A 57,671-nucleotide genomic window follows, 5' to 3' on the forward strand; every position below is an offset into this window, starting at 1 on the left:
TGCCTTGCAGAGCAAGGCGTTCAGCGAGCGCAGCGAGGACTTTTCCGCCGCGCAGCGGCGGGAAAGTAACGGCATTTTTTCAGGCTGTCGGAAAAGTCCTTGGACTTTTCCGACAGCCTGAACAGCCGCCCGCAGGCGGCTGTTTTCGGATCTGCTTCAACTGGCTCAGAAGCGGCAGTACAGGGCCGTCCTCACTGGTCGGCCACCGCCTTGCGCATCCACCGGCCGCTCCTCACCCGGGACAGGGAGACCGCCGCGCCGATGGCCCAGCCGGCGGGGATGGACCACCAGATGGCGTTGGCCCCCAGGGGGGTGAGGTAGGCCAGGGCGTAGGCGATGGCCACCCGGGAGAACAGGTTGGCCATGGAGCTGAAGGTGAAGGCCGCCATGTCGCCCGCCCCCCGGAGCATCCCGTTGGGGACGAACAGCAGGCCCATGAGGATGTAGAACACCGACACCGTGTGCATATAGGCCAGACCGTAGCCCAGCGCCCCCGAGGTGTCCCCCGGGTCCAGGAACAGCCCCAGCAGCTGGTTGCCGAACAGGAAGATCAGCACGGTGATGGTCAGGGAGAACACCACCACCATAAAGAGGGAGGCCTTCAGCCCCTCCTTCACCCGCTCGTACTTGCCGGCCCCGATGTTCTGGGCGGTGTAGCTGGACATGGCGTTGGAGAAGTTCATGTTGGGCAGCATGGCCAGCGTGTCGATTTTGGTGGCGGCGGTGTACCCGGCCACCAGCACCTTGCCGTAGGAGTTCACCAGCCCCTGCATCATCATCATGGACAGGGAGACCAGGGACTGCTGGAGCATGGAGGGCAGGCCGATCCGGGCGATGCGCTTCACCGCCAGCATGTGGAACAGTGGGATCTTCTCCCTCTGCCGCCCCGGCTCGCAGGGCATGCGCTTCAGCCGCCGGATGAGCACCAGCAGGGAGCACACCGCGCACATTCCCTGGGCGATGAGGGTGGCCCAGGCCACCCCGGCCACCCCCATGTGGAACTGGATCACAAAGACCAGGTCCAGCACGATGTTGGTCAGGCTGGAGATCATCAGAAAGAGCAGAGGGGTGCGGCTGTCCCCCTGGGCGTTGTAAATGCCGTTGAGGGTGTTGTAGAGAAACAGGAACACCGCCCCGCCGAAGTAGATCTGCAAGTACAGACGGGAGTCGTCCATGATGTCCGGGTCGGTGCCCAGCAGCTGCAGCAGGGGACCGGCCAGCACGGTGCCCAGGGCCATGATGATGAGTCCCAGCACGCTCAGGGAGATGATGGCGGTGGAGATGGTGGACTTCATCTCATGGATGCGCCCCGCCCCGAAGAGCTGGGAGACCACCACGTTGCTGCCCATGGACAGCCCCGAGGCCACCGCCACCGACAAAAACACAATGGGGAAAGAGGAGCCCACGGCCGCCACCGCGTCCTCCCCCACGAACTTCCCCACCACCATGGTGTCCACCATGTTGTACAGCTGCTGGAACAAGTTGCCCGCCACCATGGGCAGGGCAAAGAAAAACAGCAGCTTCAGGGGCCGCCCCTCCGTCAGATTTTGAACCATATCCTCTCTCCTTTTCTCAGGTTCTCCGCCTCCGGCGGACCGGAGCCGTTTTTAGGGTAAGAGGTATTGTATACCGGAAGCGGGAAAAAGTCCATTCGGGGATCCGGAAAAAGGAGAAAATTTTTGCCCCAGGCCTCCGGTGCGGTTTCCTGTTTACTCCCGGCGGATTTTGCGGTAAAATGGGGGAGCATGCAGACACGGAGAGGAGGAGAAAGCCATGGCACAGCTGCTGATCCCGGGGAGCATTCTCGCTATGACCGACCAGGCGGCCGACCGCCTGATCAAGCTGGACAGCGGGGACGCGGCCCTGCTGTACCTGCACCTGCTACGCCGGGGGAGCCCGGAGGGGCTGCGCTGGCCGGAGGAGCGGAAGCGCGCCGCCCTGAAGCAGCTCCAGGACCAGGGGCTGGCCTCCCTCTCCCTCACCGCCGCTCCGGCGGAGCCGGAGGAGCCCCCGGAGGCTCCGCCCCCGGAGTACGCCCTGGAGGACATCAACGCCGCCCTGGGGGACCGGAGCTCCGCCTTCCCCGCCCTGGCCGACGAGGTGGAGCGGCGGCTGGGCAAGAAGCTCACCGCCAACGACCTGAAGGTGCTCTATACCTTATATGACCACCTGGCCCTGCCGGCCGAGGTCATCTGCCTGCTGGTGAACTGGTGCATCGAGGAGATGGAGCGCAAGTACGGGCCGGGAAGAAAGCCCTTCCTCTCCCAGATCCGCCGGGAGGGGTTTGTCTGGGCCCGGAAGGGCATCGACACGGTGGACGCGGCGGAGCAGTACCTCCAGAAGCTGGTCCGCCTGCGGGGCCGGGGGGCCCAGGTGCTCCGGCTGCTGGACATCCCGCCCCGGCCCCTGGTGGAGCGGGAGAAGAAGTACATCGCCGCCTGGGATGAGATGGGCTTTGACGACGAGGCCCTGCGGGCGGCCTATGAGCGGACCATTATGAAGAAGCAGTCCCTGGACTGGAGCTATATGAACGGCATTCTCCGCCGGTGGCACGAGAAGGGGCTCCACACTCTAGCGGCCATCCAGGCGGGGGACCGGGACCCCAGGCCGGTCCAGGCCGCCCCCGTCACCTCCCAGAGCCAGGCGGCCGCCAGCCGGGAGGACCAGCGGGCCCGGGAGGACATGGAGCGCATCCGCCGCCTGATGGAACAGATGAAGCAGGAGGAGTGAGCAGATGGCATACGATCCCAACATCCTGCGCCGGGCCGCCGCCCGGCTGGAGGAGCAGAAACGCCAGCGGGAGGACCGGCGGGAGGAGCTCCGGCGGAAGGCCTACGCCAGGGAGCCCCGGCTGGCCCAGCTGGACCGGCAGCTCCAGCGGACCATGGCCGAGCTGGCCTCCGCCTCCCTGCGCCAGGGGGGGGACATGCGCCAGACCCTCCAGGCCGTCCGGGACAAGAATCTGGAGATCCAGCAGGAGCGGGCGGTGCTGCTGGGGGCCCTGGGCCTGCCCGAGGACGCCCTGGACGACAAGCCCGCCTGCCCCAAGTGCGGGGACACCGGCTGGCGGGGGGCCCAGATGTGCGAGTGTCTGAAAAAGCTGTGCGCCCAGGAGCAGATCCAGGAGCTGTCCAAGCTGCTGGATTTGGGGGAGCAGTCCTTCGACGCCTTCCGCCTGGACTATTACAGCGACCAGCTGTGGCCCGGCCGGGCCTCCTCCCCCAGGACCAACATGGACCTGGTGTACGAGGTGTGCCTGAACTACGCCCAGAAGTTCGGCCGCTTCCACTTTAAAAACCTGTTTCTCACCGGGGCTCCCGGCCTGGGCAAGACGTTCCTGTCCGCCTGCATTGCCCGCAGCGTGTCGGAGCAGGGGTTCTCTGTGGTGTACGACACGGCGGGGAACATCTTCGCCCAGTTTGAGAACCGGAAGTTCCAGCGGGACGCGGAGGGGGTGCAGACCGCCCGGGACGAGACCCGGCGGTACCTCAACTGCGACCTGCTGATCCTGGACGACCTGGGCAGCGAGCTCACCACCCAGTTCACCCAGTCCGCCCTGTACGAGCTCATCAACACCCGGCTGGTGAGCGACCGGCGGACGGTGATCTCCTCCAACCTGACCCCTGAGGACGTGGTGCGCCGGTATACGCCCCAGATCTCCTCCCGCCTGCTGGGGGAGTTCTACATCCTCCACTTTTTCGGGGACGACATCCGGCTGCTCAAGCGGAAATAGGCAGGTTGCTTTTCCCACTGGGTTGGGGTATGATACAAGTTGTGAAAGCGAGACCGCAAGGGAGGTTTTTCAAGATGCGGGACGGATTTGTAAAGGTAGCGGCCGGCACCCCCAAGATCCGGGTGGCCGACTGCCGCTATAACGCGGAACAGATATTTACCCTCATGCGGGAGGCGGACAAGCAGGGGGTGCGGGTGCTGTGCCTGCCCGAGCTGTGCCTCACCGGCTACACCTGCGGGGACCTGTTTCTCCAGGACACCCTGCTCCGGGGGGCCGAGGAGGGCCTGAAGACCATTCTGGAGGCCACCCGGAACCTGGATATGGTGGCCGCCTTGGGCCTGCCGGTGCGGGCCAACAACAAGCTCTACAACTGCGCCGCCGTCATCCACAAGGGACAGATTCTGGGCCTGGTGCCCAAGACCCACATCCCCAACTACGGGGAGTTCTATGAGAGACGGTGGTTCGCCTCCGCCGCGGACAGCAGCTTCCTCGACTGCACCATGGAATTCGCGGGCCAGGAGGTCGTGGGGCTTTCCCCCTACCAGATCTTCAGCTGCAACATGCCCAATCTGGTCCTTGGGGTGGAGATCTGTGAGGATCTTTGGGTCGCCGATCCCCCTTCCACACGCCTATGCGCCCAGGGGGCCACGCTGATTCTGAATTTGTCCGCCAGCGACGAGGTGGTGGGCAAGGCCGACTACCGGCGGCAGCTGGTGACGGGCCAGTCCGCCCGGCTGGCGTGCGGCTATGTGTACGCCGACGCGGGGGAGGGGGAGTCCTCCACCGACCTGGTGTTCGGCGGCCACAACCTGATTGCCGAAAACGGCTCCCTGCTGGCGGAGCGGCGGTTTGCCACCGGCCTCACCGTCAGCGAGATCGATGTGGACCGGCTGGCTTATGAGCGCCGGCGCATGACCACCTTCCCCGCCGGGGGAGAGTATGCCTACTCCAACTATTTCGAGCTGGAGCTGGGCAAGACCAAGCTCACCCGGTATGTTTCCCCCAACCCCTTCGTGCCTGAGGACGCGGGGGACCGGGCGGAGCGGTGCAACGAGATTCTGAAAATCGCCGCCCTGGGCCTGACCAAGCGCCTGGAGCACACCCGGGCCAAGACCGCCGTGGTGGGCCTGTCCGGCGGCCTGGACTCCACCCTGGCCATTCTCATCACCGCCGTGGCCATGAAGCTGCTGGACCGGCCGGCCAGCGACATCATCGCAGTGACCATGCCCTGCTTCGGCACCACCGACCGCACCCGGGACAACGCCATGGAGCTGGCCGAGCGCCTGGGGGCCACCCTGAAGCGCATCGACATCGGCGAGGCGGTGAAGGTCCACTTCAAGGACATCGGCCAGTCCATGGAGGACCACTCCGTCACCTTTGAGAACGGCCAGGCCCGGGAGCGCACCCAGGTGCTCATGGACATCGCCAACCAGACGGGCGGCATGGTCATCGGCACCGGCGACCTGTCCGAGCTGGCCCTGGGCTGGGCCACCTACAACGGCGACCACATGTCCATGTATGCGGTGAACGCCGGCATCCCCAAGACCCTGGTGCGCCACCTGGTGTCCTTCGTCTCCGACGACAAGGGCAGCGAGGACCCCAGGCTGTCCGCCGTGCTGGACGACATTCTGGATACCCCCGTCTCCCCCGAGCTGCTGCCCGCCGTGGGGGGCAAGATCAGCCAGAGGACCGAGGACCTGGTGGGGCCCTATGAGCTCCACGACTTCTTCCTGTACTACGCCATCCGGTGGGGCTTTTCGCCCAAGAAGGTGTTCCGCCTGGCGGAGTACGCCCTGGGGGACCGGTACGACCGGGACACCATGCTCAAGTGGCTGAACAACTTCTACCGCCGGTTCTTTACCCAGCAGTTCAAGCGCTCCTGCCTGCCCGACGGCCCCAAGGTGGGCTCCGTCACCCTGTCCCCCCGGGGCGACTGGCGGATGCCGTCCGACGCGGTGGCGGCACTGTGGATGGCAGAGCTGGAAGAATTGCAGTAGCCTTTCCCCAGTCGCCCCGGCCCGCGAAGCGGGCCCGCGCCGAAGGCGCGTCCAAGCGTTTTCGCCATGGGCGAAAACCTTGCCGCAGGGCGGATTCACTCCGCCCGAGGATTTCAAATATCCGGGTCCCCACGGAACGCGGAGCGTTTCGTGGGGCGACTGGCGGATGCCGTCCGACGCGGTGACGGCACTGTGGATGGAGGAACTGGAAAGTTTGCATTAACGGAGAGCGTTTCGCCGCTCCGGCGGCGAGTTTCTTTCTGGATACCCAGAAAGAAACCAAAGAGGCACCAGGGGGCAGGCTCAGATGAGCGCTCCGCGCTCATATTCGCCCGTCCCTATCCCCTCTGGCCTTCGGCCATCTCCCCTTGATAAGGGGAGTCGGCCCCTGGACCCCCGTTTTACGGGGGCCGCCAATTAGGCAAACTAACCCGTCGTCGCAAAGGCGCGGGCGGACAGGGGATTGGTTTCCGGTCTATTACCGCTGCCGCTGAGTTCTCGGTAACCTTTGGGTTGTGGTTCTATCGGTTGGGAGCGCGCCTTTGGGGCCGGTGGGGCTCAAGTGCCGCGGCGGGGGACGGCGAAGACGGAGGCATGTTCGGATTCCGGTAGGGGCGAATTCCCGTTGTGGCGGGCGGCCACATGGGGCCGCCCCTACGGCAGAAATCATACCGGGAACGTTGGTTCGGCAAAGCCAGGCGCACTCCTTTAACCGCACCAGTTCTAATTTTTGCAAACCCAGGGCCCAGTGGCCCGGCGGGAATTTAGAGCGTTACTCAGATTTTTGCGCGCCGGAAATGCCGCACAACCTATCAGGAGGGCGTCCTCCGTAACGGGGTCCGGGGCCGACTCCCCCTGTCAGGGGGAGATGTCGAGCGTAGCGAGACAGAGGGGGTAGGGTGGCGGCCTATGGACCTAGGCGGAACAGAGTGGAGCCGTAGTCCATCGGACGCGTCCCCGGGGGCGTTTTGGTTCCTTTGCCGCCATGGGCAAAGGAACTCGCCGCCCGCAGGCGGCGAAATCCTCCTATCTGAAAACAGCAAATACGAAACCTGGGTATTCTTACCCCATGAAAAAGGATGTCATACCATTGAATCTCTATTTCGATCTGTTTCTGACCTTTGCCAAGGTGGGCGTGTGCACCTTCGGCGGAGGATATGCCATGCTCCCCATCCTCCAGCGGGAGGTGGTGGAGAAGAAGGGCTGGGCCACCGAGGAGGAGCTCACCGACTACTTTGCCATCGGCCAGTGCACCCCCGGCGTCATCGCCGTCAACACCGCCACCTTCATCGGGCAGAAACACCGGGGCAACCTGGGGGGGACTATTGCCACCCTGGGGGTGGTGTTCCCCAGCCTGGTAATTATCACCATCATCGCCGCCTTTCTCACCAACTTTGCGGAGATCCCGGTGGTCCAGCACGCCCTGGCCGGCATCAACGCCGCCGTGGTGGCCATGATCGCGGTGAGCGTCCTCAAGCTGGGCAAGAGCACCGTGAAGGACGCCCCGTCCGTGTGCATTTTCCTGGCGGTGCTGGTTCTGTCCGAGCTGGGCGGGCTGCTGGGAGTGGATGCCGCTACCCCCCTGGGTCAGGCGCTGGACCTCCTGTCCTCCCCGGCTGTGCTGGTGGTGCTGGCCGGCATCACAGGGCTGCTGCTGGCCCGCCTCTCCGGAAAACAGAAGAGAGGGGGTGAGGAGAAGTGATCTTCCTGCGCCTGTTTTTTGAGTTTTTCAAAACCGGACTGTTCTCCATCGGCGGAGGCCTGGCCACCATCCCCTTCCTCCAGGACATGGGAGAGGCCACCGGCTGGTTTACCAACCAGGAGCTGACCACCATGATCGCCGTGTCCGAGTCCACCCCCGGCCCCATGGGGGTGAATATGGCCACCTATGTGGGCTACCACATGGGCTGCAACACGGTGCTGGGACCCGCCGGAGGGATCCTCGGGGCGGTGATTGCCACCCTGGGCCTGGTGGCCCCCTCCATCATCGTCATTCTCATCATCGCCCGCTTCCTCCAGAAGTTCCGCCACAGCAGGACGGTGGAGGCCGCCTTCCAGGGGCTGCGTCCCGCCTCCACCGCGCTGATCGTGGTGGCCGGACTGAGCGTGGCCTTCTCCGTCTTCTTCGGGCTGCCCAGCGTGTCCTTCACCGGCATCACTGGCGTGGAGTGGAAGGCCGTAGTTCTGGCCGCGGCGGTGTTCGCGGCCATGAAGTGGTCGCCCCTGAAGAAGCTCCACCCCATCTGTTTCATCCTGTCCGCCGCCGTCATCGGCGTGGTCTTCCAGTTTTAAGGGGAGCGGGAGAAAACCCGATCCCTTCCCATGAAACTCCAGCCCGGGCGGGCCGCGAAAGAGGCGGTCCGCCCGGATTCTTTTCATAGATTTTTCTTGAATTGCCCGCCGGGGCTGTGCTATACTAACACCGTGAAAGTCCGCGCTTCTTCCCGCCCCGGCGGGAGGGAGAAATATGGCGCAGAAAGGATGTGGAGCCTCCATGGAAGGCCGAAGTCGCCATCGGGAGCAAAAAGATTGCTGTCACGAACGGAACGCGGCGGAGCCGAGTCCAGAGGCTCCTGCTCCCGCCGCCTGACGACCCACCAGGGGAGCGGCCTGGCCGGAGCGGTCCGGCCCCGGTCCCGTGGTGCGCTTTTCCCGTTTGTAACAGCCACAGGCGCGAGGCGCCCTGTGGTTTTTTTGTGTCCCGCTTTCACCCAACCGTTCAGATCAATTTGAAAAGGGGAGAGCCTGATGCAAGAGAAATATGAGCTGGAACAGCTGATGGAGCTGGTCCAGACCAAACAGTTCCGCAAGCTGCGCTCCATTCTCATGGAGATGAATGAGGTGGACGTGGCCGAGTTCCTGGATGAGCTGGGACCGGAGGAGACCATCCTGGTGTTCCGCCTGCTGCCCAAGGAGCAGGCCGCCGAGGTGTTCGCCGAGCTGGAGGACTCCGACGACCAGGAGCGGCTCATCAACGCCCTGAACGACAAGGAGCTGCGGGAGGTGCTGGACGAGCTGTACCTGGACGACACGGTGGACGTGATCGAGGACATGCCCGCCAACGTGGTCTCCCGTATCCTGCGCAACAGCGACCCTGCGTCCCGCAGCCAGATCAACCAGCTGCTCAACTACCCCAAGGACTCCGCCGGCTCCATTATGACCACGGAGTACGTGTTCCTCCACCCGGACGCCACGGTGGAGGAGTCCTTCGCCCGCATCCGCAAGGAGGGCATGGACAAGGAGACCATTTACACCTGCTATGTCACCCAGAACCGGGTGCTGCTGGGCGTGGTCACGGTGAGACGGCTGCTCCTGTCCGCCTATGAGACCAAGATCCGGGACATTATGGAGACCAACGTCCTGTCCGTCAACACCCACGACGACAAGGAAGACGTGGCCCAGATGCTCAACAAGTACGACCTGTCCGCCATCCCCGTGGTGGACGGGGACAACCGTCTGGTGGGTATCGTCACCTTCGACGACGCCATGGACGTTATCGAGGAGGAGACCACCGAGGACTTCGAGAAGATGGCCGCCATCCTCCCCTCGGACAAGCCCTATCTGAAGACCGGCGTCTTTGAGACCTGGCGCTCCCGCATCCCCTGGCTGATGCTGCTGATGCTGTCGGCCACCTTCACCGGCATTATCATCACGAAATTTGAGAGCGCCCTGGCCGCCTGCGTGGTGCTCACCTCCTTTATCCCCATGCTCTCGGGCACCGGCGGCAACTCGGGCTCCCAGTCCTCGGTGGCGGTCATCCGCGCCCTGTCTCTGGACGAGATCGACTTCTCGGATCTCATCGCCGTGGTGTGGAAGGAGAGCCGGGTGGCGGTGCTGTGCGGGGTGTGCCTGGCCTGCGCCAACTTCGTAAAAATGATGGTTGTGGACCGGTGGCTGATGAACAACCCGGCGGTCACCCCCATGGTGGCCCTGGTGGTGTGCCTCACCCTGGTGTTTACCGTGCTGTGTGCCAAGGTGGTGGGCTGCACCCTCCCCATGGCGGCGGAGAAAATCGGCATTGACCCGGCGGTGATGGCCTCCCCCTTCATCACCACCATCGTGGACGCCCTGTCCCTGCTCATCTACTTCTTCTTCGCCACCCAGCTGCTGGGGGTCTGACGGCGGGCGGGTCTGGGACCCGCCCCTACGAGAGTCCAAGGGCAGTTCCAGGTTTGCCGTAGGGGCGGCCCTTGGGCGGCTTCCCCCTTGTAGGGGGAAGCTGTTAGCCGGAAGGCTGACTGATGAGGGTGGGCATCTAGGTTCCATCTCCCTCTGACAACCGCCCCCTCATCCGTCACGACCTGCGGTCGTGACACCTTCCCCCCCTGAGGGGGGAAGGCTATTTTGCACCAGGAGCGTTGGCTCGGCAAACCCAGGCGCAGTTGGTGAACCGCAGCAATTCTAAATTTTGCAAACCCAGGCCCCCAGTGGGGCCGGGTTAAATTGCAGGCAAGCACTCCTGATTTTGCGCGCCGGAAATTCTGTTTCGACCAAACAGGAGGGCATCCCCCGTAACGGGGGCCCGGGGTGTGGACGAATATGGGCACGCAGTGCCCATCCTGAGTCCACCCCCGGCGGCGTTTTGCCTACTTTGCCGCCGCGGGCAAAGTAGGTCGCCGCCCGAAGGCGGCGAAATTCCTATGCATAAAAATCTCCCCCATGAGGTGATTTTCCCATGAACCGCTATGAGACGCAGCTCCGGGCCCTCCGGGCCGCGTTTCCCTATACCATCCCCATTTTTGCCGGCTTCTGGTTTCTGGGTCTGACCTACGGCATCTACATGAACGTGTCCGGCTTCTCCTTCGTCTACCCCATGCTTATGAGCCTCACCATCTTCGCCGGGTCGGTGGAATTCATCACGGTGAACCTGCTGCTGGGGGCCTTCAACCCCCTCCAGGCCCTGTTTCTCACCCTGATGGTCAACGCCCGGCACCTGTTTTACGGGCTGTCCATGCTGGACAAGTTCCGGGGGCTGGGCTGGAAGAAGGTCTACTTAATCTTCGGCATGTGCGACGAGAGCTTCTCCATCAACTACACCGCCCAGATCCCTCCCGATGTGGACCGGGGGTGGTTCATGTTCTTCGTCACTCTGCTCAATCACTTCTACTGGTTTTCCGGCTCCACCCTGGGGGGCGTCTTCGGGGGGCTCATCCAGTTCAACACCGAGGGGCTGGACTTTGTGATGACCGCCATGTTCGTGGTCATTTTCCTGGAGCAGTGGCTCAAAGACAGGGACCACACCAGCGCCCTGGTGGGGCTGGCCGCCTCGGCGGCCTGTCTGGTGTTCTTTGGACCGGACGACTTCATCATCCCGGCCATGCTGGCCATTCTGGGGGTCCTCACTCTGCTGCGGGGGACCCTGGAGCGGAAGGGGGCGCTGGCATGACCCTGACACAGCAGATCATCACCATCGCCATGGTGGTGCTGGGAACCATGATCACCCGCTTTCTTCCCTTTCTGATTTTTCCCGCGGGGAAGGAGACCCCCAAGTACATCCAATATGTGGGCAAGGTGCTGCCGGCAGCGGTGTTCGGCCTGCTGGTGGTCTACTGTCTGCGGTCGGTGGACCTGTTCTCCGGCAGCCGCGGCCTGCCCGAGGCCATCTCCATTCTCCTGGTTGTGGCCCTCCACCTGTGGAAGCGGCAGATGCTGCTGTCCATCGCCGGGGGCACCGTGTGCTATATGCTGCTGGTGCAGCTGGTCTTTTGACGGCTCCCAGCCCTGAGACGAGAGAAAAGGAGGCCCTTATATGGCGGACAATACCGGAATCCACCCCCTGCGCTCGCTGAAAAGCGGTGTATCTCTGATCCTGGCCGGCGTGGCGCTGGCGGCGGTGTGCTTCGGCGCGGGCTTCTTCACCGGCGGCCGCTCCCAGGAGGCGCCCCAGCTGTCCTCCGTCACCGTGGAGCAGCAGCTCCAGCAGATCAGCCAGCTGGCCACCACCCGGTACGCCTACACCAACATGGGGCAGTTTGAACGGGGCAGCGACTTCTATGGAATCCGTATCCCCTTCACCACCAGCCGGTTCATTGTGTCATACAGCGGGGTCATCACCGCCGGTGTGGACCTGAGCCAGGCCCGGGTGGAGGTGACCGGCGAACAGGTGACCGTCACCCTTCCAGCCGCCCAGATCCTCTCCCACGAAATCGATCCGGACAGCCTGGAGGTCTTTGACGAGACCCGCAGTATCTTCAACCCCATCACCATTCAGGACTACAACGGCTTTCAGGCCGATCAGCAGGGCGTGATGGAGGAGAAGGCCCTTCAGTCCGGCCTCCTCACCCAGGCCCAGGACCAGGCGGAGGCGGCGGTGACCGGGCTGCTCACCCCCCTCCTGAACGAGGGGCAGGCCCTAGAGGTCCGGACGGCAGAGGCGGAGACATAACAAAACAGCTTGGCAGACCGCCGGTCCGTCAAGCTGTTTTTTGTTTCTACATGGCCTGGATGCGGCCCTGAATGAGCTTGCCCACCGCGTCGGCGAACCAGCCGATGGAGGGGATGCGCAAGAGCTCCTTGCCGTAGATCTGCCGGGCGTTGGGCAGCTCCCGGTCGCTGCCGGTGAAGATGCACACGGGGGAGAGGCCGTGTTTGCGCAGCTTTCCCGCCTCATCGGCAGCGTCCTGGACCCCCAGCTTGCCCCCGTAGTCCCGGCCCCCGGGGAGCATGCCCGGGTTGGGAATCTTCTGGTCGTCGTTGGGGTTGGCGTCGGACAGGAGAATCAGAAGCCGGTGGTCGCTCTGCTCCCGCTCCATGAGCCAGTCCATGGCCCGCAGCGCCAGGCCGTCCCGGTTCCAACCAGCGGACACATAGTCGAAGATGGCGTCGTTTTTCCCCGCCTCCTGGTAGTCCCGGAAAATGCGGATCACGGTGCAGCCGCTCACCGAGCAGAAGGAGGACACCCGCACCGGGATCTGACACCGGGTGAGGGCGGCGGCGATGAGGTAGGCCTGAGTCGATAACTTCTCCTGCTGCTGGTTCTGGGAAGCGGAGGCGTCCAGCAGGATGTCCACCGACAGGTCCCCCAGCTCGCTCTGCTGCCGCTGGACGAACACCCGGCCGTCCTGAAGGGCGCCCGCCCGCCAGGCCAGGCGGGGCTGGAGATTTCCCGCCCTGGTGCGGCTGTCGGTGACGTCCGACTGGAGCAGGATGGTGTTTTGCAGCTGCTGGGCCAGCTGGGAGAGGATGTGCTGGTTCTGCACCAGGCGAGCCTGGTAGTACGCCCGGTTTTTCTCCCGCTGGCGCTGGAACATGTCCCGCTCCCAGGCGGTCTCCTTGCTCACGTGACCGGTGGGCAGCACGCCCTTGGTAAAGTGGAGGCGGCAGTTCTTGTGGTTGCCGGTGCACAGGGCCTTCTCCGCCGCCGCCGTCTCCGACGGGGGGAACATGGACACCCCGAAGCAGTTCTCCACATACTCCCGCAAAACCTGCTCCCGGGTCTGGCCCTGGCCCAGACGGAGAAGGAAGTTTTTCTGCCAGAAGCGCTTCCGGCCCTCCTCCTCCACCGGCCCGCCGCCGGGCTCCCCCAGGCGGCGCAGGGCATTGCCGCTCACCAGGCCGCTTCGCTTTTTGCCCTTGTGGAGGATGTCCCGGCCGGCGAAGGCGGCCCACTGCCGGTCGGTGACGCTCCGCCGGGCTCGCTTGAACCACTTGTGGAGGAGGGTCTCCATCCGGCCGGTGAGCTCCTCCTCGGTGCAGCCCACGGGGAAGGTCAGGTCGTCCAGCACCCCCTTCTCCCAGGAATCCTCCTGGGCGGGGTCCCCCAGGGCCCGCCGGAACCACAGCCAGCGCAGGTTGTGGATGCCCTCCCGCTCGGCGGACTTCCGGGGCTGGGCCGTCACCTGGAGGGCGTACTGCCGCCGCAGGTCCTCCAGCACCGGCCGCTCCCCCACTGTCCGCCGGAAGGCCACCCCCTCCAGGCCCAGCCAGAACAGGTCGGTGTAGAAGGCCCCGCTGGTCTGGCTCTGGAAGGTGTTGAACAGGGGCCTGAGCCGTTCGTAGTCATAGAGGCGGTACACCAGGCCGATGATGGTGTTGAAGTACAGGTCCGCCTCGCCGTCCGGACGGTACATCTGAAAGTCGGCCCGAAGCTGGTAGTTCTCCGCCCCGTTCCAGAACTGGTTTTCCGCCCGGCGGCTCTCAATGTCTTCCCGGTCCATATCAGCCCTCGAACAGCTTGGAGCGGTCCGCGTCCCGGGGGATGCGGGCCCACACCGCGTCGGCCACCAGCTGCCGCTCGAAGGGGTCAAAGGCCTTGTTGATGATGCCCAGCTCCAGGGCCTGGCCGGAGGGGATGCCCTTCTCCATCAGGTGCAGGGCGGACAGCAGCCCCCGCAGGTCCAGGGCTTTGGTGGAGATCTCCGAGCTGTCGCACTTCTGCCGCAAATCCCCAAACAGGGCGGAGAACTGCTCCACCCAGGTGTGCTTCATCTGGGGGAAGCCCCGCAGCAGCAGCTTTTCCAGGTTCTCCGGGGAGATCACCGGCATGTCCATAACCACGAACCGGGACACCAGGGCCTCGTTCAGCTCCCGGGTGCCGGCGTAGCCGTAGTTCATGGTGCCGATGAAGCGGGCGGCGTCGTCCAGCACGATCCGGTCATACCCGGGCACGTCGATGACCCGCCGGAAGTCCAGGGTGGCGTGGAGGACGGCCAGGGCCTCGTTCTTGGCCATGTTCACCTCGTCCAGCACCCCGAAGCCCCCCAGCCGGGCGCACTTGGAGATGGGGCCCTCCCGGAACACCACCTCCCCGTCCTTCAGGGTGTCCGCCCCCACCAGGGAGGCCGCGTCCACATTTACGTACATGGACACGTCCCAGCTGGGCCGGCCAAAGGCGGCGGCCAGGTTCTCGGCCAGCACGTTCTTGCCCGTGGCCTTGGGGCCGGCCAGCAGCAGGTGCTGCCCGCATAGGAGGGCGGCGGCCGCCCCCTCCCAGATCTCTTTTCCGTAGTATAGGAAGCGGGGAGCGGGGACCCGCCCCCGGGCCTCCTCCGGCGCCGGGTGGGCAGCCCGGAAGGCCTGCATCTCCTCCAGCAGGCCCTTGTCCACGCCCTCGTCCGCTAATTCCTTCCAAATATCCATGGTACAAACTCCTCATGTATGCCTCGGCCCGCGTCCGCCGCCTGGCGGCAGCCTCCAGAGCTCCGCGGGCCCGTTCCGTATTGTACGCCCCAGCCGGGAAATACGCAAGGGGGAACGTCAGAATTTTCCACAAGCCGGTAGGACAAAGGAGCTCCTCTGCCCCGACAGGGCGGAGGAGCTCCTTTTAAAACCGGCGGTTACTCCGCCTTCTGGCTCTCCAGATATTCGTCGTAGGTCATCATCCGGTCGATGAGCTTCCCGTCCGGGGTGAAGTCAAAGACCCGGTTACACACGGTCTGGATCAGCTGGTGGTCGTGGGAGGCCACCAGCACGTTGCACTTCACCGCCTCCAGGCCCTTGTTCAGGGCGGCGATGGACTCCAGGTCCAGGTGGTTGGTGGGCTGGTCCAGCATGAGCACGTTGGCCCCGGAGAGCATCATCCGGGAGAGCATGCACCGGACCTTCTCGCCGCCGGAGAGGACCTTTACGGGCTTATACACCTCGTCCCCGGAGAAGAGCATCCGGCCCAGGAAGCCCCGGAGATACTGCTCCTGGGGGTCGCTGGAGTACTGGCGCAGCCACTGCACCAGGTTGTCGTCGTTGTCCTGGAAGTAGGGGGTGTTGTCCTTGGGGAAGTAGGAGAAGGTGGCCGTCTGGCCCCACTTCACGGTGCCCTCGTCGGGCTCCATCTCCCCGGCCAGGATCTTGAACAGGGCGGTGTGGGCGTTCTCGTTGTCGCCTACAAAGGCGATCTTGTCCCCGTGGTTCACAATGAAGGACACCTTGTCCAGCACCTTCACCCCGTCGATGGTCTTGCTCACGTCGGTGACAAAGAGGATGTCCTTGCCCACCTCCCGGTCGGGGGAGAAGGCCACCCAGGGGTAGCGGCGGGAGGAGGCGGGCATCTCCTCCACGGTGAGCTTGTCCAGCAGTTTTCTCCGGGCGGTGGCCTGCTTGGACTTGGACTTGTTGGCGGAGAAGCGGGAGATGAAGTCCTGCAGCTCCTTGATCTTCTCCTCGTTGCGCTTGTTCTGGTTCTTGATGAGCTGCTGCACCAGCTGGGAGGACTCGTACCAGAAGTCGTAGTTGCCCACATACATCTTGATCTTGTTGTAGTCGATGTCCACGATGTGGGTGCACACGGTGTTCAGGAAGTGCCGGTCGTGGGAGACCACGATGACGGTGCCCTCGAAGTCCAGCAGGAAGTCCTCCAGCCAGTTCACCGCGTCGATGTCCAGGTTGTTGGTGGGCTCGTCCATCATCAGCAGGTCGGGATTGCCGAACAGGGCCTGGGCCAGCAGGACCTTCACCTTCAGCCGGGCGTCCAGGGTGGCCATGTCGTTGTAGTGGAGCTCGGTGCCGATGCCCAGACCCTGGAGGATGCGGCTGGCGTCGCTCTCGGCCTCCCAGCCCCCCAGCTCGGCGTACTCCTCCTCCAGCTCGCAGGCCCGCATGCCGTCCTCGTCGGTCATCTCCTCCTTGGCGTAGATGGCCTCCTTCTCCTTGCCGATGTCATACAGGCGCTGGTTGCCCATGATGACCGTGTCCATGACGTTGTAGGCGTCGTAGGCGTTCTGGTTCTGCTTCAGCACCGACATGCGCACGTTGGGCAGGATGGACACCTCGCCGGTGCTGGGCTCCAGCTCCCCGGAGAGGATCTTCAGAAAGGTGGACTTGCCGGCGCCGTTGGCGCCGATGATGCCGTAGCAGTTGCCCCGCAAAAACTGCAGGTCCACGTGGGAAAACAGCGGGGTGCCGCTGTAATTCAAGCTCAGATCGGTAACGGTGATCATGGTAATCTCCTTTTCCAATTCAATCCAAATTCAAAACATGGTCAAAACGCGTCTGCGCGTACGGCAACCATCTTATCATATTCCCCGGAGTTTGAACAGAGGACAGCGAAAAAATTCCGCCGCATTTTCGCAAAAAAATTCCGCTTTTCTTGTGAGAAAAGCGGAATTTTGGCCGATTCTATCTCGGTTCCGGGGCGCGGGCCGGGCGGCTCACCAGGACAGCAGCTTGTGGAGCATCACGGCCCCCTCGGCCCGGGTGGCGGTCCGGTCTCCCGCCCAGGCGCCCTGGACCATGCCGACGCCCTGGGCCAGGGCGGCGTAACCCAGATCCTCCGAGGGGATGGAGGACTTGTCCGTGTAGGAGCAGGTGTAGATGCCCGTCAGCTGGGCGGCGGCCTTGAGCCCCTCGGCGTTGAGAAGCAGCTTCACCGCCTGGCTCCGGGTGAGGGGGGCGTCGTCCTGGCGCTCCGTGCGGGTGAGGGCCCCCGTGCGGTAGGCGGCGGCGTAGGCCATGTCCCGCTCCTGCCGGGTGGCGGCGGCGGGGTCCAGGGGATAGTTTTCCACGCTGAAGAGCAGGCACACCATGTCCCACTGGGTCATGGCCTGCCCGGGAGCGAAGGTCCCGCCGTCGTAGCCCACGTTGTACCGGGCCAGGGCCTCAACAGCCCCCTGGGCCCAGTGGCCGGACATGTCGGAGTAGGTCAGTCCGGATGCGGCGGCGGTCTCCCGCTGGACGGGCTGGCCGGTCTTGGCGTCCACCCCCAGGCAGGAGCCCTCCCGCTCCAGGCCGTAGCCCAGCTTCAGCCGGTAGAAGGCGGTCAGCCCCAGCTGGAGGTAGGGGGCGGCCTCCGGGTCATCGGCGGAGAGCTTCTCCGGTACCTGGAGATAGCCCAGGGTCACGGTGTAGGTGTCCATCCAGGCGTCCAGGGCGGCCTGCGCCGAGACGATGCCGTCCGGGCTGTCGAAGGTCACCCCGTCGTCATAGGAGTAGGAGAGCCCGCAGATGGAGCCGTCCTCCGCCGAGACCTCCACTCCGTAGAAGTGCTCCGGGAAGAAGTACCCGTTCTCCTGCCGGGCGAAGGTGAAGAAGTAGGTGCTTTGGACCTCACCCTGGGGCCCCTGATACAGGGCCAGCTTGGCGGAGCGGTCGGGGCAGAAGCTCTGGAGGAAGGCCTCCGCCTGCGTCTGGGCCTCCGCCTGGGTCAGGCTGGGCTTCTGGTCCTCATCCCAGGGAAGATAGGACCACAGGTCCTCTACCTGACCGGTCTTGGCGTCCACCGTGAAGGTGCGGGAGGCGGTTTCATCTGTTCCGGGCAGCAGGTAGCGCAGGGTGCACAGCACCTGCTCCTCCTGGGTCTCGGTCGCCTCGATCAGCCGGTAGGAGGCGGAGGAGAGGGTGTAGTCCTCCAGGCCGTACTGGGTGACGGCCCGGAGCTGCCCGTCCAGGGTCTCCTTGGACAGAACCCCCTCCAGCTTCTGGATGCCCTCCTGCTCCGCCTGGGACAGGCCGTTCTCCGGAGTTCCGGCGGCGCTGTCCTCGCTGGAGCTGCCGCCGCCCATGCCCATGTTCCCCAGACCGGCTTCCAGCTCGGTCAGGTTCACCAGCGCGCCGGTCTGGGCGTCCACGTAGTACTCGTCCCGGCTGTCGGGCACATAGCGCAGCACAGCCTGGGCGCCCCCGTCCTCGGGCAGCACATATTCCAGCTTCAGGGACAGAGAGCCCTTCAGAGTCTGGGCGGCGGCTTCCGATCCGACGGCGGGCGTGGGGGAGGGGACGCTCCCCAGGTAGTTCCCGTAGGACACGTCCCGGTGGAAATTGGTCACCTGACCGCTCTCTCCGTCCACGGTGATGGAACAGCTCAGGGGGGAGGGCAGGCCGTGATAGAGAATGTCGCCGGAGAAGCGGTACTGGTTCCGGCCCAGGCGGTCGGAGCCGGAGGACTCCTCCAGCTGGACGGACTCCAGGCCGGGGGAGAGCACCTTGTCCAGAAAGGCCTGGGCGGTCTCCTTGGCCTGGGCGGGGTCGCCGCTGGGGTAGGAGGGCAGGCCGGCGGAGCCCGTCTCCTCCTGAGACAGGGAGTACCCGGTGATGGTGCCGTCCTCCAGGGCGTCGATGGACAGGGTGCCGGCGCTGCCCTCCCAGTACAGGGACCACTGGCTCACCAGGGTCTGGTCATAGCAGTTCCCGTAGAAGGTGCTGTACTCCGAGGTGTCCAGGTCCAGGGTGTCCTTCACCGCCTGGGTGACCTGGGCCAGGCGGGCGTCCTGCGTGGTCTCGTCCGCCGCCGCGGCGGGCAGGACCAGGGAGGCCGCCAGCGCGGCGGCCAGAATCAGGGCAGCTGTGCGTTTCATCAAAATCCCTCCGTTTCATTGGTGTGTCCGGGCTGTCTTCTACTGGTATCCTATCATACTTTTAGACGAAACAAAACGGCTCAGGTTGCACAAATTTAATGAAAACTTAAAAATTTTCTCTCCCCATGCAACTTTTCCCAGGGTGCGTCGTCTTTTATAATAGAGAAAAGAGCCGCCGGAGCGCCTCCGGCGGCCGGAGGGGGAGCATACCATGGAGGATCAGCAGATCATCGAGCTGTACTGGGCCCGGTCCGAGCAGGCCATCCGGGAGAGCGAGACGAAGTACGGGGCCTTCTGCCTCTCCATCGCCCGGAACATTCTGGCCCAGGAGCAGGACGCGGAGGAGTGCGTCAACGACACCTGGCTGCGGGCCTGGAACGCCATGCCGCCCCAGCGGCCGGGCATCCTGTCCGCCTTTTTTGGAAAGCTCACCCGGAATCTGTCCCTGGACCGGTGGCGGTATAACCGGGCGGCCAAGCGGGGCGGGCCCCAGGTGGAGACGGCCCTGGAGGAGCTGGGGGAGTGCATCCCAGCCCCCGGCCGGCCGGAGGACCGCCTGGAGGAGCGGGAGACCGCAGCCCTCATCTCCCGGTTCCTCCGGGAGCAGCCCCAGCTGGACCGGGTGCTGTTTCTGCGGCGGTACTGGTATCTGGACTCCGTCGCGGCCCTGGCGGAGCGGTTTTCCATGAATGAGAACACGGTCAAATCCAGGCTTCACCGCACCCGCCTGCGTCTGAAGGAAGTCCTGCTGCGGGAGGGGGTGGCGGTATGACTCGGGAAGAACTGCTGGAGGCCATCGGCCGGATCGATGACGACCTGATCCAGGAGGCGGAGGACTGCCGCCTCCCCGCCCGCAGGCCCGGCTTGACCCACTGGAGGCCTCTGGCCGGCGGGCTGGCCGCCTGCCTGGTGCTGGCCGCGGTGTTCTATCTGCCCTTCGGCATGAGCGGCGGCGGAGACAACACCACCTCCGGCGCGGCGGGGAGCTCGTCCGCCGCCCAGGAATCCCAGACAGATCATTCGGCCGGGACCGCCCAGGACGGCGGCTCCGATGTGTGGAGCGGAAGCGGAAGCGGCGAGGCGCTGCCCGAGAACCCCTCCGCCGGGAACGAGAGCTCCGGCGGCGCCTCCTCACAGGAGGGGGGCGCGGCCCAGGATGTGCTGCGCACCCCCGCGGGGGAGTATACCCTCACCGGCGAGCTGGCCTCCGCCCTGCCGGAGGGCAGCCGCCAGCTGGGCGTGCTCTTTCTGGAGGGGGAGGACAGCAAGGAGGGGCTGTACACCACCCGCCGGGAGTACGCCGGCTGCATGCTGTGGGAGGGGCCGGACGGGACCCTCTATGTAAAGCTCCCGGGCGACGGGTACGCCCTGGCCCGGCCGGCGGAATAGCTCCATCGCCCGGATGGAGACACAAAAACTGTATCTCAAACCGTGGAGAAATCCGCTGGAATCAGACGATTCCAGCGGATTTTTTCCGCCAGGGGCGGAACAAGGCCGGCCTTGCCCCTAAAAAATACCGGTCCCGCGGCGGAACCGGCCCGCTTTTTGAAAAATTTGCGCCCTCCGGGGAAATACTACGGAAGTATTTCATATCCGCCTCTGCCGTCTGGCGGGGCGGAGGCCTGCCGCGCCTGCGGCGGGCGGCTCAAGGGGAGGGAATGGGATGTCAGCCAACATCCGTGATTACGCCAAGCTCGCCGCCGAGATCCGGGATCAGGTGGGCGAACAGAATATTGTCAGCGCAGCCCACTGCGCCACCAGGCTCCGCCTGGTTCTGCGGGAGTCTCCCCCCGCCGAGGTGACCAGACGCATCTCCGAACTGCCCGCGGTGATTCAGGTGCTGGAGAGAGGGGGACAGTATCAAATCGTCATCGGCGTCCACGCCAAAGACGTGTACGAGGAGCTGGTGAAACTCCTGCGCCTGGACCAGTCGGACCAGCCCGCGCAGAAGCAGGGAATCCTGGCCCGGGTGATCGCCACCATGTCCGCGGTTTTTGCACCCTTTGTCTATATCCTGGCGGCCGCCGGCCTGGTGCAGGGGGCGCTGATCCTCCTGGCGCAGTGGATTCCCGCCTTTCCGGACACCGGGACCTACGCCGTGCTGAGCTTTATCTCCTGGACCCCCTTCACCTTCCTGCCCGCAATGATCGCGGTGACGGCCTCCAGGCACTTCAAATGCAACACCTTCATTGCGATGTGGTGCTGTCTGGCACTGGTCAACGCCGACTGGGGCGCGCTGGCGGCCCGGATCGCCGGCGGGGAGACCATCCGATTCCTGGTCTTTCCCATGGCGCAGACCACGTATACCTCCACGGTGCTGCCCCCGCTGTTCCTGGTGCTGGTGCTGTCCTATCTGGAGCGGTTTCTGGACCGGCGCCTGCCCGATGTGCTGAAGGCCATCGGGACCCCATTTCTCTGCGCCGTCATTATGGTCCCCCTCACCATTTTGGTGATCGGCCCCCTCTCCGACGCCGCGGCGAACGGCATCGCGGTGGCATATAACCAGCTGGCCCGCACCGTTCCCATGGTGGCCGGGGCCCTTGTGGGAGGGAGCTGGGAGATCTTCGTCATCTTCGGGGTCCACTGGGGCGTCACGCCCATGAACATCGCCAATTTCAACGCCAACGGCTGCGATACCTTTCAGGCCTTTCAGACCTGCGCCGTGGTGGCCCAGGCGGCCGCCTGCTTCGGCGTGGTGCTGAAGACCAGACGGCGGGAGATGAGGCGGGTGGCCTTCTCCGCCGGCCTGACCGGCATATTCGGCATCACGGAGCCAGCCATATACGGCGTGACGCTGCCGCTGAAAAAGCCGTTCGTCTGCGGCTGCGTCGGAGGGGCGGTGGGCGCGATTGTCCTGAGCCTGTTTGATACCATGTACTACGTCTACGCCGGTCTGCCCGGGCTTCTCACCACCGTCAACGCCATCAGCGCCCAGAACCCCATGTCCTTCCCCGGCATGCTGCTGGGGACCCTGGCCACCATCGTGGTCACCATCGCGCTGGTACAGGTCGTGGGCTGCGGGGAGAGCCCGGGCTCCGGGGATGCGGCGGACGCGGCGCCTCGCGCCCCTGCTCCCGGGGAGGCGGGGGAGGTCACGGTGTGCTCCCCCCTGAGCGGAACGGTGGTTCCCCTGTCCCAGGTGAAGGACCCCACCTTTGCCCAGGGAATCCTGGGGGAGGGGGCCGCGGTCCAGCCCAGAGAGGGGAAGCTGTACGCCCCCTTTGACGGTACGGTGCTCAGCATTGCGGACAGCAGGCACGCCATCCACCTGCTGGGCCCCAACCAGATGGAGCTGCTCCTCCACATCGGGCTGGATACGGTGGAGCTGGGCGGGGCGGGCTACACCTCCAGGGTCAAGGAGGGGGACCGGATTCGGACCGGCGACCTGCTCGTGGAGTTCGACCTGGAGGAGATCCGCCGGAAATACGATCCCATCACACCGGTTTTGGTGACCAACGCCGAGGACTTTGCGGCGGTCGAGCTGTGGAGAAGCGGCGGCCCTGTGGAGGCGGGGGAGCCGCTTCTGCGGGTGAGAAATGAACAGGACGGAAATTTGGAGGGGACGACATGAGTTTTCCGGAACATTTTTTATGGGGCGGCGCGGTGAGCGCCGGACAGCTGGAGGGGGCCTGGAATGAGGACGGAAAGGGCGTCAGCGTGACCGACGTCCTCACCGGCGGCAGTTCCGGCGTGCTGCGCCGCATCACAGACGGCGTGCTGCCGGGAGAGCGGTACCCCAACCACGAGGGGGTCGATTTCTACCACACCTTTCGGGAGGACATTGCCCTTCTGGCGGAGCTCGGCCTCAAGTGCTTCCGCACCTCCATCGCCTGGACCCGCATTTTTCCAAACGGCGACGACCCCCAGCCCAATGAGGCGGGCCTGCGGTTTTATGACGCGCTCTTTGACGAGCTGCTCAAATATCACATTGAGCCGGTGGTCACCCTCTCCCACTTTGAGATGCCCTATCACCTGGCCCGGAACCACGGCGGCTGGCTGAGCCGGTACACGCTGGAGTGCTTTGTCCGCTATGCCTCCACGGTGATGGAGCGCTACAAGCACAAGGTCCGGTACTGGATGACCTTCAATGAGATCAACAACCAGAGCAACACCGGCCTGGACCTGTTCGGCTGGACCTGCTCCGGAATCCGTTTTTCGCAGCTGGAGCGCCCCAGGGAGGCCATGTACCAGGCGGTCCACCACCAGTTTGTGGCCGGGGCCGCCGCGGTCAGGGCGGGCCATGAGATCAATCCGGAGTTCCGGATCGGCTGCATGTGCTCCTTTGTGCCCGTGTACCCCTACTCCTGCCATCCGGACGATGTGATGGCGGCTGCGGAGTGCATGCACGAGCGGTTTTATTTCTCGGACGTTCAAATCCGGGGGCGCTATCCGGCCTTTGCCCGGCGGCAGTGGGAGCGGGAGGGCTGCCGGATCGCCATGGAACCAGGGGATGAAACAGTCCTGGCGGAGGGACGGGCCGACTACCTTGGCTTCAGCTACTATATGTCCAATACGGTCAGGGCCCAGGGGCGGGGGGGCTCCGCCGCCCGCTTGGACGGCGGCTTCCCCAATTCTGTGGACAACCCCTATGTGGACAAGAGCGACTGGGGCTGGCAGATCGATCCCACGGGCCTGCGGTACGCCCTGGTCACCCTGTATGAGCGGTACGAGGTCCCCCTGTTCATTGTGGAAAACGGGTTCGGGGCCATAGACAAGCTGACGCGGGACGGGACATGCCACGACCCCTACCGGATCGACTATCTGAGATCGCACATCGCCCAGATGAAAAAGGCGGTGGAAGAGGACGGGGTGGACCTGATGGGGTATACGCCCTGGGGGTGCATCGACCTGGTCTCCTTCACCACAGGGGAGCTCAAAAAACGGTATGGCTTTCTCTATGTGGATCGGAATGACGACGGCAGCGGGAGCGGGAAGCGGTACCGGAAGGACTCCTTTTTCTGGTTCCAGAATGTCATCCGGACCAATGGCGAGGCGCTCTAGCGCCACAGAAAACACAGGCTCGAAAAACAAAAACGCTGGAATCCTCTGATTCCAGCGTTTCAGCTTGTCGAAAAACCTCTGTTCAGACGAATCCGCCCGAGTGTTGGCGGGGGAGCTCGAGGGGGCGGCAGCCCGCCTCGAGTGGGATCGAATGCCCTGAATGCCTTGCATGGCAAGGCGTTCAGCGAGCGCAGCGAGGACTTTCCCGCCGCGCAGCGGCGGGAAAGTAACGGCATTTTTTGACAGGGGAAGGGGACCGGCGCCTGTCCGGCGGGCGGCGGTCATCCCAGCATATGGATGAGCTCCGGCAGCTGGGACAGGTTGTTCAGCACAAAGTGGGCGCCGGCGGAGCGGAAGGTCTCCTCCGCCCGGCGGCAGGCGGCCCGGCGCTCCTCCGGGGCGAGGGCCTCGTACTCCCTCTGGCTCAGGCCCAGGACGGAGCTGCCCTCGACGACCCCCACCGACCACACGCCGGCGCTGATCCCCTCCTGGATGTCGGAGACGGTGTCCCCCACCTTCACGGCGTTTTTCACGCTGGAGACCTCCAGCGCCTTCAGGTTTTCAAAAATCATGTAGGGATAGGGGCGGCCCTTGCCGCCCACCCCGTCGGGGCTGATCCAGAAGTCGGGGGCGTAGCCCAGCTGGGCGGCCCTGGGGACCACAATGTGCATCATGGAATCGGTATAGCCGGTGCCCGGCTTGTTCCGCAGGCCGTAGGTGATGTTCTGCTGTACGTTTAAATTGGGGAAGAGGGCGTAGTCCTGAAAGACGATGTTGAAGCCCCGCTTCTCCATGGGGGTGTGGGTCAGGTCCTCCCCGTTGTAGCGGATGGCGCCCTGGTCGGCGTCCACGATCCCCAGAATCATGTTCAGCAGCGTGGTCTTGCCGCAGCTAGAGGGGCCCAGGATGGAGACGATCTCCCCGTCCTCCACCTGGAGGGAGATGTCCTTGAGCACGGGCACTCCGTCAAAGGATTTTTGAAGGTGCTCCAGTTCCAGCATGAAAAACCGCTCCTTTCTCGGTTTCAAAAGTTTATGTGGGAGCCGCCGCACGTCCGGCGACGGTGTAATCCTAGCAAATTTCAGCCCCGGGAAACAAGCGCAAAAGGTTTAAGTTTCCGTTAGAGAAGCGCAAAAAGGCATCAAAAAACGGGGGCTTTTCTTGTAATTTTCTTACAAGAAAAGCCCCCGCCGGCGGTCCTCACTCCTCCGGATAGCCCCGGTCGGCGATGACCGCCCCGCTCTTGTCCAGACTGCGGGAGAAGCGCTCGTAGTCGCTCTGAATGATCCCCATGTACAGCAGATCCACCACCGCCAGGTCGGGGATGCGGGAGAAGATGGCGGTGCCGTAGATCACTGCCTCCTCGCCCCCGGTACAGAGGCACACGTCGGCGTACCGGGCCAGGAGGGGAGTTTTCCGGCTGGTGATGGCGATGGTGCCCGCCCCCGCCTTTTGGGCCAGCTTGAGCGCCTTCACCGTATCCATGGAGCAGCCCGAGTGGGAGAACGCCACCGCCACGTCCGCCACCCCCAGATGGGCCGCCCCGATCTGCTGAAGGTAGGCGTCGGTGTTCATCCGGCAGCAGAGCCCCAGGTAGGTCAGCTTGGTCAGAAGGTCGCCGGCCGGGGTGCAGGAGTTCTCCACGCCATAGATATCAATGGTTCGGGCCGTGGCGAGCATCCGCACCGCCCGGTCCAGCTCCTGGGGGGAGAGAGACTTCAGCGCCGCCTCCAGCAGGCCGCCGGACACCCGCACCTCTTTCAGCGGCAGATCCTCCAGCTGATCCCAGGGTTTTAAGTCAAAGCCCCCCAGGTGGTCGAAGTAGGCCTCCCGCTCCGTCCCCTGGCTGCGGTCCCGCAGCAGGCAGTATTTGAAGTTTCGGAAGCCGCCGAACCCCAGGGCCTGGACAAAGCGCACCACGGTGGGCTGGCTCACCTGGACCTGGTCCGCCAGTTCCGAGATGGTCTGCTGGGTGCAGGTCTCCGGATGGTTCAGCACATAGTCGGCCACCCGCTGTTCCGATGGCCGCAGGGATGCGTAGGTTTTCCGAATCCGGTCCAAAACCTGGATATTGTGCCGCATAGCGTCATCCCCCTCGCCTTGTAGCAAAATTACACGTTTCGTCCTTTTGGAACGAAATTCTGTTCGCGGCGATCCCGCTGTTGAGACGCGGAGAAACGCCGGCCGCCGGCCCAAACCGGCGCGCCCGGGAAAACACCCGGCCGCCGCATGATTCCGCCCCTCAATATAATGTAAAATGAGAACAGGCCGCCACCGCCTGTTTGTAAAATCTGGATGAAATCTCTGTATCGTTCGCACATTCTCCGGTTGGAGCACCTACACGCGCCGGGAGCGGAGTGGATGTCCCCGCCTTTGGGCGGGAAACGCTTTGAAAAAGGGTCTGTTGCAAAATGCAGTTTTCAGACCCGGAAAGAAAATTTTTGTTTTAAAAAAGTTAGCGACAACCGCCAGCCCGACGGTTCCCGCTAACTTTTTCTTTGACCTGATTTTTCAAAATTCTATTTTGCAACAGGCCCTTTTCATTTGTCAAATATTCAGCCGCAGCCGCCGCATCTGGCGCAGGCGGAGGGCGTGGCCGCGCAGCCGCCCAAGGCGGTCTCCCGCAGCTCGATGGGGATGCGCCGCCCCACGGCGTACATGGTCTCCAGCATCTCGTCGAAGGGGATGAGCTGCTTTACCCCGCTGAGGGACAACTCGGCGGCGATGAGGGCGTTGGCCACCCCGGCGGCGTTGCGGTTCTGGCAGGGGTACTCCACCAGACCGCCCACCGGGTCGCACACCAGGCCCAGCAGGTTCATCAGCACGGTGGAGCCCGCGTCCATACACTGCTCCGGCGTTCCGCCCATGAGCTCCACGGTGGCGGAGGCGGCCATGGCGGCGGCCACCCCCACCTCCGCCTGACAGCCGCCCACCGCCCCCGCCACAGTGGCGTTGCGCATGGCCAGATAGCCCACGGCTCCGGCGTTGAACAGGGCGTCCACAAGGCGGTCGTCGGAGATCTTATAGCAGTCCTGGAGGGCCAGCAGCAGCCCGGGCACGATCCCAGCGGAGCCCGCGGTGGGGGCCGCCACGATGAGGCCCATGGAGGCGTTCACCTCCGCCACCCCCATGGCGTAGGTCATGGCCCGCTGGAGGATGTCCCCGCAGATGGCCTTGCCCCGGGCGGCGTGGTCGTAGAGTTTTTTGGATTCTCCGCCGATGAGCCCGCCCATGGATTTGGACGGCTTTTTCAGCGGCAGCGCGGCGGAGGCCCGCATGATCTCCAGCACCTTGGCCATGCGGTGGTCCACCTGATCCCGGGTGGTCTCCCCCAGCTCGCACTCCCGGCGACGCATGACCTCTGAGATGGGGCACTGGGTCTGCCGGCACAGTTCCAGCAGCTCAACAGATGATTTAAAGTCCATGGGTTCCTCCTCCTATGGCTCCAGCAGCATGACGTCCTGTACGTTGGGGTTGTTCCGCAGGGGGACGTCGACCCCCTCCGGGAGGCGTCCGTCGGACTCCACGATGGTGTAGGCCGTGTGGCCCTTGGCCTCCCGGAACAGGCGCATAAAGGCGATGTTCACGCCGTTGTCGCTGAGCACCTTGGTGATATGGGCCACCACGCCCGGCTTGTCCTGCTGGACCACGATGACGGTGCTGTACGCCCCGGTGAAGTCCACCTCCACCCCGTTGATGCGGACGATGCGCACCTTTCCGCCCCCCAGGGACTCCCCGCGCACCACCATGGTCTGTCCCGCGGCGTTCTCCATGCGGATGTCCACCGTGTTGGGATGGACCTCCGTCTCGGTGGTGCAGGGAGTGAAGCGGTAATCCAGCCCCCGGTCCTGGGCGATCTGGAAGGAGCTGCGGATGCGGGTGTCGTCCGTCTCAAACCCCATGAGCCCGCCCAGCAGGGCCCGGTCGGTGCCGTGGCCCTGATAGGTCTTGGCAAAGGAGCCGTAGAGGGTGAACTCCACCTTCACGATGGGGGGAGCGATCATCTTCCGGGCCAGGAAAGAGATGGCCGCCGCTCCGGCGGTGTGGGAGCTGGAGGGGCCGATCATATTGGGACCAAGCACGTCAAAGACACTGATAAAGGCCATAAGCGCTCCTTCTCTCGGTCACTGGGCCTGCGCAGCCTGGGCAGGCGCCTTGTTGATGAATTTCTGATAGATGGTCTCCACGATGACGCCGATGGCGTTGTCCCCGGACACGTTGCAGGCGGTGCCGAAGGAGTCCTGGGTGATATACAGGGCCACCATGATGGCACAGATGGGGCCGCTGGGGTCGCCGGCCTCCGCCCCAAAGACCATGTACAGGAAGGGCAGGGCGGTCATGATGGAGCCGCCGGGGGCGCCGGGGGAGGCCACCATGGCGATGCCCAGGGTCATAATGAAGGGGATCACCGTGGCCAGGCTGATGGGGATCTGGTTCATCAGGCACACAGCGGTGGAGCAGGCGGTGATGGTGATCATGGAGCCGGCCATGTGGATGTTGGCGCACAGGGGGACCACAAAGTTGCGGATCTCCGCGGAGACGCCATCCGCTTCGGCGCACTGCAGGTTTACCGGGATGGTGGCGGCGGAGGACTGGGTGCCCAGAGCGGTGATATAGCCGGGGATCTGGTTGCGGATCAGGCGGAAGGGGTTTTTGCGGCTGACGGCCCCGGCCACCAGGAACTGCAGGAAGATGCAGATCAGATGCATGAGGATGACCACCAGGAACACCTTCCAGAGGATGCCCAGGATGGCAAAGGTCTGGCCGGACTTGGTCATGTTGGTGAAGGTGCCGCAGATATACAGGGGCAGCAGGGGGATGATCACCGAGTGGAGCACCTGGTCAATGACGCCCGAGAAGTCGCTCATCCCGTTGTAGAGGGTGTCGCCGATGGTCTTGCCCCGCAGGGTGGACAGGCACAGGCCCAGCACAAAGGCCAGCACCACCGCCGAGAGGGTGTCGAACAGGGGCGGGATCTCCAGGCTGAAGTAGCTCTCCAGGGAGTTGCCGGCTGTGGCGGCGATCTGCTCCAGGGCGCCGTCGCTCATGAAGCTGGGGAACAGGGTGTCCGCCACCAGGAAGGATGCGGAGCCAGCCGCCAGGGTGGACAGATAGGCCAAAATGACGGTGATGAGCAGCAGCTTGCCCGCGCCGCTTTTCAGGTTGGCGATGCCCATGGTCACATAGGCCAGGATCATCAGGGGGATGATGAAGGACAGGAACGTGCTGAAGATGCTGGACAGGGTGACCACGATCCGGCAGAACCACACGGGCAGGAACTGTCCAAAGAGAATACCGATGATGATTGCGATAATGAGCTTGGGGAACAGACCGAGTTTGAATTTCTTCTTTTCCACAAAAACCCCTCCTATAATTTTGCTCAAATTCCCTCTTGTCTATTGGCTGATTTTAGTATATTCTGTTTGCAATAATATGTAAAATTCATAGTTTTAATAAGATGCTTTAAAAAAATTCAACAATTACTTTCTGCGGCGGAAGAAGGAGGGGCTTTGCATGGAGCTGCGGCAGCTCAGCACGTTTATTCAAGTGGCACAGTTGAAAAGCTTTTCCCGGGCGGCGGAGAGCCTGGGGTACTCCCAGTCTGCGGTGACGGTGCAGATCCGGCAGCTGGAGGAGGAGCTGGACACCAGGCTGTTTGACCGGATCGGAAAGCACATCTCACTGACTTCCCGGGGCGTACAGTTTCTGGAGCACGCCTACGATGTGCTCCAGGAGGTGAACAAGGCCCGGCTCTCCGTTTCGGACACCGGGGAGCTGCATGGGCGGCTCCACATCGGGACCATCGAATCCCTGTGCTTCTCCAAGCTGCCCGCCGCGCTGCACGCCTATTGGCAGCGGCATCCCAAGGTGGTGGTCCATGTCACCACCGGCGAACCCAAGTTTTTGATCGAGCGGATGGAGCGGGGAGAGCTGGATCTGATCTACATTCTGGACGAGCCCCGGTACAGCAACAACTGGAACAAGCTGATGGAGCGGAAGGAGCGGGTGGTCTTTGTGACCTCCGCCTCTCTGGGGGCGGAGCTGGAGGGCATTCCGGAACTGACGGTGGAGGACCTGCTGGACAGGCCGTTTTATCTCACAGAGCGGGACACCAATTACCGCCGGGTGCTGGACCGCTTCCTGGCCGCCCGGGACAGGAGCCTCACCCCCTCCCTGGAGTGCAGCGACACGTCTTTTCTCATCCGCATCCTGGAGAACAACCGGGGCGTCTCCCTGCTGCCCTGGTATGCGGTGGAGCAGAGCGTGGGGCAGGGGAAGCTCTCCTTGATCCAGGTAGCGGATTTTCATGTCACGCTGTACCGGCAGATCTTTTCCCACAAGGAGAAGTGGTGCTCCCGGGAGATGGACGAGTTTGTCCGTGTGGTCAATGAGCTGGAGGGGCTGTGACGGCCCATACCGCTCTGGGTGGGTGAGCCGCCGCACAGGGACGGGAAAACAGGCCGGAGAAATAAAAGGGGCGGAGCGCAAAATAATCCGCTGGAATCTGACGATTCCAGCGGATTTCTGGTTGCAGCAAGTGGGCGTGAGCCGCCGGACTGCGGCTCAGAATTTGAGGCGGAAGGAGGCGCTCCCCACGGAAATTTCGTCTCCGCTCCGCAGCCGGACCGGGGCGTACACCGGAGTCCCATTCACCCGCGTCCCATTCTGAGACTGGAGGTCCTCCAGATACACCGCCCCCTGGTCCAGAAAGACCCGGCTGTTCCGCAGGGAGAGCGTCTCGTCGTCAAAGGCAATGTCACAGGCGGGATCCCGGCCGATGTGAAGCTCATCCCGCAGGGTAAATTCGGTCCGCTCCGTCCTCTGTACTCCCCGCACCACCTCCAGGCGCATGTAGATGCCGACTGGAGCGGGCTGCGGGACCTCCTCCGGTTTTTTCCTGCGGCCCAGGACCACAGCGGCCAGGATCACCACCAGGACTGCCGCCCCGACGCCGGGCGCCAGGGGCAGCGCCGAGGGCTCCGGCTGCTCCTCCGGCGCCGCCGGCTGTGCCGCCGGGGCGCCCCCACCCGGCTCCGGTGCGGGCAGCTCGGTCCCGCTGTCTGGCTCCGTACCCGGGTCCTGGGAGACCGGGAGCGCCACCTGGCTCTCCGCCTGTCCCACCAGCTCCGCTCCGGAGGAGAACACCAGGGAGAGCGGCTGCTCCTCTCCATCCGAGACATAGCCGGAGAGGTCAAAGCCCAGCACGAACAGCCGTCCGGTGTATTCTACCAGCTGATCGGCGGCCTGGTCCGCCGTGCACGCCTCCCCGATCTCCCACTGGCTCCCGTCCGACGCCTCGACCAGCTGATTCAAACGGTCCAGGGCGGCGCGGTCGCCGCCGAAGCCGATGGCGTGGAGCATCACGTCGGAGCTCTCGATGCGCTCCAGCAGCGTGTCGTACGGGATCCCGCCCTGGGGGTCGTACTCCACCGCGTCTGTGAGGATGACCAGGCTCCGCAGCTCATTGCCCTGCCTGGGGAGGCTCTCAAAGTAGTCCAGCGCCTGGCCGATGGCGCTGTGCAGCTGGGTGATGGGCTCTGAATACTGCAATCCAGCCAGCTGTTCCGGGACCTCCTCCGGGGCCACGTCCTGGCCGATCACCTGAAAGCCGTCGCCAAAGGTGGCCAAGGTGAAGCGGGTGTTCTCCCCGCTGTGCTCTGCCAGACTCTCGGCAAAGCCCACCACGTCCTCCTGAAAGCCCGGCATGGAGGTGGAGGCGTCCACCATCAGCAGATAGGACACAGGGGAGCCGGCCTGGCGCACGGTCTCCAGGCGGCCGGTGGTCTGGAAGGTGCGGCCGTCCAGGGTGGCCTCCGCCCGGGTAATGGGCTGGCCTCCCTCCCCCAGGTCCACATAGGTATACAGGGTCTCTCCCGCGCCAAAGGCCCGCACGATCTCTGCCTGACCGGCGGCCGCCGCCCCCATGCTCAGGGCCGGGAGCAGCAGTGCCGCCATCAGCAGCGGCAAAATACGCTTCATGCTCATTCCTCCACAAAGACTGCGATCAGGGAAAAGTTGTCATTCCCCGGCGGGGTCCGCCGGATATGGCGCAGCAGCATCCGCCGGGCCCACTCCTCCGGCGTCCTGGACTTCAGACAGTCCACCAGCATCTCCTCGTTGTACACGAACTCCCAAAAGCCGTCGGAGCACAGCAGGAAGGCGTCCCCCGGCCGGGCCGTCCCCTCTCCCCCCTCCGGGGTGCAGATGGGGTTTCCCATGGCCCGGAGCAGGCTGGAGCGGTCGTCGTCGTGGTAGACGTCCATATAGGAGATCTCGCCCCCCAGATACTTCATATAGGTGACCGAGTGGTCCCGGGTGAGCTGGTCCAGCCGGCCCTGGGAGCAGCGGTACAGCCGGGAGTCGCCGATGTGGGCCCAGGCCGCCGTGCCGCCGCTCAGGCTCAGGGCCACCGCCGTGGTCTTCATCTCCTCCTGTCCGGGCTGCTTCTGCTGCTCCAGAATGCGGGCGTTGGCCTGCCGGAAGCGCTCCAGCAGCTCCTCCCGGCCGGGGACGGGGCTGTCCTCCCCGCCGCAGATGGCCTCCACTGCCAGCTGGGAGGCCACCTCGCCCCGGTCGTGGCCGCCCAGCCCGTCGGCCAGGACGAACACGCCCTCCGTGCCGTCCGAGGTCCACCGGAGGCTGTCCTCGTTGTGCTCCCGCCCGCCCTGGTTGGTATAGGAATAGATGGAAAGTTTCATAGGGTCACTCCAGCTCCAGATAGATGGTGTTTGCCACCTCGCCCAGATAGATCGAGCTCCTGGGGGCCAGCTTGACCGGCGTGTTGGGGGCCAGCCGCTGCCCGTCCGCCAGGAAGGTGCCGTAGGTGGAGTTCAGGTCGGTGACCACGAACAGGTTCTCCTGCTCGTCGAAGAAGATCTGACAGTGGCGGGAGCTGACGCCCGGGGTCCCGTCCTGGTAGACCAGACGGCACACCGCCCGGTCGCGCCCCACCTGGACCGGCTGGTGGTGCAGGGGGACCACCATGCCGCCGTGCTGCCCGGCCATGGAGCGGAGCACCGGCTGGCGGCCCTCCTCCGGCTGGCTCTGGCTGGGCTGCTGGGGCGCGGGAGCCGCCTTCTTTTTCCGGCTCAGCACCACGACCGCGGCGAGGACGGCCACCACGACCACCGCCCCGATGGCCACGTACATCATGGTGTTTCCGCCCCCCGCCTCCGCGATGGCATAGGGGATGTTGTTCCGGTCCAGGATGGGCAGCAGCTCGCTGATGCTCACCGCGTAAAAGAGGTTCTGGTCCAGGTCGGAGCCGTAGGTGTTCACGCCGATGACGGCGCCGGTCCCGTCGGTGAGGGGGCCGCCGGAGTTGCCGCCGCTGAGGGCGGCGTCCGTCTGGATGAGGTTCCGCCCGGTGCCGCTCTCGGTGAGCAGGCGGCTGATGCTGCCGGTGGTGACGGTGGCGTCCTCTTTGCTGGAGGAGTTGACCGCCTGGACGGTCACGTCGGCCGCCAGGGGATAGCCCACCGCGTATACCTCGTCGCCCAGCATGGAGTCCTCCGCCTGCCGCATGGACAGGGGGGCGCGCTTGTCCGTGGGCTCGGCCAGTCTCAGCACGGCCAGGTCCTTCTCCGCGTCATAGTCCACCAGATAGGCCTCCGCCTCGTCGTCCTGGTCAAAGAGCACGTGCAGCTCGCCGCCGCCCAGGGCCTTCCCCGCCAGGATGAAGTCCTCCACCACGTGGCAGTTGGTGACGATGTACTGGGGGTCCTGGCCCTCCTCCCCCACAAAGAAGCCGGTGCCCTGCCAATAGGTCATGGTCCCGTCCGCGTCCGGCGCGCCGGAGCGGATGAGGATGATGCCGTCCAGCACGCTCTGCTGGAACGCGGCGGCGGCGGGGAGCACGCTGGCTCCCACCAGCATTGCACTCAGCGCCAGTGCGGATAAGGTTCGTACCATCTTCATCGCGATCTCTCCCTTAACGTTTTCTTAGGTGCAGGATATCAAAATCCCGGTGTAGTTGTCTTGTTCGGGCAGGTCCTTCTCCCGGACCATGGTCTCCAGCAGGGCGCACCCCGCGTCTGGCTCCAGAGACATGGCCTCCAGCAGCTCCGCCGGGGACAGGATGCCGCTGATGCCGTCGGAGCACAGGAGGATAACGTCCCCGGGCAGCAGGGGCAGGGGCCGCAGGCTCTGGTCCACCTCCTCCAGGCAGTCGACGCCCACAAAGGAGGTGAGCCGCCGGGCGTCCTCGTGGCCCTCCGCCCGCTCCCTGCAGATCACCGTCTGTTCCAGCTCCTGCCCATAGAGGACGTTCAGATAGGTGTGCTCCTGGTTGAGCTGGAACACCCCCCCGCCCCGGCGCAGGAATATGGCGCTGTCCCCCACGCTGATCCAGTGGAGGGCGTTCTGAAAGACCCGCACGGCCACGGCGGTGGTGCCGCTGCGCCCGTTGAAGCGCTGGAACAGGCCGTCACTGAGGGCGCAGGTCCCCTCCCGCAGCTGGCGGGGGACGTCGCCCTCGTCGTTCAGGGCCTGAAAGAGCTGCAGGAAACCGTCCACCGCCCCCTCGCTGATCTCCCTGCCGCCCTCCATGCCGCCCATGCCGTCACACACCACGGCGAACAGGCCCCGCTGGGCCAGCACCTCCGGGTCGGAGGCGTTGAGCAGGGCGAAGGAGTCCTCCTGCCCCTCCCGCCGGCCGATCCCCTGGAGGTTGCTCACCCGGAGGACCAGATCCCGGGGACCCTCGTCCGCCGGGGCCGGCTCCGGCGCCTGGGCCGGAGGGGCGGAGCGGCGGAAGAGCCGGTCAAACAGTCCCATGGCCGTCCTCCCCTGGCTCCGGCGTCCAGGTGAACTGCTCGCCGCACAGCGGGATAAAGAGCAGCTTGGTGGCGCCGAAGTCGATCTGGTCATAGGCCTTCAGGGGCATGGGGGAGAACACCTCTTCCCCGTTGAGATAGACGATGTTCCGCCCGTCCCCGGGGAGCAGGTTGAAGCGGTTGTTCTTGTCGCTGTAACTGAGCCTGGCGTGGTTCTCTGCGGAGATGGTCCGGTCGCCGGTGATGGTGATGTCCATACGGTCGCTGCGGCCGATGGAGTTGATGCCGCCCCGGATGGTGTAGCTCTTCCCCCGGCTGGGGCCCTCGGTGCACACCAGCCACCCCACCACCGGGTCGAAGCCCATCTTCTCCTGCATCATGCCCACGGTCTTGCCCGCGCTGGTGACGCTGGCCCCGTGGGGGAAGGCGGGAGCGGGGGCCTCCTCCGGCTGGACCGGCGCCCCGTTGGGGTTGTAGCCCCTGGGGGGCATGGTCTTGGAGGGGGCGGTCACCGAGATGCCGGACAGGGGGGCGGTCTTCTGGGGCGCGGTCACTGAGACGCCGGACAGGGGGGCGGTGCGCTGGGGCGCGGTCACCGACACCGGGGCCGTCCGGTTGGTCCCTGTCACCCGGATGGGGGCGGTGCGGCCCGCCGCCGCCACGGTGATCTGCTGGTTGGTGTTGCAGTAGGGGCAGGTGGGATACTTATCCGGGTCGTATAAGTGGCCCCGCCCACATTCGATTTGTGCCATAGGGGTTCCTCCTTGCAGTTTGGTCATTCAATGGTCACGTTGGGGACATGCGACACAGGGCTAAGGTCGGTGATCCGCTGTTCCCCGCCCTCATAAATGGTCAACGTCTGCAGTTTGGTGCAGTTGGACAGCGGAGAGAGGTCCGTCAGCCCACGTTCCTGCAGCGTCAGCGACTGAAGGCTGGCGAGGTTTCCCAGAGCCGAGATATCCGTGAGAGGCGGATCATCGTACTGGCCATAGACATCCAGATAAAGCGTACGCAGGTTGGTCAAGCCGGAGAGGGGCGAGAGATCCGTGATGCCCTGGGGTGTGCGGATGGACAGTTCAACTAGACCGGTCAATCCCGCCAGCGGTTCCAGAGAGGAGAAGGACGTCCCATCGGGGCTTGAGCCGTTCCGCATAGAGAGGACGCGAAGATTCGTCAGGTTGCGCAAAGGTTCCAACGAAGCTACCGAGCACTCCATATCCAGTTCGGTCAGCTGGGTCAGATTGGCCAGCCCGTCAATGGTAAAGGGCGCTGGATTATTTCCGTGCATAGGGAGGCGCAGCACCTGGAGTTTTGTGAGCTTGGCTAAGGGGTCCACGTCGGTATAGGTGGAATCGGAACCATACATCAACAGTTCCCGCAGATCAGTCAAATTTTCCAATCCGGACAAACTGGCCACGGGGATATCCAGCCGAAGCTCCGTCAGCTTCGTCAGTTGGGACAGATCGGACAGATCCTGGTGAATAGCTGCCCCCTCGTAACTCCCGCTTATATCGAGTGAGCGCAACTCTGTCAGTTCCCGAAGGAAGGATAGGTCATCCACGATGAAGCTGCCGTACATCCTCAACTCCTGAAGCTGCGTCAAGCCGGAGAGCGGAGAGAAATCCTCCACATGCCCCAGGTTCAGGCGAAGACTGGTCAGTTGGGTCATCCCGGACAGCGCGCTGATATTGGTCAGGCTGGAACTGCTGTTGTTGCTGTTGGTACTATAAAGCTGCAGCTCCTCCAACTGGGTCAGCCCGGATAGGGAGGAGATGTCTTTTACGTCAAACCCAATACACAGATCAAGCCGCTCCATCTTAGTCAGTCCCGCCAGGGGGGACAGGTCGCCGGCCGGCGCCCCGGCCGTATTGTTTTGATAGAAGCTCAGCCGGGTCAGCTCCGTCAGCCCGGCAAAGGGCGTCAAGTCCAGTTCATCCGTTAGATATCCCTCGCAGCTGAACTCGGTCAGCTGCGGGAACTCTGCCACCCAAGCCAGCCCGTCTGTCTCAATGGACACGCCCTCCAGATAGATGCGCTGAAGATTTCCCATCTGTTTCATGGCGGCAATATCCGCATCGGTGAGCGTGCCGTCCACCAGCTCCAGGAAATTATCCGCCGCAGACACCTGCTGTCCGGCAATGGTGATGGTGGGGGCCAAAACCTCTGTCACCGGGTTTCCTCCCCCGCCCATCACCCCGAAGCCGATAACCACCGCGATTACCGCCGCGGCCGCGCCGCCGATCAGTACGGGATTCAGCTTTTTCTTCGCCGGAGCGGCGGGCTGGGCGGCCCCCGCCTGGGGCACCTCCACCACCTGCCGGCTCTCAATGGCCTCCAGAAATTCCTCCGCGCTCTGGAAGCGGTCCTCCGGCTGGACCGCCAGTCCCTTCAGGATGGCCTTGTCCAGATACTCCGGGATGTCCACCCCGCACTGGGACACTGGGACCAGCTCGTCTCGGTCCAGCCGCTCCAGCGCCTCCGGGGGCAGAAAGCCGGTTAATGCCGCATAGAAGCAGGCGGCGCAGGAGTACACATCGGTGTAAGGCCCCTGGCGGCTCCTTCGGATGTACTGCTCTTTGGGGGCATAGCCCACTTTCAGGATGACGTCCAGGCTCTTGGATTTGTCCCCGATGGAGTACCGGGCCGAGCCGAAGTCCAGCAGCTTCACCATGCCGTCCTTGGTGATGTAGATGTTGTCCGGGGTCACGTCACGGTGGATGAAGCCCTCCTGATGGACGGCGGTGAGGGCCCGGAGCACCGGGATCATCACGTTCAGGGTGTCCTCCACGCTCACCTTTCCGCCGTGGTTGGCGATGTAGGTTTTAAAGGAGATGCCCTCGATGTAGTCCATGACGAAGTACGACGTGTCGTTCTCGTCAAAGTAGCTGGTCACCGCGGCAATGTTGGGGTTGCCGATGAACTTGGCCAGGGTCCGGGCCTCCTCCTGGAAGCGCTCGGCGCCGTACGTAAAATCCTCGGAACGGTCGGCAGAGAGCACGGAGACGGTGGTGCCCTCCACGCGGGTGGCCAGTTCTCCAGGCATGAACTCCTTGATGGCCACCTTGGCCTCCAGCTGGGTGTCCCAGGCCAGGTAGGTGATGCCGAAGCCCCCCTGGCCCAGCACCCGGCCCACGATGTACCGGTCATTTAAAACGGTCCCCGCCCGCAGGGCCACCGGGTACTTTTTCTCATTTTCCGTCAGGTCGAAGCCGCAGTGGGGACACGGGCCGGACAGGCTGTCCCGCTGCTGGAAGCAGTTGTAGCAAATCTGTTCGTTCTGCACGATATTCCCCCTAATTATGAAACCAAATTATGAAACCAAACTTAAGATTGTTTGAATTTTATAGCATTTTATGCTCAAAAACAATATGCTGCTTGCATAGTACTGAAAATGACTCTGCTTTTCACTTGATTGAGCAAGCTCCATCACATTGAGGAGCAGCCAAGGCGGTGGAACGCGCATACCTGGAGAGGCCCTATTTCCCCCATCCCCCGGTGGGCGTAATGGCTCAGAACATGCCGTCTGCGGCGAAAGAGAACTGCGTCCGGTCCACCGGAAATCAGAAAATCTGAAACAAAAAATACGCCGGGCAGATGCCCCGGCGTATTTTTCGCTGCCTTGAGGAAACACTGAGTCGGCTCGTGACGTCATGACTGCTCCGCTTATCGAAGGGTGTAGCCGCCTTTGGGCGGCGGAACCCAAAACGAAAGGACATCCTTTCGGATGTCCTTTCGTTTTGGCAAAGCACTACAATCTAGATATTTCAAATTTTCGATTTGCCATCTTGAAATATTGCTCAACGGCCCTTCTGGGCCGCGCCGCTTTTGCGGCGTACGAGCGTTTTGCCGTAGGCAAAACCTCGGCGGAGGGATGGCTCTGCCATCCCGAGCATTTCAATCACCGAAGGGCGGAGACCGCCTTCGGCGGTCGGAGCCCAAAACGAAAGGACATCCTTTCGGATGTCCTTTCGTTTTGGTGGACGATACAGGACTTGAACCTGTGACCTCCCGCACGTCAACCCCAAATAGAGATTTTTTCTAACTATTTTTAATGCTTTACAGCACTATTCCCTCCAATCCACTTACTTTCCGTCACTCTTTAACCACAAGGTTTCCGCCTGTTCCACCGCCGTCTGTGGCTGGTTGTGTGGTCAAACCGTTGGGAGAGTATACTTTTTCGATCTGACCGTTTGCACAAATGTGGTCAGAGTGCGGTTTTCTGCACCGCGACAGTAATCGGCCTACTTGCTTTTGGCAAGTCACCATGGAACTACTTTTGCGATGGTGTTGACAAAGAGATCATGCCTCCAATGTGTAGTATGCGCCCGCTCCCTTTCCCTGCAACGTCAACTTTTGATTCTTCACCAGCCGTTGCAGAATGCGAAATGCCTTTGCCGGAGAAACATGCAGTAATGCAATTACATCCGCCCGTTTAATGGACTTCTGTTTCCTGGCAAGCTCCAAAACCAATTCTTCATATCGAAGTTCGTCAATTCCTTTTTGCCGGATATACGCAGCTGTATTTTCTCTCCCGTAGGCTTTCGGGCTTAACATATAGTTTCTGCCGCGACCATTCCCAATCGCTTCTACCAATCCAGATTCCACAAGCGTCTCCACAACAATTTTAATACGGCTTTCATCCCGTTTGAGTGCCTCGGATATCTCACGGAGCGTTGCCTGGTGCATTTGTTTCACGGTGTTCAGAACAAGAAGCGCATAGATTGGAAGCGGATGGCCCAAGCGCTGCTGTTCCTCTGAGATCATCCGGACAAAAGCTCTATCCGGCATACCTCTTGGGATAAAAAGACGAACGCTGGTGCTGGTCGATCTGGAATAGTCAGGGAGCAGGCGTCCATATAATAGAGAGCCCTCATAAATTCTGTCGATGCCTCTGCCCGTTCGCTCTGCCAAACCAATTCGCTTCAGCGCGTCAGCCAGGACCGGATTGCGGCCATGCGGCTCCGCGTCCAACAAATTATCCGCATTGATCCCCTCAATAAAGCCGCCAGGATTGCTGATCAGCATTCCCTCACTGTTGATTTCCACACGTACTCTGCCCAGCATAGAATAGTCACGATGGCAAAACGCATTTACCAAAGCCTCTCGAAATGCCCGTTTATCAAAATCTGGGATGGAAACACGGAACAGTCCCTCTTCCATTTCCGCTTCATGGTTCCATGCAGCAACATACTCTGTAATCTTTTCAAAGGCTGAAAGAATCGGAAGAAAAAACGACTCATTGACTCGAATATCGGTTCCCTCAAGCACCTGAATTGCAGTTTCTGCCGTCGGCATCAGCGTCTTCAGACGCTCCGCCTTTCCAATCAGCAGCAATCCTGTATAGGTAGGCACAAGCTTTTTGTCCACCTGGACGACCATTTGCAGCGCTTTGTCAAGTTCTTCGTTGTCCAATTCCAGGAGAGCCGGTTCCCCCCGATATTTTCGGATGATTTGCCGAAGCCGCTCCCGCTCAACAGGGTCTAAATCCTGATAATCACCATCCGGAACCGGCTGCGCGGAATAGTCAAAAAGGCTCAAATCTGATAGCCGGCCGGCAATTTCATAGGGATACATCGGAACATTCTCTGGAGTTCCATCCGCTTTGAGGCGCCTTCGCTGCATTTTCCCGGAAGACGATGCGGTAATACTGGTACGGCGGGGAACAGCGATTTTTAGAATCGGCTTTTCCAGATCTAAAATTTCGCATCGGACCGGGACCGGTGGGACAGTTTTATTGGCAATAAAAGCGGCCAAACGAGTAATATCCGAATGTTCTTTATGCAATCCCGTGATCTCGCCATCATCCTCTACCCCAAGGTAAAGATCTCCTCCATCGGTATTGGCAAATGCAACCACTGCATCGATGATTTCTTGATCTGCCAACTTCTTTCGATCACTTTTGAACTCATGCGTCATATCTTCCCGAAAACCAATGTTCAATGCAATCACATCCTTTAAACGCACAATAACACACGCGTGTGTCTTTGTCAACAAAGAAAACACACGCGTGTGTTATTCGAGCGTTTTTGCGATGGTGTTAATCGTGATACGATGATATGAACTTGGCAGATAGGCCTGCAATTGTCATTGTTTCAGTGCAGCCAGCAGCTCACTGAACCCATCCATGGCCGACTGGAGATTTTCCAGGATGTCCTCCGCCAATTCCTCCGGGGCGGGGAGGTTGTCCAGATCGGCCAGAGCCTTGTCCTTGATCCAGAAGATATCCAGGCTGGTTTTGTCCCGATTGAGGATCTCCTCGGCGGTGAAGCGCCGCCAGCGGCCGTCCAGGTTGTCCTGGCTCCAGGTCTCGTGGCGCTCATAGCGGTTTTCCGGGTGGTAGCACTGGATGAAGTCTTTCAAATCCTCATAGGTCATGGGGTGCTGTTTCAGGGTAAAGTGCAGATTGGTCCGCAGATCGTAGAACCAGACTTCCTTGGTCTGCCGCTCCGGGCTGGCGGGGCGCTTATCAAAGAAGATCACATTTGCTTTGACGCCGGGCTTATAGAAGATGCCGGTGGGCAGACGGAGAATGGTGTGGAGGTCGCAGGTCTCCAGCAGTTTCTTCCGGATAGTCTCCCCGGCTCCGCCCTCAAAGAGCACGTTGTCCGGCACCACCACCGCCGCCTTGCCGTCGGCTTTCAGCAGGGTGTTGATGTGCTGGAGGAAGTTGAGCTGCTTGTTGGAGCTGGTGGTCCAGAAATCCTGCCGGTTGTAGACTAAGTCCTCTTCCTCCTGCTCCCCCTCCTCATTGGTGAAGGTGAGGGAGGATTTTTTGCCAAAGGGCGGATTGGTGAGCACATAGTCGAACCGCTCCCCCGGGTCGGTGAGCAAGGCGTCCCCGAGAGTGATGGGGACCTCCCCGTACAGGTCGCCGATGTTGTGGAGAAAGAGGTTCATCAGGCTCATTTTGAAAGTGGCGGGCACGATCTCCCAGCCCCGGAAGGTGTCCCGCTTCAAAAACTCCTTTGCCTCTCGGTCCAAGGTATAGTGCTTGGGATCGGACAGGTAGCTTTGGGCCGCCAGCAGGAAGCCGCCGCTGCCGCAGCAGGGGTCGGCGATGGTCTTCCTGGGCTCCGGACGGATGCACTCCACCATGGCCCGGATCAGCGGCCGGGGCGTGAAGTACTGTCCCGCGCCGCTTTTCACGTCCTCGGCGTTCTTTTGCAGCAAGCCCTCGTAGATCTCGCCCTTCACGTCGGTGGACATGGACACCCAGTTTTCCTTGTCGATCATCTGGACGATGCGGTAGAGAATGGCGGCGTTGCTGATCTTGTTGACCGCTCCCTGAAAGATCTTGCCCAGGGTGCCCCCCTGCTCCCCCAGTGTCTCCAGGATGGATTTGTACTTGCTCTCCAGTTCCGCGCCTTTCAAGGTGTTCATATCCGACCAGCCGCAGCCGGCGGGGATGCCGGTCTCCCGTTGGTAGGGCGGCTTGGAGTATTCGTCGGACATTTTCAGGAAAATCAGGTATGTAAGCTGCTCCAGGTAGTCGCCGTAGGACACGCCGTCGTCCCGCAAAGGACCGCACATCCCCCAGACTTTGGAGATGATGGTTGAGGTTTGGTCAGGCATGGTTACTTCCTCTTAAATCTTAGATTGGCTCTTGCTTTGTCTCTCGCCTCTTGATACATTTCCGGAGTGGGAAAGATTTCCGTATACGGATAGTCCAAGGCACAATCCCACTCCAACATAAAGTATTTTGGAAGATTCTTTTCTATTTCCATTTGAAACATCATCGCTGGCGAGATTTCTCTACTTGCTGCATTACTGTATTGTTTGATGTATATATCACAAATCTGCCATAATGCAATCCCGTGAGCCTTTGCATACTTTACAGCATCTGATTGAAAGCCAGATGTTGAAATCAGAATGCTTTTCTGCGCCCCTATGCTTTGTGTTTTTGCATAGAGGTCTGTAACCACTGATCGTTCAATATTGCGAGTGTGGTTTTTGCACTCTACGATTACTTTATGCCTGCATCCAAGTGCGGTATATTCTGCCAAAACATCAATCTGATAGGTACTATCCGGAGCCTCAACTTTCTTGCTGTGCTCAATTTCAAAATCTTTCAATCCCTCTTTTTTAGCGTAGGCGGTTAATGTTTCCATGCAGAATTTTTCAAATTCAATGGGCTTAATGTTCGCAGAGAGGGAACGATAAGGATTTGTATCTATTTCCATTGTTATGAAAGTCTCCCCTCAAAGGCCTGTTTCAAAATACTCTGCCGCAGGGCTTCTGCCTGCTGCAAAGAGGTGTCAATCGTTTGCTCGATGCTATCATAAACAGACAACTTTTCTTTAATATCATCCAATATTCTCTTTTGAGCGTTCAAATCACAATATGGAACTCTCAACCCCTTAATTTTATTAGTACTCAGTGTGTACAAACCAGACGTAGATTTAGCTATATTAACAATTTGCTTTCTGCCTTCATTAGAAATCAAATAATACAACGCATATTCGGATAGCATATTTCCCAGAGGACGACCTTTAACAATGTGATTTTGATGCAAACAGTTAGGAATCTGTCCATTCCAAATGGCAACTCTACCAATTTGAGTTTTACTTCCATTTCCCTCCACAAAAAGCAAATCGTTTTTTTCTAAAAGGCAACGATCAACTTCTTGCTCCGTCACTCCAATTTCTTTTATTTCTGATAAATCCAGGTGATTATAATAGACATTTGCCACCCGCAAATAGGGCATTTGAAGCGATAATTCATTTCTCCTTGAGTTTTTTGTCAATCCACCTGTTATTTCAAAAAAACTCGTTATTGGCTGTAAATCACACAATTTATCATACACTGAACTATATACCGCCTGCCGGTAGACCTTCAACTTTTCCTTTGCAGTTTTCAATTCCGCCACGCTGGCATCTAGTTTGGAAAACAACTCCTCAATCCGAGCAACAATACGAAGCTGTTCAGCTCTATTGACAGGATATGATACTATCAATTTCTTGAGAATCGTTTGACTAATATTAGGCTGCGCTCCACCCACCCCCTGTTTTACCAGATCAGACCGATGGAACAACAGAAAAAAATATAGAAATTTTAAAGATACTTTATCATTAGCAAAAATTCCACAAACAGCTTGATTGGTACATGCATCAATATCCAAATATGCTAACTTGCCGATGGTTGCTCCATATAACGCAATAAGCAATGTCCCCTTAGGAAATATTTTTGCACTGGAAGCATCCAATCCCGCTTGAGTAATTTTAATCTCCGTATCACGAATAGCTCCGTTTTCAAGTTCACCAGACCGAACCCATGGAATTGTACCACCTTTGTAGTATTCAGGGTTCTTTTTACTTGGGGTTCCTCCGCTTGTCATAAAAGCAATATTCCCCAAAGTTTCAGTTTTCCATTCCATAGTTACGCCACCAATTCCCGATTCATTTCCCGCAAAATCTCCTCATACTTATCCCCAAACACCTGATAGAACCGCCCCAGGCCGCCCCTGCGGTCGAAGGGACTCAGGTCCAGATCCTCTGGCTGAATGCTCAAAGAGGTGGCAATGTGGTCCTTCACCAGCTGGAGCCACTCCATCTGCTCCGGGGTAAAGTGGACCGCGCCGGCATTGCGGCGGAAGGTCCATTGCTGGAAGTTGTAGTTCACCTTGTCGGCAAAGGGCTGAAGGCTGTCCGCCTCCCCCATCTCGAACCGCACCAGGGACACCAGGTCGGCCAGCTGGCGCACAGTACTGGTCTGCTTCACCTTCTCCGGCTTCTGAATGGCATAGCAGTCCCACAGCCGCTCCAGGGTGACCCCTTTCTCCCGCAGCTTCTCATACAGGGCTTTCAGCTTTTCCAGAACCATGGGCCGGTCCTGATAGGTCTGGCTGTACAGGATGCGCAGAGCGATGATCTCGTCCTTGTGCTCCTGGATAAAGTCGCGGAAGGTCTGAATCACCCGCTGGGCGGTCTGCTCCTTCTGGGCGTCGAACCCGGCGAAGAGCACCGTGTCCGGGTTGGTGTTGTCGATGATCTGCTCGTGGCTGCGGCGGACATTTTCGATAAAATCCCGCACCTCCGGGCGGCAGAAGGGAGCAGCCGCCTGGGCCACTGCCTCCTTTTGGACGGACTGCACCTGCTCCGCGGTAGGCTCCTGTGTGTGGAATTTCTCCCGGGCCGCGGCGGTGAGCACATCCTCGTCGAAGGCGTCCAGAAGCGCCTCCGCCAGTTTGTTGGCGGGCAGGCCCACCACCTCCGTAAACTCCTTCCGCTCGCCGGGCGACATCTGGCTGTTCAGGCGGATGATCCGTCCGGCCAGGGAGGTGAGGGTATTTTCGTCCCGGGCTCCCAGCGCCACATTCAGCATCAGTTCTTTCAAAGAGACAGAGGGCTTGCGCTCCAGGACACGGGTGTCCGACTTCTTGGAGGTGGTGACCCCCACAGCGTCCACAATGACAAAGTGGTCCTTATTCTCTGTGGCCGAGGGCGTGACCTTCTGCAGATCGTCCTTGCTGAGGATGCGGGTCCCCCGCCCCTTCATCTGCTCAAAATAGTTCCGGCTGCGCACATCCCGCATGAAGATCAGGCACTCGATAGGCTTCACATCGGTGCCGGTGGCGATCATGTCCACAGTAACGGCGATCCGGGGGTTATAGCTGTTGCGGAAACTGCTGAGGGTCCCCTCAGGGTCCTGGGCCGAGTAGGTGATCTTCTGGCAGAACTCGTTTCCCTCGCCGAACTCCTCCCGGACGATCTGGACGATGTCGTCGGCGTGGCTGTCTGTCTTGGCAAAGATCAGGGTCTTGGGGACCTCACGCCGACGGGGGAACAGTCTGGTGAACAGATTCTCCCGGAAAGAGCGGACCACCGTGCGGATCTGACTGGGGTTGACGATGTCCCGGTCCAGCTGGGTGGGCCGGTAGTCCACATCCTCGTCCATCTGCTTCCACCGCTTTTCCCTTGAAAGCCGGTTGCGGTATTCGATCATCTGCTTCATGATGTGGGCGCCGCTCTTGGTCACCTGGGTCTCAATGAGGAAGACGTCCTCCCCCACATTAACTCCGTCGATGATGGCCTGCTCTCGGGAATATTCGCTGACTACATTCTCGTTGAAGAAGGCAAAGGTGCGCTTGTCCGGCGTGGCAGTCAGTCCGATCAGGAAGGCGTCAAAGTAATCCAGAACCTGCTGCCACACATTGTAGATAGAGCGATGACATTCGTCGATGATGATGCAGTCGAAAAATTCCGGCGGATACTTCTCGTTGTAGACCACCTCTTTGGCAGGCTGGCGATCCGCTGTGGTCAGTTCGTTAAAAGAAGTCTCCTCCGCAGACTCGTCCAGCTCCTCCCCTTTCAGGATGGAATACATCCGCTGGATGGTACTGATACACACCTGCACATCGTTTGGCAGGTAAGAGTTCTTCAGCCGCCGCACACCGTAGAGCTGGGAGAAAGATCGGTTGTCGTCATTAGGCCGATAGGCCAGAAATTCCCGCTCCGCCTGCTCTCCCAGGCCCTTGGTATCCACCAGGAACAGCACCCGGTTGATCTTGGCATATTTCAGCAGACGATAAACTGCGGTGATGGCGGTAAACGTCTTGCCTGCGCCGGTGGCCATCTGAATAAGCGCTCTGGGACGGTTCTCACCGAAGGACTTCTCCAGATTATGGATGGCCGTGACCTGGCAATCCCGGAACCCGGAGGTGTCCAGGGGTGGAAAACGCTTCATATTGTTGCGGATGGTGTCATCCTGTTTTAGCAGTTCCCGCAGGCTCTCCGGGCGATGAAAGCTGAAGATGCGGCGGGAGCGGTACTTCTGGTCTTTGTAATCGGTAAAACGAGTCAGCTTTCCCGTGGCTTCATAGGCAAACCGGATGCGGTAGTCTGTCTTGACCCACTTGAAGGTACTCCTGGCGTACCGGCTGGACTGCGCCTCAGCCGTGGTGATATTTTCGCCCTTTTCATCCGCCTTGGCCTCCACAACCCCGACTGGGATGCCATCTACAAAAAGCGCATAATCCACCGGCCCGGTGCTGGTGGGGAATTCCCGCACCGCTACGCCGGGAGCAGCCATGGGATTGAGCTGCCGCATATCCTGCAAAATCCAACCGGACTGAATGAGTCTCTGATCAATTGCCTCACGCGCTTTTTGTTCAGGAGTCATGGAGGTCACCCCGCTTTTCTTGAATGATTATACGTACTCCAATGTTTCCTCGCTTTGTTGCCAATCGGGAAATATTTTCAAATATATTTTTATTATAACATGGGCCTCCTAATTCAACAACTGAGCGTTTGAGTCATCCTCATACAATCGTCAAAACGATATGGACCAAGGAGTCGCCAATCCAAGAGCCCTTGCCCCTCATTTAATGCTTTCAGAAGTTAAGGGTATGCTCCAAAGCGCCTACCGTCCGGGCTTCCCGGTCGCAGCAGCAATTCTTCACCCACATCTTCAAATTCTTTCCAAAGAATAGCACCATCGCAGAGACTACCGGTCTGTCTGTCAATACTGTGATGAAACACATCACTACGATCTCTGATAAGCAACTCATCACGGTGGAACGCACCAGCTATATCGACCGGCATGGGATGAAACAGAACGGCAATAATCTCTATACGATTCTACCTATTCAACAGGCCACGGATGCGTTTTATCCGCAGCAGTTAGACATATTGGAATCGCCAGGTGAGCACCAACGGGTGACAGAGGAAGCACCCACGTGACCGCATATAAGAAGTCCTACGGCTACCTGCCCAAGCCAGTAAAGAAAACCGTGGACGAAATCGTGGATAAGCTGGAGGAACTGTCAGAGGTCTGTGAGTGCTACGAACAATGGTGCGCTCTCCAAAATGAAGTTGACAGCTACTACCACGACAAGCCCAAAGAAAAGAAAAAGCTGTCCCAGGAGAAGGAGTTCCGTCAGATCAAGAACGCTGTCATCCAGGAGGCGGAGCGGATACGGTTGGGGGATATCACCTCCGAGGACGCTGACCTGACCGGCTATGATGAACCGGAGCAGTTGTGGGGCGAGTCCTATGATTGCTGGGAACTGCGGCAGATCATCCGGGACGAGCACCTTTCTCTGGCAGACCGGGATAGCGCGGTAGAGGAATTGGAGCGGCTGGCGGAACGTGGAGACGCCCACGCACAGTTTCTGATAGGCCAGCTCTATCGGGACGGCCCTCTGCTGATTCCGGACAGCCGGAGGACGAAACACTGGCTCGTTCAAGCGGCCAAGCAAAACCTTCCAGAGGCACAGTATGCTCTGGGGAAACTGCTTCTCTCTGACGATCCCGAAGTCCGAGACCCGGACGAGGGCATCCGCTGGCTAAAAGAAGCGGCGGCCCAGGGAAATTCCTGGGCCGCCTACTGGCTGGGAAAGGAGTATCTGACCGGCGAGGTGCTGACTAAAGATACCGCCAAAGCGGTAGATTGGTTCACACAATCTGCAGAAGCGGACAACCAGTATGCCCAGTATATGCTGGGCAAGTTGTACCTGACAGGACAGGGCATGACTCACGACCAGACCCAGGCGATAGACTGGTTCAGCCGCTCCGCCGCCCAGGGAAACCAGTATGCACAATTCTTCTTGGAACACCAGGATGACCTCCGTCCGCCCTCCGTCATGCTGGCGGCCACGCGCCTGCTCTACCACATGAGCCGGATCTTTGAGAACCACGTTCTGCCCCACTCCAGCACCGGCCTACACGTTGACCGCAAACTCCGAAGAAAAATTCAGGAGAAGAAAATCGCCATGGGCCACAAGCCGGACGACCATGAGGAGGAACTGATTCAAACCTGGGGTGGTATGACCATGAAATAATAAAGTACCGTACAGTAACAGGACTGTTCGGTACTCAAATTCCTATCGAAATGTCATATCTAATCCCATGGTTGGCCCTTGGAGCTTTTGCTCAAAAAACTCGATCAATGGATCCATCACTCCTTGCGCTGCGTATATTGTTGCGATCATGAACTCATCCGGGTCGACATCTGACAAATCAAACTCATAGCCTAAGTGACGAATCCACTGGGTGAAAAAGAGCCGCTGGGTTCTTCCGTTTCCCTCCCGGAATGGGTGCAGCATATTGATCGTATTGTAAAAATCCGCAATTGCCTCGATGAATTTCTGATGAGAAAGACCTTCATCGGTAAAGGCAGCTAACCGAGAAAAACACGCATCTGCACACGACGGAATCTCAGCAGCAGGAACAAAAACCGTTCCCTTTTTTGAAACGTTGATCGTACGTATCTGCCCTGCCCAATTGTAGAGATCGCAAAACAAAAAATGATGGATGGATTTGTAATGTGCAAAATCAAATGCACCTGCCATCGGCTGCTGATCCAGCAAACTGGCCTTGCCCAAAACAATAGCCGCTTCGGTCTCCGCCAGTTTCTCCTCATCCTGAATCCCTAGTTTATTGATTAGGCAGGTCGTCCCTGGATAGCAGTCCTCTGTAAGCGCGTCTATGCTGTACGCCATATCAGGCCTTCCCTTCGCCTGAAATCACTTGCGTCAGATATTCCTGCAGCGTGATCTCCCCGGCCAGCAGCTTGCGGCAAAGTTCCTTACAGGCGTCCGTGACAGAAAACCCCTCCATTCTCAGGGAAAGCTCCGCTGTCCGAATGGAGCGTTCAATGGAGTCAGACATGTTTATCCCTCCCGCGAATCAGGTTCTTTGTGCCTGCATTGTAGCATAAGACCATCGCCGTTGCAAGGGGCGCAGGTACGAAGTAACCATGTATCTGCATAATACACAAATGGGCCTCCGGAGGCAACGCATCTCCGGAGGCCCATGTTTTCTCTGTCTGTGGTTGAAACTGTGGTCATGCGGAAAGCGCATGGCCACTTGATTTGGAAAAGCAAGCAAAAAGTTGTGAAAAACCGCTGTCTTCCTTCGAAAATAGCTGTTTTTCTGGCAGAGCACTACAATCTAGATATTTCAAATTTTCGATTAGCCATCTTGACATCTCGCCCAACGGCCCATCTGGGCCGCGCCGCTTTTGCGGCGTTCGAGCGTTTTGCCGCAGGCAAATCCTCGGCGGAGGGGCGGCTTTGCCGCCCTGAGCATTAAAATACCGAAGGGTGTAGCCGCCTTTGGGCGGCGAAACCCAAAACGAAAGGACATCCTCTCGGATGTCCTTTCGTTTTGGTGGACGATACAGGGCTCGGACCTGTGACCTCTCCCGCACATTAAAGGGAGCTTGGAGTTTTTTTCAGCTATTTTTCAGCGCTTTATGGCCTTATCTGCTCCAATCTGTTTGCTTTCTGTCACTCTTTACGCGCAAGGTTTCCGCCTGCTCCGCCGCTCTCTGTGGCAGGTTATGTTGTCACACCGTTGGGAGCGTTGACTTCCACGATTTGACCGTTTGCACAAATGTGGTGAGATTACGGTTTTCTTAGCCGTAGCGGTACTTAGTCAGCTCGTTTTTTCGCAAGTTACCGTGAAAACGCTTTTGCGATGGTGTTCACAATAATATGGCAACAGAAAAAGAACTTCGCGTCTGTAAGATTTTTAGTCAGCCGTTCTCTTATTCGCAGCGTTCGCCTTAGGTAGCTACAAGACTTTTCAGCGATCTTCCAAGAGGCTGCTGTCACAGAAACATCCGTATGATTCTAATCTTTGTACTCCTGAACCATTTCCTCCCGGCCAAAGCACATAAACAAAATCAACAAATTGGGGAGCTGTTATCGTGATATTTGATAGGCTTCATGTCACTGGCTGCCATCAAAGGAAACCAGGGGCCTCGATTCTTTCCAGGAAATGACAAGGCTCAGAACGGCAAGCTGGCCAGGATATGCTCCGCCCGGGAGCAGCGATTAGAAAACCGGCTGAGCAGTTCCGCTAGCGCACCTTCCATCAGAATGGGGTGCCCCACCGCCTCCAGCATGGGCAAATCGTTGTAGTTGTCCCCGAAGGCCATCACATCCGACTGCGGGACGTCCAGGGCGGCGCACAGCTGCCGGATGCCCGTCCCCTTGTCTGCCAGGGTAAAATCCAGCCGGGCCTGCCCCGCGACGGCCACTCGGAACTGCGTCCGCCACCTTGGTGCCAGCAGAGGCTCCACCGCCGCCGCGCCGTCCCAGCAATAGGCGGAGACCTTGACGATGGCCTCAGGCGTCTCCTCGGGGGCAGACAAGAGGGCGACATTGTTGCCCACAAAGTCCCGCATCAGGGAAACGACGTCGCTTTGCTTGGGACACAGATAGCTGGTATTGGCACCAGAGATCAGCACCTCGCACCGGGGCAGCGCCAGGATGTCCCGGCACAGGGCGAGGGCCTGCTCCCGCGCCATCTCCGTTTTGCTTAGGATCGGACCGGGATCACCCGGGCCAAAGACCACCGCGCCGTTTTCACAGAGGCAACTCAACTGGCCAGCCACCGGAGCGAACAGGCGGCGCAGGCTGCTGTACTGCCGGCCGCTGGCGGGACAGAAATACACCCCAAGCCGGGACAGGCGGCGGATCTGGGTGAAGACGGCGGGGGCAATGGCGGTGCTCCCGTCCAGCAGGGTTCCGTCAATGTCACAGGCGACCAGGCGGGTCACAGACCTTCCTCCTTCCCGGGACCGGGAAACAAGTCTAAAAGCTGGCCAAACCGCTCCAGGTCGTAATCCCCAGCCCGGTGTGCCGCCGAATCCCCGATGGCGACGGTGACCATTCCGGCGGCCCGGCCCGCCTGGATGCCGGCCACCGCGTCGTCCACGGCGGCGCAGCGCTCCGGGGGGAGACCCAGCATCTGGGCGGCGGTCAGGAAGATTTCTGGGTCGGGCTTGGAGCGGGTGATGTGGTTCCCGTCCGCCGCCGCGTCCAGATAGGTCCCCAGGCCGGTGCGGGCCAAAATCAGCCCGGCGTTTTTGCTGCCCGAGGCTAGGGCCAGGCGGCAGCCCCGCCGACGCAGCTCCTCCAGGGTGGGGGGCACGTCCTCCGGCACGTCGGCGGGGGAGAGGGCCTCTAGCATGGCTCGGTAGGCTTCATTTTTCTCCTGGGCAAAGCGCTCCTTCTCCTCCTGGGAGTAGGCGCGGCCGGCGTGCTCCAGCACGATCTCCAGGCTTTGCATCCGGGAGACTCCCCGGCAGCGGTCCCCCTGTTCCCGGCTGAAGGGGACACCCAGCCGGTCGGCCAGCCCCTTCCAGGCCAGATAGTGCAGCTCGTCGGTGTGGATCAGCACGCCGTCCAAATCAAAACAAATTCCCTGTATCATGGCGTATGTACTCCTTTTGTTCACGGACAGGTGTCCTGGTATTCGGAGGGGGAGATCCCCACCACTTTTTTGAAGGTGGCGGAGAAGTAGGTCACATCCTTATAGCCCACCAGCTCGGCCACCTCGTAGACCTTCCGGCGGCAATCCCGCAGCAGCTCCATGGACTTATGGATGCGGTACCGGGTCAGGTAGTTCAGGAGGGTGTAGTCAGTCTCCTTCTTGAACATGTGGCTCAGGTGCCCCTCGCTGATGCCCAGGCTCTGAGCGATGCTCCCCACGGTGATGCCCGGGTCGTTGTAGTGGGCACCGATGTAGTCCATGGCCTCCAGGACGTACTTGCTCTTGTCCCCCTTTTTCAGGCCGGGAATGCCGTGGACCGGCTCGCTGGTCTGCATGCGGCTCTGGAGATTCCGCACCGCCTGTTCCAGCTCCCCGTCGTGGAAGGGCTTCAGGAGGAAGTCCACCGCCCCCAGCCGCAGGGCGCTCTGGGCGTAAGTGAAGCTGTCATAGGCGGTGAGGATGATGACGTACACCGGGTTGCCCGCCTCCCGCAGGCGGCGGAGCATCTCAATGCCGTCCATCCGGGGCATCTTCAGATCGGTGATGATGAGGGAGGGGGAGAGGCGCTCCACGGCGTCCAGGGCCTCCTCGCCGTTGGAGGCCTCCCCCACCACGACGCAGTCCAGGGCGGCCCAGTCCACGGCCAGGACAATGCCCTTGCGGATGAGCTCCTCGTCCTCCACAACCAGAACCTTCAGCATGACGATGCATCCTCCTTATAGCGCAGGGGCAGGGTGGCGGTGACCATGGTGCCCGTGCCGTCCGGCCGGTTTTCCAGGCAGAGCCCGAACTGCTCCCCGTAGTGTTTGCGCAGAATTGTGTCCACATTGTATAGGCCCAGATGGCCCCGGGTCTCCTCCTGGTCCCGGCAGGCGTAGGGGCCCTCCAGCTCCGGGGGCAGGCCCACGCCGTTGTCCAAGACGGTGAGCCGCAGCACCGCCCCCTCCCGCCGGGCCCGCACCTCAACGGCACCGTCCGGCTGGCCGGACAGCCCGTGGAGCAGGGCGTTCTCCACGATAGGCTGGAGCATCATCTTGGGGACCAGGGCCTCCTCCAGTTCCGGCGGGATGTCCAGCACAAAGGCGAAGGAGCCGGACAGGCGGATGCGCTGGATCTCCACATAGCGCGCCACAATCTCCGTCTCCCGGCGGAGGGGGACAAACTCCTCCGGCGAGATGCAGAAGCGCAGGATATCTGCCAAATTGGTGGACATGTCCGCCACCTGGGGCACATGGTGGATCTTGCTGATCCACTTCATGGTGTCCAGGGTGTTGCAGAGGAAGTGGGGGTTGAGCTGGGCCTGAAGCATGCGGATCTGGGCCTCGTTCCGCTCCCGCTGGTTCTCCAGCAGCTGCTCTTGGTTGCGCTTCAGGGCCACCAGCATGTCGTTGAAGCGGTCGGCCAGCTGACCCAGCTCGTCGTTGTGCTCGTGGGGGACGTACACGTCCAGATTGTTGTGGGCCACTTCGCGGATGGCCTTGTGGAGGCGCTGGATGGGCTGAAACAGCTGGCGGCTCAGGGCCAGGCTCAGCACCACCGCCAGGGCCAGACAGACCAGGGCGCTGGACAGGCTGATGGTGTACAGGATGTTCATGGTCCCCCGGTCAAAGACCTGGGGCTGGCGGAGAATCACGTACAGGCCGGTGGCCTCGTCCTGGACCACGGGATAGGAGAATTCCTCCCCCGCGCCGCTGAGGGGCTCCCCGTCCAGCAGCCGCCGGCGCAGGTCGTCCGCCAGGGAATCGGCCAGGGCGGGCTGGGAGCAGTAGACCGCCCGCCAGTAGGGACTCAACAGCAGCAGGTCGCAGCTGTCCCCCACCGCCCCGTCCAGCAGCCGGTGCAGGTCAGACTGGTAGAAGCTGACCAGCAGAAATCCCAGGGCCGCGCCGTCCGGGCCGGCCAGGGGGGCGGCCCCCACCAGCACCGGCGAGTTGGAGGTCCCGGGGTCCTCGGGGGCCACAAAGGTCAGGGCCGCCCGTTCCCGGGCCTGGTACAGCACCCCCCACTGGGGGGACAGGCTCCGTCCGGCGGCGCTGCGGGTGGAGCAGTACCAGTTCCCCTGGCTGTCGTACAGATCCAGGCGGGCCAGGGTCTGGGCGGACTGGACGTCCTCCAGGAACAGGCGGTAGACCTCTCCCTGGGAGGGGCTGCCCTGGAGGAGGGCCTGGGAGAGCACCCCGTCCCGCTCCAGGGCGGCCGCGGCGGAGGAAAAGGACCGGCAGGCCTGGTCCAGGGTCTGGCCCACGCTGTCCAGATAGCCGTCCGCCTCCCCCTGGGCCCGGTCCTCCATCCGCAGGCGGAAGATCTGCAGCAGCAGGGCGGAGCACAGCAGCAGGGGGATCAGGGAGGCGGCCAGCAAGGCGGCGAACAGCCGGTTGCGGAAGGAGGCGGACAGCAGTCGTCTCATGGCTCCTCCTCCCCGCCCTGGTAGAAGGCCCAGGACATTAAGATGGCGTCGTGGTTTTCACTGGCCCAGGCCAGGTCGTAATCCACCAGAACCACCTCGGAGAGGCCGGGCAGGGCGGGATTGGTCCCCACATCCTCCCGCACCGGGCGGCGGTACTGGTCGGAGAGCAGCTGCTGCACCTCCTGGCTGACGGTAAAATCCAAAAACCGCTTGGCGTTGTCTGGGTGGACGGCGCCCCGGATGAGGGCGCTGCCGTCGGGTACCGAGCTGGTCCCGTCCCGGGGGTAGACCACCGCGATGCTGTCCCCCGCCTGCACCCGTTTCCAGGCGCTCTCCTCCAGCGTGACCCCCACCCAGCAGCTGCCGCTGGACACGGCGGCGAGGATGTCCCCCGAGCTGTCCAGCTCCCGGCCCTCCAACTGGCGGGCAAACTGCCGCAGAGTCTCGTCCCGGTCCCCACCCACCGCTTGGAGCAGAGTGACCAGGCCGGTGAAGCAGGAGCCGGACACACCGGGGTCGGTGAAAGCGATCTTGCCCTGAAATTCCGGCTGGAGCAGGTCCGCCCAGTCGGCTACCTCTCCGGGGGAGAGGAGCTTGGTGTTGTAGATGAGCACCACCGGCAGGGCGGAGAAGGGGGTCCACAGCCCGTCCTCTGAGCGGTACCGCTCTAAAATATCCTCCTGCCCGGCACACAGGTAGGGGTCGAAGCAGTCCTGATAGACCTCCAGGCTGTCCACTCCGCCCCCAAACATCACATCCGCCGCCGGGTCCTCCGCCTCCTGGGCAATGCGCTCCAGCAGTTCATTGGTTCCGCCGGTGACCACATCCACCCAGATTCCCGTGCGCTCCTCGAATTCCCGGACGATGGGCCACCACACCTCCTCCTTGTGGGAGGTGTAGACCACTAGGCGGTCCTCCTCCGCCGGCGCAAAGGAGGAGCCGGAGCTGTCTGCTCCCGCCCCGCAGCCGGAGAGCAGCAGCACAGCCGCCAATCCCAGAGCAAGACCGCGCATGTTCTTCATCATTTCACTCCTCTGCCCACAGATTCTGTTCCGTTTTGCCTAATTATAGCACACTTTTTCGACGTCTTTCATTGTATTTGACGAAAAAAGCAGAGGAGAACAAAAAACCGCAGATTTGTCCCCTACTCTTTTGGCGGAAAGGCGGATACAATAAATTTACCAGCGGACCTCCTGTCCGCAGACTCTATTTTATGCAGAATACCGAAGGAGGAACCATTATGAAACGCGCACTTGCACTACTGCTCTCCGCGTCCCTTACCCTCTCTCTGGCCGCCTGCGGCGGCGGAGGCGGTGGAACCTCTCAGGCGGGAGGCAGCTCCGGCCCCGCTTCTTCCGGCGGCACCGGAGAATTGACCGCCACACAGCAGATCATCCAGGAAGCCCAGGGCATGACCCTGGAGGAGCTGGCTCAGAAGGCCATTGAAGAGTCCAACGGCCAGAAGTTCTACGGCGTGGGCAACTCCAGCCGCGGCGCCACCGCTCTGCCTCTGTTCGTGGAGTACCTGCAGTCCATCGATCCCAGCTATACCCTGGAGTTTGAATGGCAGCAGCCCAAGAACAACAAAATCTTCGATCAGCTGACCTCCGATTCTCTGAAGGACACCGGTACCTTTGCCATGACCCTCATCCAGGACGGCAACCAGATCGAATCCAAGATGGTCCAGACCGGTATTCTGGACACCTTCATCCCCAAGGACTGGGCGGACGCCAACGGCACCACAGCGGAGGAGTACAACGGCTATCTGCCTCTGCAGACCTTGAACAAGGTGTTTATGTACAACAACACCGGTTCCAAAACCTTTGACAACTGCTGGGACTTTGTGGGAGAGGACGCCCACGGTCTGTTTATGGACATCGACTCCGAGCTGGTGGGCAAAAACTTCCTGTACATGCTCACGGAGGACACCTACGCCGGCTGGCTGAAGGACGCCTTTGAGGCCCTGTCCGCCGATGAGCAGGCTTACTTCCAGCCCACCATTGACGAGATGGCCTCCGAAGCCGAGAGCCTGGGCCTGGGTGAGAACGGCAAGTACGCCCTGGCTTGGATCAAGCTGTGGGTGGGCAGCTATAACGCCCAGACCGACGACGGACCTATCTGCAACACTCTGGTAGACCAGTCTGCCACCGACCAGTTCGGCCTGCTGGTGTACTCCAAGCTGCGCTCGGTGGAGGAGTCCGCCACCGTCTCCAAGAACAACATTACTGTGGCTGCCTATAACGACGGCTACACCGGCATCGGCGGCTTCGGCTACTGCCACTATCTGTTCGTCACCGACAACAGCCCCCTGCCCTGGACCGCCTGCGCCTTCATCGCCTACATGACCTGCACCGCCGACGGCTTCTCCGCCTGGGGCAAGGACATCGGCGGCTACTCCTCCAACCCCCTGGTGGCCGAGGAAAATGAGGAGATCTATCACCATCAGACCGGCGGCATGGCTGAGGATGGCACCACCGTGGAGTTCGCGGCCCTCAACGACCACGGCTATGACTGGTGGACCACCGACGGCCAGCTGGTGCTGGAAGATCCGGAGTACTGCGCCTCCGTGGCCTTCACCGTGGGCAGCTGGATTGAGATGCTGGACCGCTACACGGCCGGCTGAGTTGCCGCGCACGCTGCATTCTCGGCGCCCTTGGAGCCTCCGGTGTCCAAGGGCGCCCCTCCATTTCAGCCCCTCTGCCCTGACCTCTGGCAGAAAGGAGAGATTTTATGGCTTCAACCCCCCTCCAGGTAAGCACATCTGTTGTGCGGCGCAATAAGATCAAGACCTTTTTCTCCAAGCCCTACAACGTGATCCTGGTTCTGATGGGCCTTGTCCTTACGGTCACCACAGTGGCCCCCATTGTGGCTATCGTGGAGGATACCTTCAAAATCCACCCGGGCACCATCGATGCCCACCTCACCGGACAGGTTTCCGGCTATACCCTGGTGAACTACATCGACTTGTTTACCAGCAGCTTGGCCCGGACCAACCTGTGGGAGCCCCTGTGGAACACCGTCCTGCTGGCGGTGGGCACCTGTGTGGTGTCCATTCTGTTCGGCGGTCTGTTCGCCTTCCTGATCACCCGGACCAATCTGGCCTGGCGGAAGTATTTGAGCTCCATTTTCATTTTCCCCTACATCATGCCCCAGTGGACCCTGGCCGTGGTGTGGCAGCACATGTTCAATTCCAATGCTGTGACGGGAACTTCCAACGGTCTTCTGGCTGCCACGCTCGGCATTGAGATGCCCGCCTGGTGGTGCCTGGGGCTGTTCCCCAGCGTGGTGGTGCTGGGTCTCCACTACGCCCCCTTCG

45 protein-coding genes (1 of these 45 running past the window's edge) are annotated in these 57,671 nt (G+C 61.4%); 17 read left to right on the forward strand and 28 right to left on the reverse strand.

The genetic code is table 11. The features are described 5' to 3' along the window. Positions 1 to 191 precede the first annotated feature (191 nt). Positions 192 to 1,556 (reverse strand): MATE family efflux transporter, encoded by a 1,365-nt coding sequence (locus tag B5F19_RS07220; RefSeq protein ID WP_087289410.1) that lies wholly within the window; start codon positions 1,554 to 1,556, stop codon positions 192 to 194. Positions 1,557 to 1,773: 217 nt separating this feature from the next. Between B5F19_RS07220 and B5F19_RS07225 the strand changes: the two genes are divergently transcribed. From B5F19_RS07225 to B5F19_RS18245, 9 genes are all read left to right on the forward strand, one after another. After that, positions 1,774 to 2,730: a DnaD domain protein gene (locus B5F19_RS07225; RefSeq protein WP_087289412.1), complete on the forward strand. Its 957-nt coding sequence runs from the start codon at positions 1,774 to 1,776 to the stop codon at positions 2,728 to 2,730. A gap of 4 nt (positions 2,731 to 2,734) precedes the next feature. Beyond that, positions 2,735 to 3,733 (forward strand): ATP-binding protein, encoded by a 999-nt coding sequence (locus B5F19_RS07230; RefSeq protein ID WP_087289414.1) that lies wholly within the window; start codon positions 2,735 to 2,737, stop codon positions 3,731 to 3,733. A gap of 74 nt (positions 3,734 to 3,807) precedes the next feature. Beyond that, positions 3,808 to 5,730, forward strand: coding sequence for an NAD(+) synthase (locus B5F19_RS07235; protein WP_087289416.1), 1,923 nt, complete (start codon positions 3,808 to 3,810; stop codon positions 5,728 to 5,730). Between the two features lie 1,090 nt (positions 5,731 to 6,820). Next, positions 6,821 to 7,432 carry a chromate transporter gene (locus B5F19_RS07240; protein WP_087289418.1) on the forward strand — a complete coding sequence of 204 codons (612 nt, stop codon included), beginning with the start codon at positions 6,821 to 6,823 and terminating at the stop codon, positions 7,430 to 7,432. Continuing rightward, the gene (locus B5F19_RS07245) at positions 7,429 to 8,022 is read left to right on the forward strand and encodes a chromate transporter (RefSeq protein ID WP_087289420.1); all 594 of its coding nucleotides are present in this window, start codon (positions 7,429 to 7,431) and stop codon (positions 8,020 to 8,022) included. The genes B5F19_RS07240 and B5F19_RS07245 overlap by 4 nt, the downstream gene beginning before the upstream one ends. 456 nt (positions 8,023 to 8,478) lie before the next feature. Further along, entirely contained in the window at positions 8,479 to 9,849 is a 1,371-nt protein-coding gene (mgtE, locus tag B5F19_RS07250; protein ID WP_087289422.1) for a magnesium transporter, read from the forward strand. 556 nt (positions 9,850 to 10,405) lie between these two features. Continuing rightward, positions 10,406 to 11,116, forward strand: a complete 711-nt coding sequence (azlC, locus tag B5F19_RS07255) for an azaleucine resistance protein AzlC (protein ID WP_087289423.1) — start codon at positions 10,406 to 10,408, stop codon at positions 11,114 to 11,116. Beyond that, complete coding sequence (locus B5F19_RS07260) at positions 11,113 to 11,439, forward strand: branched-chain amino acid transporter permease (RefSeq protein WP_087289425.1); 327 nt, start codon at positions 11,113 to 11,115, stop codon at positions 11,437 to 11,439. Before azlC ends, B5F19_RS07260 begins: the two co-directional genes overlap by 4 nt. A gap of 40 nt (positions 11,440 to 11,479) precedes the next feature. Next, the gene (locus tag B5F19_RS18245) at positions 11,480 to 12,115 is read left to right on the forward strand and encodes a DUF4230 domain-containing protein (RefSeq protein WP_087289427.1); all 636 of its coding nucleotides are present in this window, start codon (positions 11,480 to 11,482) and stop codon (positions 12,113 to 12,115) included. A 46-nt stretch (positions 12,116 to 12,161) separates the two neighbouring features. Here the strand turns inward: B5F19_RS18245 and B5F19_RS07270 are convergent, their stop codons facing one another. The 4 genes from B5F19_RS07270 to B5F19_RS07285 form a co-directional block, all read right to left on the reverse strand. Then, positions 12,162 to 13,886, reverse strand: coding sequence for a hypothetical protein (locus tag B5F19_RS07270; RefSeq protein ID WP_087289429.1), 1,725 nt, complete (start codon positions 13,884 to 13,886; stop codon positions 12,162 to 12,164). Position 13,887: 1 nt separating this feature from the next. Continuing rightward, positions 13,888 to 14,808 (reverse strand): AAA family ATPase, encoded by a 921-nt coding sequence (locus tag B5F19_RS07275; protein ID WP_087289432.1) that lies wholly within the window; start codon positions 14,806 to 14,808, stop codon positions 13,888 to 13,890. A 197-nt stretch (positions 14,809 to 15,005) separates the two neighbouring features. Continuing rightward, a complete protein-coding gene (locus tag B5F19_RS07280; RefSeq protein WP_087289434.1) occupies positions 15,006 to 16,601 on the reverse strand; it encodes an ATP-binding cassette domain-containing protein in 1,596 nt (531 codons plus the stop codon). A gap of 210 nt (positions 16,602 to 16,811) precedes the next feature. Then, positions 16,812 to 18,953, reverse strand: coding sequence for an S-layer homology domain-containing protein (locus B5F19_RS07285; RefSeq protein WP_087289436.1), 2,142 nt, complete (start codon positions 18,951 to 18,953; stop codon positions 16,812 to 16,814). A gap of 211 nt (positions 18,954 to 19,164) precedes the next feature. On the opposite strand from B5F19_RS07285, the gene B5F19_RS07290 reads away from it, so the two are divergent. The 4 genes from B5F19_RS07290 (at position 19,165) to B5F19_RS07305 (ending at position 23,954) form a co-directional block, all read left to right on the forward strand. Next, on the forward strand, positions 19,165 to 19,725 hold the full coding sequence (locus B5F19_RS07290; RefSeq protein ID WP_087289437.1) for a sigma-70 family RNA polymerase sigma factor: 561 nt from the start codon (positions 19,165 to 19,167) through the stop codon (positions 19,723 to 19,725). Continuing rightward, on the forward strand, positions 19,722 to 20,342 hold the full coding sequence (locus B5F19_RS07295; RefSeq protein ID WP_087289439.1) for a hypothetical protein: 621 nt from the start codon (positions 19,722 to 19,724) through the stop codon (positions 20,340 to 20,342). Before B5F19_RS07290 ends, B5F19_RS07295 begins: the two co-directional genes overlap by 4 nt. Before the next feature lie 274 nt (positions 20,343 to 20,616). Continuing rightward, positions 20,617 to 22,524 carry a glucose PTS transporter subunit IIA gene (locus B5F19_RS07300; protein WP_087289441.1) on the forward strand — a complete coding sequence of 636 codons (1,908 nt, stop codon included), beginning with the start codon at positions 20,617 to 20,619 and terminating at the stop codon, positions 22,522 to 22,524. Then, positions 22,521 to 23,954, forward strand: a complete 1,434-nt coding sequence (locus B5F19_RS07305; RefSeq protein WP_087289443.1) for a 6-phospho-beta-glucosidase — start codon at positions 22,521 to 22,523, stop codon at positions 23,952 to 23,954. Before B5F19_RS07300 ends, B5F19_RS07305 begins: the two co-directional genes overlap by 4 nt. Before the next feature lie 281 nt (positions 23,955 to 24,235). Here the strand turns inward: B5F19_RS07305 and B5F19_RS17930 are convergent, their stop codons facing one another. The 5 genes from B5F19_RS17930 to B5F19_RS07330 all read right to left on the reverse strand — a co-directional run bounded on the left by B5F19_RS17930 (position 24,236) and on the right by B5F19_RS07330 (position 29,311). Then, positions 24,236 to 24,955 (reverse strand): ATP-binding cassette domain-containing protein, encoded by a 720-nt coding sequence (locus B5F19_RS17930; protein WP_242972724.1) that lies wholly within the window; start codon positions 24,953 to 24,955, stop codon positions 24,236 to 24,238. A gap of 199 nt (positions 24,956 to 25,154) precedes the next feature. Continuing rightward, the gene (locus tag B5F19_RS07315; protein WP_087289445.1) at positions 25,155 to 26,036 is read right to left on the reverse strand and encodes a MurR/RpiR family transcriptional regulator; all 882 of its coding nucleotides are present in this window, start codon (positions 26,034 to 26,036) and stop codon (positions 25,155 to 25,157) included. Between the two features lie 473 nt (positions 26,037 to 26,509). After that, positions 26,510 to 27,379: an L-serine ammonia-lyase, iron-sulfur-dependent, subunit alpha gene (gene sdaAA / locus B5F19_RS07320; RefSeq protein WP_087289447.1), complete on the reverse strand. Its 870-nt coding sequence runs from the start codon at positions 27,377 to 27,379 to the stop codon at positions 26,510 to 26,512. A 12-nt stretch (positions 27,380 to 27,391) separates the two neighbouring features. Next, positions 27,392 to 28,060 carry an L-serine ammonia-lyase, iron-sulfur-dependent subunit beta gene (gene sdaAB, locus B5F19_RS07325; protein ID WP_087289448.1) on the reverse strand — a complete coding sequence of 223 codons (669 nt, stop codon included), beginning with the start codon at positions 28,058 to 28,060 and terminating at the stop codon, positions 27,392 to 27,394. An 18-nt stretch (positions 28,061 to 28,078) separates the two neighbouring features. Then, entirely contained in the window at positions 28,079 to 29,311 is a 1,233-nt protein-coding gene (locus B5F19_RS07330) for a dicarboxylate/amino acid:cation symporter (protein ID WP_087289449.1), read from the reverse strand. Between the two features lie 157 nt (positions 29,312 to 29,468). On the opposite strand from B5F19_RS07330, the gene B5F19_RS07335 reads away from it, so the two are divergent. Next, positions 29,469 to 30,362 (forward strand): LysR family transcriptional regulator, encoded by an 894-nt coding sequence (locus tag B5F19_RS07335; protein WP_087289450.1) that lies wholly within the window; start codon positions 29,469 to 29,471, stop codon positions 30,360 to 30,362. Positions 30,363 to 30,518: 156 nt separating this feature from the next. On the opposite strand, the gene B5F19_RS18250 is transcribed toward B5F19_RS07335, so the two are convergent. The 11 genes from B5F19_RS18250 to B5F19_RS07390 form a co-directional block, all read right to left on the reverse strand. Then, positions 30,519 to 31,934 carry an FHA domain-containing protein gene (locus B5F19_RS18250; protein WP_087289451.1) on the reverse strand — a complete coding sequence of 472 codons (1,416 nt, stop codon included), beginning with the start codon at positions 31,932 to 31,934 and terminating at the stop codon, positions 30,519 to 30,521. Positions 31,935 to 31,936: 2 nt separating this feature from the next. Next, positions 31,937 to 32,653 carry a PP2C family serine/threonine-protein phosphatase gene (locus tag B5F19_RS07345; protein ID WP_087289452.1) on the reverse strand — a complete coding sequence of 239 codons (717 nt, stop codon included), beginning with the start codon at positions 32,651 to 32,653 and terminating at the stop codon, positions 31,937 to 31,939. A gap of 4 nt (positions 32,654 to 32,657) precedes the next feature. Next, entirely contained in the window at positions 32,658 to 33,872 is a 1,215-nt protein-coding gene (locus tag B5F19_RS18255) for a trypsin-like peptidase domain-containing protein (protein WP_087289453.1), read from the reverse strand. Positions 33,873 to 33,896: 24 nt separating this feature from the next. Further along, positions 33,897 to 34,730 (reverse strand): protein phosphatase 2C domain-containing protein, encoded by an 834-nt coding sequence (locus B5F19_RS07355; protein ID WP_162612542.1) that lies wholly within the window; start codon positions 34,728 to 34,730, stop codon positions 33,897 to 33,899. After that, on the reverse strand, positions 34,717 to 35,481 hold the full coding sequence (locus B5F19_RS07360; protein ID WP_140394181.1) for an FHA domain-containing protein: 765 nt from the start codon (positions 35,479 to 35,481) through the stop codon (positions 34,717 to 34,719). Before B5F19_RS07360 ends, B5F19_RS07355 begins: the two co-directional genes overlap by 14 nt. Before the next feature lie 23 nt (positions 35,482 to 35,504). Then, positions 35,505 to 38,012, reverse strand: a complete 2,508-nt coding sequence (locus B5F19_RS07365) for a protein kinase (RefSeq protein WP_140394182.1) — start codon at positions 38,010 to 38,012, stop codon at positions 35,505 to 35,507. A 1,016-nt stretch (positions 38,013 to 39,028) separates the two neighbouring features. Next, positions 39,029 to 40,669: an RNA-binding domain-containing protein gene (locus B5F19_RS07370; protein ID WP_242972725.1), complete on the reverse strand. Its 1,641-nt coding sequence runs from the start codon at positions 40,667 to 40,669 to the stop codon at positions 39,029 to 39,031. A 144-nt stretch (positions 40,670 to 40,813) separates the two neighbouring features. Next, positions 40,814 to 42,301 (reverse strand): class I SAM-dependent DNA methyltransferase, encoded by a 1,488-nt coding sequence (locus B5F19_RS07375; protein WP_087289457.1) that lies wholly within the window; start codon positions 42,299 to 42,301, stop codon positions 40,814 to 40,816. A 2-nt stretch (positions 42,302 to 42,303) separates the two neighbouring features. Further along, positions 42,304 to 42,909 carry a restriction endonuclease gene (locus B5F19_RS07380; RefSeq protein WP_087289458.1) on the reverse strand — a complete coding sequence of 202 codons (606 nt, stop codon included), beginning with the start codon at positions 42,907 to 42,909 and terminating at the stop codon, positions 42,304 to 42,306. Positions 42,910 to 42,911: 2 nt separating this feature from the next. Continuing rightward, on the reverse strand, positions 42,912 to 44,102 hold the full coding sequence (locus B5F19_RS07385) for a restriction endonuclease subunit S (protein ID WP_087289459.1): 1,191 nt from the start codon (positions 44,100 to 44,102) through the stop codon (positions 42,912 to 42,914). Positions 44,103 to 44,104: 2 nt separating this feature from the next. After that, positions 44,105 to 46,774 (reverse strand): type I restriction-modification enzyme R subunit C-terminal domain-containing protein, encoded by a 2,670-nt coding sequence (locus B5F19_RS07390; RefSeq protein WP_242972726.1) that lies wholly within the window; start codon positions 46,772 to 46,774, stop codon positions 44,105 to 44,107. Between the two features lie 628 nt (positions 46,775 to 47,402). Between B5F19_RS07390 and mobL the strand changes: the two genes are divergently transcribed. After that, a complete protein-coding gene (gene mobL, locus B5F19_RS07400; RefSeq protein ID WP_087289461.1) occupies positions 47,403 to 48,506 on the forward strand; it encodes a relaxase MobL in 1,104 nt (367 codons plus the stop codon). A gap of 42 nt (positions 48,507 to 48,548) precedes the next feature. Here mobL and B5F19_RS07405 read toward each other — a convergent pair whose 3' ends face one another. The 7 genes from B5F19_RS07405 to B5F19_RS07430 all read right to left on the reverse strand — a co-directional run bounded on the left by B5F19_RS07405 (position 48,549) and on the right by B5F19_RS07430 (position 55,377). After that, complete coding sequence (locus B5F19_RS07405; RefSeq protein ID WP_087289462.1) at positions 48,549 to 49,166, reverse strand: Fic family protein; 618 nt, start codon at positions 49,164 to 49,166, stop codon at positions 48,549 to 48,551. Between the two features lies 1 nt (position 49,167). Continuing rightward, positions 49,168 to 49,335 (reverse strand): antitoxin VbhA family protein, encoded by a 168-nt coding sequence (locus B5F19_RS17450; RefSeq protein WP_162612543.1) that lies wholly within the window; start codon positions 49,333 to 49,335, stop codon positions 49,168 to 49,170. A gap of 1,123 nt (positions 49,336 to 50,458) precedes the next feature. After that, positions 50,459 to 51,232 (reverse strand): HAD family hydrolase, encoded by a 774-nt coding sequence (locus B5F19_RS07410; protein WP_087289463.1) that lies wholly within the window; start codon positions 51,230 to 51,232, stop codon positions 50,459 to 50,461. Continuing rightward, complete coding sequence (gene pgmB, locus B5F19_RS07415) at positions 51,229 to 51,888, reverse strand: beta-phosphoglucomutase (protein ID WP_087289464.1); 660 nt, start codon at positions 51,886 to 51,888, stop codon at positions 51,229 to 51,231. The genes B5F19_RS07410 and pgmB overlap by 4 nt, the downstream gene beginning before the upstream one ends. Before the next feature lie 20 nt (positions 51,889 to 51,908). Beyond that, positions 51,909 to 52,649, reverse strand: coding sequence for a response regulator (locus B5F19_RS07420; protein WP_087289465.1), 741 nt, complete (start codon positions 52,647 to 52,649; stop codon positions 51,909 to 51,911). Continuing rightward, positions 52,643 to 54,355 (reverse strand): histidine kinase, encoded by a 1,713-nt coding sequence (locus tag B5F19_RS18260; protein ID WP_204248305.1) that lies wholly within the window; start codon positions 54,353 to 54,355, stop codon positions 52,643 to 52,645. Before B5F19_RS18260 ends, B5F19_RS07420 begins: the two co-directional genes overlap by 7 nt. Further along, entirely contained in the window at positions 54,352 to 55,377 is a 1,026-nt protein-coding gene (locus B5F19_RS07430; protein WP_242972727.1) for an ABC transporter substrate-binding protein, read from the reverse strand. The genes B5F19_RS18260 and B5F19_RS07430 overlap by 4 nt, the downstream gene beginning before the upstream one ends. Before the next feature lie 218 nt (positions 55,378 to 55,595). Between B5F19_RS07430 and B5F19_RS07435 the strand changes: the two genes are divergently transcribed. Next, the gene (locus B5F19_RS07435; RefSeq protein WP_087289466.1) at positions 55,596 to 56,978 is read left to right on the forward strand and encodes a hypothetical protein; all 1,383 of its coding nucleotides are present in this window, start codon (positions 55,596 to 55,598) and stop codon (positions 56,976 to 56,978) included. Between the two features lie 107 nt (positions 56,979 to 57,085). Further along, positions 57,086 to 57,671, forward strand: the 5' portion of a protein-coding gene (locus tag B5F19_RS07440) for an iron ABC transporter permease (RefSeq protein ID WP_087289467.1). It continues 1,241 nt past the right edge of the window; the window shows 586 of its 1,827 coding nt (coding positions 1-586); it begins with the start codon at positions 57,086 to 57,088; its stop codon lies beyond the right edge, outside the window.

Origin of the sequence: Pseudoflavonifractor sp. An184 (genome assembly GCF_002160305.1) — a bacterium.
In the GTDB taxonomy this organism is placed as follows: domain Bacteria; phylum Bacillota; class Clostridia; order Oscillospirales; family Oscillospiraceae; genus Lawsonibacter; species Lawsonibacter pullicola.

Coding starts and splice junctions, on each gene's coding strand:
- B5F19_RS07390 (WP_242972726.1), bottom strand. CDS start 46,774: ATGCGGCAGCTCAATCCCATGGCTGCTCCCGGCGTAGCGGTGCGGGAA.
- B5F19_RS18250 (WP_087289451.1), bottom strand. CDS start 31,934: ATGAAGCGTATTTTGCCGCTGCTGATGGCGGCACTGCTGCTCCCGGCC.
- B5F19_RS07375 (WP_087289457.1), bottom strand. CDS start 42,301: ATGCCTGACCAAACCTCAACCATCATCTCCAAAGTCTGGGGGATGTGC.
- B5F19_RS07420 (WP_087289465.1), bottom strand. CDS start 52,649: ATGCTGAAGGTTCTGGTTGTGGAGGACGAGGAGCTCATCCGCAAGGGC.
- B5F19_RS07380 (WP_087289458.1), bottom strand. CDS start 42,909: ATGGAAATAGATACAAATCCTTATCGTTCCCTCTCTGCGAACATTAAG.
- B5F19_RS07285 (WP_087289436.1), bottom strand. CDS start 18,953: ATGAAACGCACAGCTGCCCTGATTCTGGCCGCCGCGCTGGCGGCCTCC.
- B5F19_RS07360 (WP_140394181.1), bottom strand. CDS start 35,481: ATGGCACAAATCGAATGTGGGCGGGGCCACTTATACGACCCGGATAAG.
- B5F19_RS07385 (WP_087289459.1), bottom strand. CDS start 44,102: ATGGAATGGAAAACTGAAACTTTGGGGAATATTGCTTTTATGACAAGC.
- B5F19_RS07230 (WP_087289414.1), top strand. CDS start 2,735: ATGGCATACGATCCCAACATCCTGCGCCGGGCCGCCGCCCGGCTGGAG.
- B5F19_RS07315 (WP_087289445.1), bottom strand. CDS start 26,036: ATGCGGCACAATATCCAGGTTTTGGACCGGATTCGGAAAACCTACGCA.
- B5F19_RS07275 (WP_087289432.1), bottom strand. CDS start 14,808: ATGGATATTTGGAAGGAATTAGCGGACGAGGGCGTGGACAAGGGCCTG.
- B5F19_RS07225 (WP_087289412.1), top strand. CDS start 1,774: ATGGCACAGCTGCTGATCCCGGGGAGCATTCTCGCTATGACCGACCAG.
- B5F19_RS07295 (WP_087289439.1), top strand. CDS start 19,722: ATGACTCGGGAAGAACTGCTGGAGGCCATCGGCCGGATCGATGACGAC.
- B5F19_RS18260 (WP_204248305.1), bottom strand. CDS start 54,355: ATGAGACGACTGCTGTCCGCCTCCTTCCGCAACCGGCTGTTCGCCGCC.
- B5F19_RS17930 (WP_242972724.1), bottom strand. CDS start 24,955: ATGCTGGAACTGGAGCACCTTCAAAAATCCTTTGACGGAGTGCCCGTG.
- B5F19_RS07260 (WP_087289425.1), top strand. CDS start 11,113: ATGACCCTGACACAGCAGATCATCACCATCGCCATGGTGGTGCTGGGA.
- B5F19_RS17450 (WP_162612543.1), bottom strand. CDS start 49,335: ATGTCTGACTCCATTGAACGCTCCATTCGGACAGCGGAGCTTTCCCTG.
- B5F19_RS07235 (WP_087289416.1), top strand. CDS start 3,808: ATGCGGGACGGATTTGTAAAGGTAGCGGCCGGCACCCCCAAGATCCGG.
- B5F19_RS07355 (WP_162612542.1), bottom strand. CDS start 34,730: ATGGGACTGTTTGACCGGCTCTTCCGCCGCTCCGCCCCTCCGGCCCAG.
- B5F19_RS18255 (WP_087289453.1), bottom strand. CDS start 33,872: ATGAAGATGGTACGAACCTTATCCGCACTGGCGCTGAGTGCAATGCTG.
- B5F19_RS07435 (WP_087289466.1), top strand. CDS start 55,596: ATGAAACGCGCACTTGCACTACTGCTCTCCGCGTCCCTTACCCTCTCT.
- mgtE (WP_087289422.1), top strand. CDS start 8,479: ATGCAAGAGAAATATGAGCTGGAACAGCTGATGGAGCTGGTCCAGACC.
- B5F19_RS07335 (WP_087289450.1), top strand. CDS start 29,469: ATGGAGCTGCGGCAGCTCAGCACGTTTATTCAAGTGGCACAGTTGAAA.
- B5F19_RS07290 (WP_087289437.1), top strand. CDS start 19,165: ATGGAGGATCAGCAGATCATCGAGCTGTACTGGGCCCGGTCCGAGCAG.
- B5F19_RS07345 (WP_087289452.1), bottom strand. CDS start 32,653: ATGAAACTTTCCATCTATTCCTATACCAACCAGGGCGGGCGGGAGCAC.
- B5F19_RS07220 (WP_087289410.1), bottom strand. CDS start 1,556: ATGGTTCAAAATCTGACGGAGGGGCGGCCCCTGAAGCTGCTGTTTTTC.
- pgmB (WP_087289464.1), bottom strand. CDS start 51,888: ATGATACAGGGAATTTGTTTTGATTTGGACGGCGTGCTGATCCACACC.
- B5F19_RS07270 (WP_087289429.1), bottom strand. CDS start 13,886: ATGGACCGGGAAGACATTGAGAGCCGCCGGGCGGAAAACCAGTTCTGG.
- sdaAB (WP_087289448.1), bottom strand. CDS start 28,060: ATGGCCTTTATCAGTGTCTTTGACGTGCTTGGTCCCAATATGATCGGC.
- B5F19_RS18245 (WP_087289427.1), top strand. CDS start 11,480: ATGGCGGACAATACCGGAATCCACCCCCTGCGCTCGCTGAAAAGCGGT.
- B5F19_RS07405 (WP_087289462.1), bottom strand. CDS start 49,166: ATGGCGTACAGCATAGACGCGCTTACAGAGGACTGCTATCCAGGGACG.
- B5F19_RS07300 (WP_087289441.1), top strand. CDS start 20,617: ATGTCAGCCAACATCCGTGATTACGCCAAGCTCGCCGCCGAGATCCGG.
- B5F19_RS07280 (WP_087289434.1), bottom strand. CDS start 16,601: ATGATCACCGTTACCGATCTGAGCTTGAATTACAGCGGCACCCCGCTG.
- sdaAA (WP_087289447.1), bottom strand. CDS start 27,379: ATGGACTTTAAATCATCTGTTGAGCTGCTGGAACTGTGCCGGCAGACC.
- B5F19_RS07430 (WP_242972727.1), bottom strand. CDS start 55,377: ATGAAGAACATGCGCGGTCTTGCTCTGGGATTGGCGGCTGTGCTGCTG.
- azlC (WP_087289423.1), top strand. CDS start 10,406: ATGAACCGCTATGAGACGCAGCTCCGGGCCCTCCGGGCCGCGTTTCCC.
- B5F19_RS07305 (WP_087289443.1), top strand. CDS start 22,521: ATGAGTTTTCCGGAACATTTTTTATGGGGCGGCGCGGTGAGCGCCGGA.